At 61.6% G+C, this 56785-nt stretch carries 54 protein-coding genes and 1 pseudogene (2 of these 55 cut by a window edge); 34 read left to right on the top strand and 21 right to left on the bottom strand.

The window, feature by feature from the left end; translation table 11 throughout:
* On the bottom strand, positions 1–82 hold the beginning of the coding sequence (locus tag ACU688_RS02945; RefSeq protein WP_448183585.1) for a LysR family transcriptional regulator. Its footprint begins 812 nt before the window's first position; 82 of the gene's 894 nt are visible here — the first part of the coding sequence; its start codon is at positions 80–82; its stop codon lies beyond the left edge, outside the window.
* A gap of 273 nt (positions 83–355) precedes the next feature.
* On the opposite strand from ACU688_RS02945, the gene speB reads away from it, so the two are divergent.
* Genes speB through ACU688_RS02925 form a run of 4 tightly spaced genes read left to right on the top strand, consistent with a single transcriptional unit; the run spans position 356 to position 4728 of the window.
* On the top strand, positions 356–1306 hold the full coding sequence (gene speB / locus ACU688_RS02940; RefSeq protein ID WP_065940607.1) for an agmatinase: 951 nt from the start codon (positions 356–358) through the stop codon (positions 1304–1306).
* Complete coding sequence (locus ACU688_RS02935; protein ID WP_448183584.1) at positions 1306–1728, top strand: YybH family protein; 423 nt, start codon at positions 1306–1308, stop codon at positions 1726–1728. The genes speB and ACU688_RS02935 overlap by 1 nt, the downstream gene beginning before the upstream one ends.
* Before the next feature lie 21 nt (positions 1729–1749).
* Complete coding sequence (locus ACU688_RS02930; RefSeq protein ID WP_448183583.1) at positions 1750–3321, top strand: purine-cytosine permease family protein; 1572 nt, start codon at positions 1750–1752, stop codon at positions 3319–3321.
* A gap of 24 nt (positions 3322–3345) precedes the next feature.
* The gene (locus ACU688_RS02925) at positions 3346–4728 is read left to right on the top strand and encodes a sodium:solute symporter family protein (protein WP_448183582.1); all 1383 of its coding nucleotides are present in this window, start codon (positions 3346–3348) and stop codon (positions 4726–4728) included.
* 197 nt (positions 4729–4925) lie between these two features.
* On the opposite strand, the gene ACU688_RS02920 is transcribed toward ACU688_RS02925, so the two are convergent.
* Together ACU688_RS02920 and ptrR are read right to left on the bottom strand one after the other, a co-directional pair.
* Positions 4926–5048: a PA1414 family protein gene (locus ACU688_RS02920; protein ID WP_267464003.1), complete on the bottom strand. Its 123-nt coding sequence runs from the start codon at positions 5046–5048 to the stop codon at positions 4926–4928.
* Positions 5049–5190: 142 nt separating this feature from the next.
* Positions 5191–6084 (bottom strand): putrescine utilization regulator PtrR, encoded by an 894-nt coding sequence (gene ptrR, locus ACU688_RS02915; protein WP_448183581.1) that lies wholly within the window; start codon positions 6082–6084, stop codon positions 5191–5193.
* 104 nt (positions 6085–6188) lie between these two features.
* On the opposite strand from ptrR, the gene ACU688_RS02910 reads away from it, so the two are divergent.
* Entirely contained in the window at positions 6189–7385 is a 1197-nt protein-coding gene (locus ACU688_RS02910; RefSeq protein ID WP_448183580.1) for a YbfB/YjiJ family MFS transporter, read from the top strand.
* Here the strand turns inward: ACU688_RS02910 and ACU688_RS02905 are convergent.
* From ACU688_RS02905 to ACU688_RS02895, 3 genes are all read right to left on the bottom strand, one after another.
* A complete protein-coding gene (locus ACU688_RS02905; protein ID WP_448183579.1) occupies positions 7297–8739 on the bottom strand; it encodes an NCS1 family nucleobase:cation symporter-1 in 1443 nt (480 codons plus the stop codon). The genes ACU688_RS02910 and ACU688_RS02905 overlap by 89 nt on opposite strands.
* A 200-nt stretch (positions 8740–8939) precedes the next feature.
* The gene (locus ACU688_RS02900) at positions 8940–9335 is read right to left on the bottom strand and encodes a DUF2177 family protein (protein WP_448183578.1); all 396 of its coding nucleotides are present in this window, start codon (positions 9333–9335) and stop codon (positions 8940–8942) included.
* A gap of 52 nt (positions 9336–9387) precedes the next feature.
* Positions 9388–10224, bottom strand: coding sequence for a CvfB family protein (locus tag ACU688_RS02895; RefSeq protein ID WP_017735376.1), 837 nt, complete (start codon positions 10222–10224; stop codon positions 9388–9390).
* A gap of 323 nt (positions 10225–10547) precedes the next feature.
* On the opposite strand from ACU688_RS02895, the gene ACU688_RS02890 reads away from it, so the two are divergent.
* The 3 genes from ACU688_RS02890 to ACU688_RS02880 all read left to right on the top strand — a co-directional run bounded on the left by ACU688_RS02890 (position 10548) and on the right by ACU688_RS02880 (position 12589).
* Entirely contained in the window at positions 10548–10727 is a 180-nt protein-coding gene (locus ACU688_RS02890; protein WP_003193095.1) for a PFL_1563 family small protein, read from the top strand.
* A gap of 206 nt (positions 10728–10933) precedes the next feature.
* Positions 10934–11656 carry a TorF family putative porin gene (locus ACU688_RS02885; RefSeq protein ID WP_448183577.1) on the top strand — a complete coding sequence of 241 codons (723 nt, stop codon included), beginning with the start codon at positions 10934–10936 and terminating at the stop codon, positions 11654–11656.
* A 66-nt stretch (positions 11657–11722) separates the two neighbouring features.
* Entirely contained in the window at positions 11723–12589 is an 867-nt protein-coding gene (locus ACU688_RS02880) for a DUF6279 family lipoprotein (RefSeq protein ID WP_448183576.1), read from the top strand.
* On the opposite strand, the gene copD is transcribed toward ACU688_RS02880, so the two are convergent.
* From copD to ACU688_RS02860, 4 genes are read right to left on the bottom strand one after another with little or no spacing between them, the layout of a single operon-like run.
* A complete protein-coding gene (gene copD, locus ACU688_RS02875; protein WP_448183575.1) occupies positions 12586–13449 on the bottom strand; it encodes a copper homeostasis membrane protein CopD in 864 nt (287 codons plus the stop codon). The genes ACU688_RS02880 and copD overlap by 4 nt on opposite strands.
* Positions 13446–13820 (bottom strand): copper homeostasis periplasmic binding protein CopC, encoded by a 375-nt coding sequence (gene copC / locus ACU688_RS02870; protein WP_448183574.1) that lies wholly within the window; start codon positions 13818–13820, stop codon positions 13446–13448. Before copC ends, copD begins: the two co-directional genes overlap by 4 nt.
* A gap of 49 nt (positions 13821–13869) precedes the next feature.
* Positions 13870–14685, bottom strand: coding sequence for a copper resistance protein B (locus ACU688_RS02865; RefSeq protein WP_448183573.1), 816 nt, complete (start codon positions 14683–14685; stop codon positions 13870–13872).
* Between the two features lie 10 nt (positions 14686–14695).
* Positions 14696–16393 carry a copper resistance system multicopper oxidase gene (locus tag ACU688_RS02860; RefSeq protein WP_448183572.1) on the bottom strand — a complete coding sequence of 566 codons (1698 nt, stop codon included), beginning with the start codon at positions 16391–16393 and terminating at the stop codon, positions 14696–14698.
* A gap of 184 nt (positions 16394–16577) precedes the next feature.
* Here ACU688_RS02860 and ACU688_RS02855 point away from each other — a divergent pair, with 184 nt between their 5' ends.
* On the top strand, positions 16578–16853 hold the full coding sequence (locus tag ACU688_RS02855; RefSeq protein WP_448183571.1) for a hypothetical protein: 276 nt from the start codon (positions 16578–16580) through the stop codon (positions 16851–16853).
* 115 nt (positions 16854–16968) lie between these two features.
* Here the strand turns inward: ACU688_RS02855 and ACU688_RS02850 are convergent, their stop codons facing one another.
* Positions 16969–18315, bottom strand: a complete 1347-nt coding sequence (locus tag ACU688_RS02850; RefSeq protein ID WP_017735367.1) for a DEAD/DEAH box helicase — start codon at positions 18313–18315, stop codon at positions 16969–16971.
* Positions 18316–18508: 193 nt separating this feature from the next.
* On the opposite strand from ACU688_RS02850, the gene ACU688_RS02845 reads away from it, so the two are divergent.
* On the top strand, positions 18509–19807 hold the full coding sequence (locus tag ACU688_RS02845) for a mechanosensitive ion channel family protein (protein WP_448183570.1): 1299 nt from the start codon (positions 18509–18511) through the stop codon (positions 19805–19807).
* Between the two features lie 33 nt (positions 19808–19840).
* On the opposite strand, the gene ACU688_RS02840 is transcribed toward ACU688_RS02845, so the two are convergent.
* From ACU688_RS02840 to ACU688_RS02830, 3 genes are all read right to left on the bottom strand, one after another.
* Positions 19841–20707, bottom strand: a complete 867-nt coding sequence (locus tag ACU688_RS02840) for a carboxylate/amino acid/amine transporter (RefSeq protein WP_448183569.1) — start codon at positions 20705–20707, stop codon at positions 19841–19843.
* A 203-nt stretch (positions 20708–20910) separates the two neighbouring features.
* Positions 20911–21510, bottom strand: a complete 600-nt coding sequence (locus ACU688_RS02835) for an FMN-dependent NADH-azoreductase (RefSeq protein ID WP_017735364.1) — start codon at positions 21508–21510, stop codon at positions 20911–20913.
* Between the two features lie 151 nt (positions 21511–21661).
* A complete protein-coding gene (locus tag ACU688_RS02830; RefSeq protein WP_448183568.1) occupies positions 21662–21976 on the bottom strand; it encodes a 3-phosphoglycerate kinase in 315 nt (104 codons plus the stop codon).
* 49 nt (positions 21977–22025) lie between these two features.
* On the opposite strand from ACU688_RS02830, the gene ACU688_RS02825 reads away from it, so the two are divergent.
* The 5 genes from ACU688_RS02825 (at position 22026) to aqpZ (ending at position 27217) form a co-directional block, all read left to right on the top strand.
* Positions 22026–22949: a PA3225 family LysR-type transcriptional regulator gene (locus tag ACU688_RS02825; RefSeq protein WP_207041782.1), complete on the top strand. Its 924-nt coding sequence runs from the start codon at positions 22026–22028 to the stop codon at positions 22947–22949.
* 14 nt (positions 22950–22963) lie between these two features.
* Positions 22964–23767 (top strand): alpha/beta fold hydrolase, encoded by an 804-nt coding sequence (locus ACU688_RS02820; RefSeq protein ID WP_448183567.1) that lies wholly within the window; start codon positions 22964–22966, stop codon positions 23765–23767.
* 3 nt (positions 23768–23770) lie between these two features.
* Positions 23771–24334, top strand: a complete 564-nt coding sequence (locus ACU688_RS02815; RefSeq protein WP_448183566.1) for a peptidylprolyl isomerase — start codon at positions 23771–23773, stop codon at positions 24332–24334.
* Positions 24335–24416: 82 nt separating this feature from the next.
* Positions 24417–26249, top strand: a complete 1833-nt coding sequence (locus tag ACU688_RS02810) for an ABC transporter ATP-binding protein (RefSeq protein WP_448183565.1) — start codon at positions 24417–24419, stop codon at positions 26247–26249.
* A 266-nt stretch (positions 26250–26515) separates the two neighbouring features.
* Complete coding sequence (gene aqpZ / locus ACU688_RS02805) at positions 26516–27217, top strand: aquaporin Z (RefSeq protein ID WP_448183564.1); 702 nt, start codon at positions 26516–26518, stop codon at positions 27215–27217.
* Positions 27218–27412: 195 nt separating this feature from the next.
* Here aqpZ and ACU688_RS02800 read toward each other — a convergent pair whose 3' ends face one another.
* Positions 27413–28537 carry a GNAT family N-acetyltransferase gene (locus ACU688_RS02800; RefSeq protein ID WP_448183563.1) on the bottom strand — a complete coding sequence of 375 codons (1125 nt, stop codon included), beginning with the start codon at positions 28535–28537 and terminating at the stop codon, positions 27413–27415.
* Positions 28538–28820: 283 nt separating this feature from the next.
* Here ACU688_RS02800 and ACU688_RS02795 point away from each other — a divergent pair.
* Positions 28821–29696 (top strand): annotated as a pseudogene (locus ACU688_RS02795) (putative porin); the annotation flags it as partial.
* Positions 29697–29750: 54 nt separating this feature from the next.
* The gene (locus ACU688_RS02790) at positions 29751–30167 is read left to right on the top strand and encodes a putative porin (RefSeq protein WP_448184021.1); all 417 of its coding nucleotides are present in this window, start codon (positions 29751–29753) and stop codon (positions 30165–30167) included.
* 148 nt (positions 30168–30315) lie between these two features.
* On the opposite strand, the gene ACU688_RS02785 is transcribed toward ACU688_RS02790, so the two are convergent.
* The 5 genes from ACU688_RS02785 to aceK form a co-directional block, all read right to left on the bottom strand.
* The gene (locus ACU688_RS02785; RefSeq protein WP_017735354.1) at positions 30316–30561 is read right to left on the bottom strand and encodes an anti-sigma factor family protein; all 246 of its coding nucleotides are present in this window, start codon (positions 30559–30561) and stop codon (positions 30316–30318) included.
* On the bottom strand, positions 30555–31169 hold the full coding sequence (locus tag ACU688_RS02780) for an RNA polymerase sigma factor (RefSeq protein WP_257782714.1): 615 nt from the start codon (positions 31167–31169) through the stop codon (positions 30555–30557). The genes ACU688_RS02785 and ACU688_RS02780 overlap by 7 nt, the downstream gene beginning before the upstream one ends.
* A gap of 165 nt (positions 31170–31334) precedes the next feature.
* Positions 31335–32456 (bottom strand): beta-ketoacyl-ACP synthase III, encoded by a 1122-nt coding sequence (locus tag ACU688_RS02775; RefSeq protein WP_448183562.1) that lies wholly within the window; start codon positions 32454–32456, stop codon positions 31335–31337.
* 354 nt (positions 32457–32810) lie between these two features.
* Positions 32811–36722, bottom strand: coding sequence for an ATP-dependent RNA helicase HrpA (hrpA, locus tag ACU688_RS02770; RefSeq protein ID WP_448183561.1), 3912 nt, complete (start codon positions 36720–36722; stop codon positions 32811–32813).
* Positions 36723–36840: 118 nt separating this feature from the next.
* The gene (gene aceK / locus ACU688_RS02765) at positions 36841–38556 is read right to left on the bottom strand and encodes a bifunctional isocitrate dehydrogenase kinase/phosphatase (RefSeq protein WP_448183560.1); all 1716 of its coding nucleotides are present in this window, start codon (positions 38554–38556) and stop codon (positions 36841–36843) included.
* Between the two features lie 389 nt (positions 38557–38945).
* Between aceK and ACU688_RS02760 the strand changes: the two genes are divergently transcribed.
* The 4 genes from ACU688_RS02760 to ACU688_RS02745 all read left to right on the top strand — a co-directional run bounded on the left by ACU688_RS02760 (position 38946) and on the right by ACU688_RS02745 (position 44028).
* Positions 38946–40571, top strand: a complete 1626-nt coding sequence (locus tag ACU688_RS02760; protein ID WP_448183559.1) for a methyl-accepting chemotaxis protein — start codon at positions 38946–38948, stop codon at positions 40569–40571.
* Positions 40572–40623: 52 nt separating this feature from the next.
* On the top strand, positions 40624–41520 hold the full coding sequence (locus ACU688_RS02755) for a DMT family transporter (protein WP_305430867.1): 897 nt from the start codon (positions 40624–40626) through the stop codon (positions 41518–41520).
* A 77-nt stretch (positions 41521–41597) separates the two neighbouring features.
* Positions 41598–42389: a CPBP family intramembrane glutamic endopeptidase gene (locus ACU688_RS02750; protein ID WP_124526602.1), complete on the top strand. Its 792-nt coding sequence runs from the start codon at positions 41598–41600 to the stop codon at positions 42387–42389.
* Positions 42390–42462: 73 nt separating this feature from the next.
* Complete coding sequence (locus tag ACU688_RS02745; protein ID WP_124526603.1) at positions 42463–44028, top strand: methyl-accepting chemotaxis protein; 1566 nt, start codon at positions 42463–42465, stop codon at positions 44026–44028.
* Between the two features lie 103 nt (positions 44029–44131).
* Here ACU688_RS02745 and ACU688_RS02740 read toward each other — a convergent pair whose 3' ends face one another.
* The gene (locus tag ACU688_RS02740; RefSeq protein ID WP_448183558.1) at positions 44132–44827 is read right to left on the bottom strand and encodes an alpha/beta family hydrolase; all 696 of its coding nucleotides are present in this window, start codon (positions 44825–44827) and stop codon (positions 44132–44134) included.
* Between the two features lie 79 nt (positions 44828–44906).
* Here ACU688_RS02740 and ccoN (ACU688_RS02735) point away from each other — a divergent pair, with 79 nt between their 5' ends.
* The 13 genes from ccoN (ACU688_RS02735) to ACU688_RS02675 all read left to right on the top strand — a co-directional run.
* Positions 44907–46331 (top strand): cytochrome-c oxidase, cbb3-type subunit I, encoded by a 1425-nt coding sequence (gene ccoN, locus ACU688_RS02735; RefSeq protein WP_017735320.1) that lies wholly within the window; start codon positions 44907–44909, stop codon positions 46329–46331.
* Between the two features lie 10 nt (positions 46332–46341).
* The gene (gene ccoO, locus ACU688_RS02730) at positions 46342–46950 is read left to right on the top strand and encodes a cytochrome-c oxidase, cbb3-type subunit II (protein WP_017735321.1); all 609 of its coding nucleotides are present in this window, start codon (positions 46342–46344) and stop codon (positions 46948–46950) included.
* Positions 46951–46953: 3 nt separating this feature from the next.
* On the top strand, positions 46954–47154 hold the full coding sequence (locus tag ACU688_RS02725; RefSeq protein ID WP_010208563.1) for a cbb3-type cytochrome oxidase subunit 3: 201 nt from the start codon (positions 46954–46956) through the stop codon (positions 47152–47154).
* Entirely contained in the window at positions 47151–48083 is a 933-nt protein-coding gene (gene ccoP / locus ACU688_RS02720; protein ID WP_207041756.1) for a cytochrome-c oxidase, cbb3-type subunit III, read from the top strand. Before ACU688_RS02725 ends, ccoP (ACU688_RS02720) begins: the two co-directional genes overlap by 4 nt.
* 129 nt (positions 48084–48212) lie before the next feature.
* Positions 48213–48467 carry a type II toxin-antitoxin system Phd/YefM family antitoxin gene (locus ACU688_RS02715; RefSeq protein WP_124526607.1) on the top strand — a complete coding sequence of 85 codons (255 nt, stop codon included), beginning with the start codon at positions 48213–48215 and terminating at the stop codon, positions 48465–48467.
* Complete coding sequence (locus ACU688_RS02710; RefSeq protein ID WP_124526608.1) at positions 48467–48877, top strand: type II toxin-antitoxin system VapC family toxin; 411 nt, start codon at positions 48467–48469, stop codon at positions 48875–48877. Before ACU688_RS02715 ends, ACU688_RS02710 begins: the two co-directional genes overlap by 1 nt.
* A 329-nt stretch (positions 48878–49206) precedes the next feature.
* On the top strand, positions 49207–50649 hold the full coding sequence (ccoN, locus tag ACU688_RS02705; protein WP_124526609.1) for a cytochrome-c oxidase, cbb3-type subunit I: 1443 nt from the start codon (positions 49207–49209) through the stop codon (positions 50647–50649).
* Positions 50649–51257, top strand: coding sequence for a cytochrome-c oxidase, cbb3-type subunit II (gene ccoO / locus ACU688_RS02700; protein ID WP_003193167.1), 609 nt, complete (start codon positions 50649–50651; stop codon positions 51255–51257). The genes ccoN (ACU688_RS02705) and ccoO (ACU688_RS02700) overlap by 1 nt, the downstream gene beginning before the upstream one ends.
* Positions 51258–51262: 5 nt before the next feature.
* A complete protein-coding gene (locus ACU688_RS02695; protein WP_005790274.1) occupies positions 51263–51448 on the top strand; it encodes a CcoQ/FixQ family Cbb3-type cytochrome c oxidase assembly chaperone in 186 nt (61 codons plus the stop codon).
* On the top strand, positions 51445–52422 hold the full coding sequence (gene ccoP, locus ACU688_RS02690; protein ID WP_448183557.1) for a cytochrome-c oxidase, cbb3-type subunit III: 978 nt from the start codon (positions 51445–51447) through the stop codon (positions 52420–52422). Before ACU688_RS02695 ends, ccoP (ACU688_RS02690) begins: the two co-directional genes overlap by 4 nt.
* Positions 52423–52720: 298 nt before the next feature.
* Complete coding sequence (gene ccoG, locus ACU688_RS02685; RefSeq protein WP_448183556.1) at positions 52721–54124, top strand: cytochrome c oxidase accessory protein CcoG; 1404 nt, start codon at positions 52721–52723, stop codon at positions 54122–54124.
* Between the two features lie 17 nt (positions 54125–54141).
* On the top strand, positions 54142–54681 hold the full coding sequence (locus ACU688_RS02680) for a FixH family protein (protein ID WP_124526613.1): 540 nt from the start codon (positions 54142–54144) through the stop codon (positions 54679–54681).
* A 131-nt stretch (positions 54682–54812) separates the two neighbouring features.
* On the top strand, positions 54813–56785 hold the 5' portion of the coding sequence (locus tag ACU688_RS02675; RefSeq protein WP_448183555.1) for a heavy metal translocating P-type ATPase. The gene runs 478 nt beyond the window's last position; the window shows 1973 of its 2451 coding nt (coding positions 1–1973); it begins with the start codon at positions 54813–54815; its stop codon lies off the right edge, out of view.

The raw sequence follows: 56785 nt of genomic DNA, 5'->3' as shown, positions 1-56785 counted from the left end.
GCTGGGCATTGGCGAACCCCTGGTGCCGCACGACACTGACGAAGATGCGCAGGAGTTTCAGGTCGGGCAAGGCGTTGGCCATCGGATCTCCAGATTCAGCTGATGCAACACAATCAAAACTGTGGGAGCTGGCTTGTCGGGTCGCCGCATCGCTGCGATGGCGGTGTAGCAGTGACAGAGATGTTGCCTGACCCACCGCAATCGCGGGCAAGCCCGCTCCCACATTTGCACGGAGTTTACCCCAGGGATTAGTTTAGAAAAATCTGAACTAAGTATTTGTCCCTGCCGATTCTTTCGCCACGGGGTATTTCGCAGAATCGGCCTCTAATAAACAAAACAACGATGAGGCACTCCCGTGGACAAGATTTTCCACCAACCACTGGGCGGCAACGAAATGCCGCGCTTTGCCGGCATCGCCACCATGATGCGACTCCCCCACCTTCAATCGGCCAAGGGCCTGGACGCTGCCTTTATCGGCGTGCCCCTGGACATCGGCACCTCGCTGCGCGCCGGCACCCGCTTCGGGCCGCGTGAAATCCGCGCCGAATCGGTGATGATCCGCCCGTACAACATGGCCACCGGCGCCGCACCGTTCGACTCGCTGTCGGTAGCCGATATCGGCGACGTGGCGATCAACACCTTCAACCTGCTCGACGCCGTGCGCATCATCGAAGAAGCCTACGACGAGATCCTCGAACACGATGTGATCCCGATGACCCTGGGCGGCGACCACACTATTACCCTGCCGATCCTGCGGGCGATCCACAAGAAACATGGCAAGGTCGGCCTCGTGCACATCGATGCCCACGCCGATGTAAATGACCATATGTTCGGCGAGAAAATCGCCCACGGCACCACCTTCCGCCGTGCAGTGGAAGAAGGCCTGCTCGATTGCGACCGCGTCGTGCAAATCGGCCTGCGCGCCCAGGGCTATACCGCCGAAGACTTCAACTGGAGCCGCAAACAGGGGTTTCGCGTGGTCCAGGCCGAAGAGTGCTGGCACCACTCCCTCGCGCCGTTGATGGCCGAAGTGCGCGAAAAAGTCGGCGGCGGCCCGGTGTACCTGAGTTTTGACATCGACGGCATCGACCCCGCCTGGGCGCCCGGCACCGGCACCCCGGAAATCGGCGGGCTGACCACCATCCAGGCCATCGAGATCATTCGCGGCTGCCAGGGCCTCGACTTGGTTGGTTGCGATTTGGTAGAAGTTTCGCCGCCTTACGACACCACCGGCAACACCTCGCTGCTCGGCGCCAACCTGCTGTACGAGATGCTCTGCGTACTGCCTGGCGTGGCGCATCGCTGATGAGCGCCCGCGAAGTGCTGCAAGCCGCTGCCGACCTGGTGGCGGCCTTCGCCCGCAATGACCGCGCCGCCTACTTCGGCGCGTTCACGGCCGACGCCAGCTTTGTGTTCTACACCCTGCCCCAGCCACTGCTCAGTCGCGATGCCTACCAGGCAGTGTGGGACAGCTGGCGCCGGGACGAGGGGTTCGAGGTGCTGTCGTGCACGTCGAGCAACGCCTTTGTCAGCCTGCAAGGTGACATGGCGATTTTTATGCATGACGTGGCCACCGAGTTGCGCATGCAAGGGGAGCAATTTTTTAGCCAGGAACGCGAGACCATTGTCTTCAAACGGCAAGGATCTCGCACAGAACAAAAAGAAGGCCTGTGGCTGGCCTGTCACGAACATTTGTCCGCTATGCCGGAAGGGCTGCCGCCCCCTTAGCCAATGTGATCGGAGCTGATCATGAATAATAAAAACAACGATAAAAGTATTCGCAAGATAGAAACCAACGGGGTCGAACAGATCCCGGACCACGAACGTACCGCCGGCCCCAAGGATCTGTTCCGCCTGATCTTCGGCGGTGCCAATACCTTTGCCACCGCCGTGCTGGGTTCCTTTCCCGTGCTGTTCGGCCTGTCGTTCCAGGCCGGGGTCTGGGCGATTGTCCTGGGCGTGCTGGTGGGCGCGCTGATCCTGGCGCCCATGGGCCTGTTCGGGCCGATCAACGGCACCAACAATGCGGTGTCATCCGGTGCGCACTTCGGCGTGCACGGGCGGATTGTCGGCTCGTTTCTGTCGTTGCTGACCGCGATTGCGTTCTTCTCACTGTCGGTGTGGAGTTCAGGCGATGCGCTGGTGGGCGGTGCGAAACGCCTGATCGGCCTGCCGGAAACCGACCTGACCCTGGGCCTGGCCTACGGCGTGTTCGCGATTCTGGTGCTGACCGTTTGCATCTACGGCTTTCGCTTCATGCTGTGGGTCAACCGCATCGCGGTGTGGGCGGCGAGCTTGCTGTTCCTGCTGGGCATCTTTGCTTTCGCACCGGCTTTCGACAGCCACTTCGCCGGCACTGTTGCCCTCGGCCAGACCGGCTTCTGGGCAGCCTTCATCGGCGCGGCACTGGTGGCCATGAGCAACCCGATTTCCTTCGGTGCGTTCCTCGGCGACTGGTCGCGCTACATCCCGCGTGAAACGCCGAAGATGCGCATCATGCTGGCCGTGGTGCTGGCGCAGATCGCCACCTTGATCCCGTTCCTGTTCGGCCTGGCCACCGCGACCATCGTGGCGATCAAGGCACCGGACTACATCGCGGCCAACAACTACGTCGGCGGTTTGCTGGCGGTGGCGCCGAGCTGGTTCTTCCTGCCGGTGTGCCTGATCGCGGTGATTGGCGGCATGTCCACCGGCACCACGTCGCTGTATGGCACGGGGTTGGACATGTCCAGCGTGTTCCCGCGCCTGCTGTCGCGGGTCAAGGCCACGTTGCTGATTGGGGTGATGTCGATTGCCTTCATCTTTATCGGACGTTTCGCCGCCAACCTGGTGCAGAGCGTCTCGACCTTCGCCGTGCTGATCATCACCTGCACCACGCCGTGGATGGTGATGATGATCATCGGCCTGATCGTGCGCCGCGGCTTCTACTGCCCGGATGACTTGCAGGTGTTCACCCGCGGTGAAACCGGCGGCCGCTACTGGTTCAGCCATGGCTGGAACTGGCGCGGGCTGGGCGCGTGGATACCGAGTGCGTTGGTGGGGCTGTGCTTTGTCAACTTGCCGGGACAATTTGTCGGGCCGTTGGGCAATTTGGCCGATGGCATTGATATCAGCTTGCCGGTGACGTTGGGGTTGGCGTCGGTGGTGTACCTGACCTTGCTGCGCGTTTTTCCTGAGCCGGCTGCGGTGTATGGCCCCGCCTTTGTGGCGAGGGAGCTTGCTCCCGTTGGGCTGCGTAGCGGCCCCAAAAAAGCCGGCTCCAGCTTCGCTGTCGAGCGGGAGCAAGCTCCCTCGCCACAACAAGCCTCTTCACCACAATAAAAAGACAATCGGAGAACCGCCGTCATGGCTTTGGATTTATTCGTCGTACTCATCTACGCCGCCGGCATGCTCGTGCTCGGCTATTACGGCATGCGCCGCGCCAAGACCCATGAAGACTACCTGGTGGCCGGCCGCAACCTTGGCCCGACCCTGTACATGGGCACCATGGCCGCCACGGTGCTGGGCGGGGCGTCCACCGTCGGCACCGTGCGCCTGGGGTATGTGCACGGCATCTCGGGCTTCTGGCTGTGCGCCGCGCTGGGCATGGGGATCATTGCGCTGAACCTGTTCCTGGCCAAGCCGCTGTTGAAGCTGAAGATCTTCACCGTCACCCAGGTCCTCGAAAAACGCTACAACCCCATGGCGCGCCAAGCCAGTGCGGTGATCATGCTGGCCTATGCGCTGATGATCGGCGTGACCTCGATCCTCGCCATCGGCACCGTGCTGCAAGTGCTGTTCGGCCTGCCGTTCTGGATCTCGGTGCTGCTCGGCGGCGGCGTGGTGGTGGTGTACTCGACCATCGGCGGCATGTGGTCGCTGACCCTCACCGACATCGTGCAATTCGTGATCAAGACCGTCGGCCTGATGTTTATCCTGCTGCCGATCTGCCTGTACCGCGTCGGCGGCTGGGATGAGCTGGTGGCCAAGCTGCCGGCGTCGAGTTTCAGCTTCACCGCGATTGGCTGGGACACGATCATTACCTACTTCATGATCTACTTCTTCGGCATCCTGATCGGCCAGGACATCTGGCAACGGGTGTTCACCGCCCGTGACGAAAAGGTCGCCAAGTACGCCGGCACGTTCGCCGGGTTCTACTGCATCCTCTACGGCCTGGCCTGTGCGTTGATCGGCATGGCTGCGCATGTGCTGATCCCGGACCTGGACAACGTCAACAACGCGTTTGCCGCGATCGTAAAAGTCTCGCTGCCAGACGGCATCCGTGGCCTGGTGATTGCAGCGGCACTGGCCGCGATGATGTCTACCGCCAGCGCCGGATTGCTCGCGGCCTCCACCGTACTGACCGAAGACCTGCTGCCACGCCTGCGTGGCGGCAAGCAGTCGAGCCTGGCGATCAACCGCCTGTTCACAATGCTGACCGGCATCGCCGTACTGGGCATCGCCCTGGTGGTGAACGACGTCATCAGCGCGCTGACCCTGGCCTACAACCTTCTGGTGGGCGGCATGCTGATCCCACTGATCGGCGCGATCTTCTGGAAGCGCGCGACCACGTCCGGGGCAATCACCTCGATGGCGCTGGGCTTTGTCACAGCGTTGGCATTCATGATCAAGGATGGGTTGGATGCGAACACGCCGATCTACTACAGCCTGGCGGTTGGGTTGGTGAGTTTTGTGCTGGTGAGTGTGTTGTCGCGCAAGCCTGAGGCGGTGGCGGCTAACGCGGTTTGATGCATTACAGGGTTTAGAGCGGTTTCTTCAGCGGGCACGACGTCGGATGTCGTGCCCGTTTTTTTGCCTGGCACAAAAACAACTGTGGGAGCGGGCTTGCCCGCGATTGCGGAGTGTCAGCCGACGAAGATGTCGCTGGTTCACCGCTATCGCGGGCAAGCCCGCTCCCACATGTTTAATCCCGCTTTGACCCAAAATTACCGGCGACGTGGCCGACGCTGCTCGTCATCGGTACGGATCGGCACCGGCTGCATCGGCGGCTCGATCAGGCCCAGTGCAACACCGAGGTCATGGAGCCAGTTTTGAATTTTCTCTTTCATGGTTGCCCCCTTTGAGGGTAATGCTGGCAGGCGCAAATTCTGTCGCCCTTTCCTACAGTGATAGTAGCCCTAAGTCCTACGTATTGCATGGACGAAACCACAACGAACTATTACTGAATTGATCTGAATCCTGACGGATCGCTCAAGCAATCGCCCGTGTGTCTTGCAGGACTTCGGCCTTGCCCGCTTGCTGCAAGTCGATCCATGCGTTGAGGTTAGCGCCGAGCATACCCTTTCGCCACATCAGCCAGGTGGTGGCAGTGGCAAAAGGCCCTGTCAGCGGATGAACGGACACGCTGTCCTTTCCGGGCAGGCTGTCGAGCATGGACTCAGACATCAGCGCCACCCCGGAACCGGCGATCACACACGCGAGCATGCCCTGATAGGACTCAATCTCGATGGCGCGCCCCATCGCCACACGCTCGTGGGAAAACCACGTCTCCAGCCGTGCGCGATAGGCGCAGCTGCGTCGGAACGTGAACACCGAACGCCCCGCAACGTCCTGCGGCCCATGCACCGGTGGGTGATCGGCTTCGCAGATCAGCACCAGTCGCTCTTCACACAACGGCACGCCATCCAGGGTGGCGATGGTGATCGGGCCGTCCACAAAAGCAGCATCCAGGCGACCGGTAATCAACCCTTCGAGCAACTCGCCGCTGGGCGCCGATTGCACCTGAAGGTTCACCATCGGATACGCCTTGTGATAGCGCGCCAGCAGCTTGGGCAAATGAACCGCTCCCGTGCTGTACATACTGCCCAGCACAAAATCGCCCGCCGGTTGCCCGCCCTGCACTGCGCCATGGGCTTCGTCATGCAAAGCCAGCAGCCGCGTGCTGTAGTCCAACAACACTTTGCCCGCCGGAGAAAGCTGCAAGCGCTGGCGTTCGCGTACGAACAACTCAACGCCGAGCTGTTCCTCCATCTGCTTGAGCCGGGTCGACAGGTTCGACGGCACACGATGCAGACGCTCTGCCGCGCGGGTGATGGAGCCCTCTTCCGCCACCGCTTGGAAAATGCGCAATTGACTGAACTCCATACCTTTCTCCAAAACTGAACAAGTTACTCACTATTATTCAATTTTACAGAAAGTCAATCCGCTTTAGCCTGAAAGTCATTCGCTGACCTGCAGGAAAACAGCCCATGTCGCCCCTGATTCGTTTACTCGCCAGCTTTATCGCCCTGATGATGGCCATGGGTATTGGCCGCTTTGCCCTCACCCCGCAAATGCCGCATTTGCTCAGCGAAGGGCAAATCGACCTGACCGGTGCCGGCCTGATCGCTGCGGCCAATTACCTGGGGTATTTGGTCGGGGCGGTGGATTCGATCTTCGCCCGCAGCCATCACCACGCTCGCGGCCGGCTCTATGGTGGGCTGTGGTTGTGTGTGCTGCTGACCTTGGCGTCTTACTGGGCCCATGGATTCTGGGCCCATCTGCTGTTGCGCTTCGGGACCGGCGTCGCGAGTGCCTGGGCGTTGGTGATGATCACCAGCCTGAGCCAACCGCTGGCGCTTGCCGCCGGACGTCCGCGCCTGGGCGCTCTGGTATTTGCCGGACCTGGGCTGGGGATTCTGCTCACGGGGTTGCTGGCACTGGGGTCTAACCTGCTCGGGCAAGACTCGGCCACCTTATGGCTGGTCTATGGGACGGTGGCGCTGGTGATGCTGTTGGTGGTCCTGCCCTTCCTTCCCCAGCCGGCACCGACGACTGCGGCCACCGTCACTGCGGGCAGCAATCAGAGCATTGCGCACCTGGGATGGATCTACTTTTTATTTGGCCTGGGCTACATCATCCCGGCGACCTTTCTGTCGCAGATGGCCAACGCGCAATTCAAAGGCGCCTGGCAGGCCGATCTGTTCTGGCCGTGCTTTGGCTTGGCGGCAGCGCTGGGGGTGGTTATCGCCAGCCTGCGCCGCAAGGACCCAAATACCACGCGTCGCTGGTTGATGGCGACGTTGTGGCTGCAAGCGGCTGGGGTGTTCGCCTGCCTACTGGGCAATGCCTGGGGCCTGGCGCTGGGCGTGCTGCTGTGTGGCGCGCCGTTCCTGGCGTGCATGCAGTTGGTGATGACGCGCCTGCGGGACATTGCCCCCAACGGCTATCAGCGCAGCACCGGGTTGCTCACCGCCAGCTTTGCCATCGGCCAGTTGAGCGGGCCGTTGTTGGCCTCGGTGAGCAGTCATCTAAGCGGCGGCCTGCACCCGGCATTGGTGATCGCCGGGTGCGGCCTGCTGTTGGCGGGTCTGGTACTCAGCCGGCAACCAACGGCACGGGCACGCGCAGCTGTTCCCTTCGTGCCAGCACCAGGAAAAACAGCCCACCCAGGAAGCACCCGGTAAACCAGGCGAAGTTGGCCATGCCCTGCAACGCCGGGGTAAAGGTGATCGCGACGCCCACCAACGTGGCCGGCACCAGCGCCTTGACCGCCGTCCAGTTCACGCCGCCGTCGAAGTAATAGCGCCCGCTGGGGCTGTCGTCGAACAACGCGTCCACGTCGATCTTCTGCTTTTTGATCAGGTAGAAATCCACCAGCAGGATGCCGAACAATGGCCCGATAAACGCAGCGAGGATGTCCAGGGTGTAGTGGATCATCAGCGGGTTGTTGAACAGGTTCCACGGGGTGATGAAGATCGACGCCACGGCGGCGATCATGCCGCCAGCGCGCCAGCTGATCTTGCTGGGGGCGACGTTGGCGAAATCAAACGCCGGGGACACAAAGTTGGCGACAATATTGATGCCAATGGTGGCGGTCACAAAGGCGAAGGCACCGAGCAGCACAGCCATGCTGTTGTCGATGCGCGACACGGTGGCAATCGGGTCGTGGAGCATTTCGCCAAACACCGGCAAGGTGCCCGAAACGATCACCACCGTGACCAGCGAGAACGCCAGGAAATTCACCGGCAGCCCCCAGAAATTGCCGCGCCGCACGTCGTGCATGCTGCGGCAATAGCGGCTGAAATCACCGAAGTTCAGCGTCGGCCCGGAGAAGTAAGACACCACCAGCGCCGTCGCAACAATCACCTGGCCGAACGCCTGCCAGCCAGACAGTGATTTTTCCGACAGGGTAAAGCTGATATTCGCCCAGCCGGCTTTCCACACGATCCAACCGGCCAGGGCAAACATGACCGCATACACCACCGGCCCCGCCCAATCGATAAAACGCCGGATGGAATCCATACCCGCCCAGAACACCGCCGCTTGCAACACCCATAGGCTGAGGAAGCCGAACCAGCCGAGGTAGGACAGGCCCGCGAAATGCGGTTCTGCGTAAACCGCCATCTGTGGGAAAAAGCGCAGCACCACGATGATCAGCGCGCTGGAAGCCAGATAGGTCTGAATCCCATACCAGGCCACGGCGATCAGGCCGCGAATCACTGCGGGAATATTCGCGCCGAACACCCCAAACGCCAGCCGGCAAATCACCGGATACGGCACGGCGGCTTGCTGGCTCGGCTTGGCCACCAGGTTGGCGATCAACTGCACGATGCAGATACCGGCAAGCAAGGCGATCAACACCTGCCAACTGGCCAGCCCCAACGCGAACAGGCTGGCGGCAAACACGTAGCCGCCGACGCTGTGCACATCGCTCATCCAGAAGGCGAAGATGTTGTACCAGGTCCACTTTTGTGGCAGTGGGCCCAGGTCCTGGTTGTACAGGCGTGGGCTGTAGCCTTTGGGCAATTGTTCGGTCATCGCTGGGCTCCTCGTCATACCGGCCTGCGCTGCCGTAGCGGTATGCATACGGTAGGCGGCATGGTTTGTATACGAAGCAGTCAGCAGAATGCGTGCCAATGGCACACAATCCCCTTGGAACGGCGCTCCAAAGGCAAGAGTCAGGGTTTGAGAGCTGGGTGTCGCTCAGCAACGGTGCATGAAAATCCTGTACACAATCATTACCGCACCCGATGTGCACATAAATATCCAACCGTGCAGCAAGCCGCCGTCAGGCAGGTGCCCCAGGCCATATCCATCAAGGCCAACCCGGCAGACCAGCCGTGCAGCGTGGCCCAGTTGCTCAAGTCATAGGTGCCATAGGCCACCAGGCCCAACAAGGCGCCCAGACGCGCCGCGCGCTGCCAACTAAAGCTGGGCAAGACCACGAAGACCAGGCAACCGAGGGCATAGAGCAAGTAAAACAGGATGGCGGGAAGCAGGCGCGGCTGATCAAGCATCAGCGGGCCAAGCAGGTTTTTGTAGGTCGGCCCCATGAGGACGCCGAGCCAGAGGCCGTCGAGGACCAGAAAGGCGAGCAAGGTGCCGAGGTAGGCGAAGATGGGTTTTCTGGACATTGAAACAACCTCTGTAGGCGCCGGCTGGCGCCTACAGAAGAGCAAAGCGCGATCAGCTTAGTTCAATGCGATCCGCATGAATCACGATCTGGCCCTGCTTGTAGAGGGCACCGATGGCCTTCTTGAAGTTGCCCTTGCTCACGCCGAACAAGTTGCTGATCACTGCCGGGTCGCTCTTGTCGCTGACCGGCAGGCTGCCGTTGTTTTCACGCAACTTGGCGAGGATCTTCGAGTTCAGGCTGGAAGCCGCTTCCTGGCCCACTGGCTGCAGGCTCAGGCTGATGTTGCCATCGGCGCGGATCTCTTTGATGAAGCCTTTCTCTTCCTTGCCCGGGCGCAGGAACTTGAACACTTCGTTCTTGTGGATCAAGCCCCAGTGCTTGTTGTTGATGATTGCCTTGAAGCCCATGTCGGTGGCTTCGGCCACCAGCAGATTGACTTCCTGGCCCACCTGGTAATTAGCCGGGGTCTTGTCCAGGTAGCGATCCAGGCGCGCGGTCGCGGTGATGCGCTTGGTGTGCTTGTCGAGGTAGACGTGCACCACGCAATATTCACCAGCGGTCATCTGGCGCTTTTCTTCCGAATACGGCAGCAACAGGTCCTTGGGCAAACCCCAATCGAGGAATACACCGATACTGTTGACTTCCACCACTTTCAAACTGGCAAACTCGCCCACTTGAACTTTCGGCTTTTCAGTCGTGGCGATAAGTTTGTCATCGCTGTCCAGATAAATGAAAACGTTCAGCCAGTCTTCATCTTCACTGGGAATATCTTTGGGGATATACCGGTTGGGCAAGAGGATTTCACCGTCTTGCGCGCCGTCCAGGTACAAACCGAAGTTAGTGTGTTTAACCACTTGCAAGCTGTTGTAGCGACCGACCAAAGCCATTTTTCAATACCCTCATTACGTGGGCGGCATTCTACCCGAGTTGCGCCCGCCACGCGCGCGCCCCTGAAAAATCGCGGGCTGGCGTGGCAAGCTGATGGCCCCGCCCCGCTCGTCTGATCAATCGGCTCGAATTTACTGCTACGCACGCCGCATCCAGGCGCGTGGTTTCGATTTAAAACAGTAAGTTAGAGGCTTATTTCAAAGATAAACTTTGCTTATTTCCAGACGCAGCGCTTATTCCTGGGGGATATTTGCCAAGCAATTGTCAAGTATTTCCTGTACGATGCCTGGCCAAGTTAATTTTCTACAGGTTAGTGGCCGCCATGCGCGTAAAAGCATCCAACAGCAAAGCAAAGCCAGCTCCCGCCGTTGAAACCAGCGAATCGATCAACAGCCAGATTGCTGCTTTCCTCAAGTCCGGCGGCGAAATCCAGCAAATTGCCAAGGGCGTGAGCGGCCAGACTTTCGGCCCGTCCAAGCAGATCAGCCTGGGCAAGAAGTAATATCGCGCAACACACCTGGTCCCTAAGCGCCTTGCCATCAAGGCGCTAGGACTAGAGCTCGCAACAACCTCCCGACATATCCAATCTCGCACCAATCGACGAACGGGGCTCAACCCCAGGCATTCGCCGGTATGCTTGCACACGTCTAGCACGGGCATCTTCCCGACTTTTTCTGTTACTGCTCCTCGCTTTTCATGGAGTGACGCATGTTCAAACCCTGCATTTTCCTGCTCACGGCCCTGGTCGCCAGCCCCCTTGCCGAAGCGCAGATCTTTCAGCGCGAATGGGGCGACTTCGACTTGAAGTTGGGCACCACGCCCAGCCGCAGCATGGCCCAGGGCCTGGTCAAACCCACCTCGCCGGGCAGCGATTCATTCCATGGTGGGCTCGACCTGAGCCACGACAGCGGCCTGTATTTCGGCCAGTTCTCACCCAGCATGGGCCTGTCGCCGGACAGCACCCTCGAAGTCGATTCCTACATGGGTTTTAAACATCCCTTCGACCAGACCCTGGGCTACGAAGTCGGCCTGATCCACTACAGCTACCCCAAGCTCAGCCCACTCGACAGCCAGGAGTTCTACGGCGGCCTGAACCTGCTGGGCAACCGCTTCGGCGCGTCCTTCAGCAATGACCCGGACCGCCAGGACAGCACCCTGTTTGCCGACCTCGGCGGCACGCAACCCTTCGGCATCGGCGTCAGCATGAAGTACACCACTCATCAGTTGGGCAGCCCGGTCGCCGTCGAAGGGGGCTCCATCCGCAGCTTCAGCGATTGGTCGGTGCAATTCTCGCGGGCGTGGATGGGCGTTGACCTGAACCTGATCTACAGCGACTCCAGCCTCAGCGGCGGCGATTGCTCGGCCTACTCTGGACACAACTCGCAATGCGATGGCCTGTTGACGTTGAAGGCCGCGCGGTCGTTTTATTGATGGGCTGAACTGTCGCGCCCCGCGCAGGTTCACATGCACACACCTCCTCTGCGCAAGGACTCGCCCATGCTGCGTCGGCTCAAATTCCTGCTGGTATTGCTGGCCCTCAGCCTGGTGCTCGGTGGCTGCAACCGCGTCGGCCTGGCCTATCGCAACCTGGATGTGATCATCCCCTGGACCCTCGGCGACTACCTGGAAATGAACGCCGGGCAGAAAAGTTGGTTCAACGACAACCTCAAGACGCACCTGGCCTGGCACTGCACCACCCAACTGCCGGGCTACCTCGACTGGCTGGACCGCCTGCAACAGATGGCCGATAACCGCCAGGTCAGCGACGCCGCACTGCAAGCCCGCACCGCCGAAGCCAAGCAGGCGATCGACGAAATCGCCCGGCAAATCACGCCGTCGGCCATCGAACTGCTGCAAGGCCTCGACGATCAGCAGGTACAAGACATGAACAACGCCCTGGCCAAGGACCTGCGCAAGCGCCAGGACGAATACCTCAAGCCGCCATTGGCCAAGCAGATCCAGGAACGCGCCGAACGCATGAGCAAGCGCCTGGACGCCTGGATCGGTCCGCTCAGCACCAGCCAGCAGAGTCGGGTCGACGCCTGGTCCGTCGCGCTGGGCGAACAGAACCAGGCCTGGGTCGGCAACCGCGCCCGTTGGCAGGCGCACTTCATCGCGGCCGTGCAACAACGCCACGACGCCGACTTCCCACAGAAAATCGAGCAACTGCTGGTGGACCGCGAAAGCCTGTGGACCCCGCAATACCGCAGCGCCTACGCACAAACGGAAACCGCCGCGCGCAGCCTGATTGTCGATCTGTTGGCCGAAAGCACCCCGGCGCAACGCCAGAAACTCACCCAGAAAATCGACAAGGTACGCAGCGATTTCCAGGCGCTTAAATGCCTCAAAAGCACGCCGTCCTAAGTGGGCGCCAAGGTGCCCAGCCACGCCACCAGACCCAGGATCACCACCACCGCCACCCACTCCAGGGCAATGCTTCGGCGCAGCGCCTTGAGCGCCGCCCCATATTCGCCCGCCGCCAGGGACCGTTGCAGCGACGGCGCCAAGTGCGAACGATTGAGTACCGCCAACCCCAGCATCAGGCCGAACAATCCCAACTTGAGGCACAGCAGCAGCCCATAGAGCCCACCCGTGAGGCCATCCAGGTTCGGCCCGACGACAAATAGATAATTGGCCACACCGGTGACCATCAACACCCCCACAAACCCGCTGCCAATACGCCCAAATCCTGCCAACGTGCGCGCCAGCGCCTGCACACGCTCGGCCTGGGGCAACGACCGACTCACCAGCAACAGCCCGAACGCCGCCAGTGCGCCGACCCAACCCGCCGCCGCCAGCAGGTGCGCGCTGTCGCTGAGCACATGCCAGAGCCGCAAGGTGCCTTCGTGCATCACGCCATGCCCGGTCCACGCCAGCGTGACCAGCGCGACACCGCCACACAGCGTGGCCAGCCGCGTATCCAGCACTACCAACACCAGCGCCACCACGCGCAACCACCACGTCCAGCCCAGTTCGGTCTGCCCCAGCATCATGTGCAGGTGCGCCCACAACGTCGGCCAATCCTCGGCGCCGCTCATGGCCTGGGTCATGGACAGCATCGACAACACCGAAAACAGCACCCCCAGGCCGGCCAGCACGCGTAGCAAGCGCTGCACACTCAACAGTCGGCGCTCGGCATAGAAGCCAAACAACCCCAGGCCAAACACCAGCATCAAGTCCGAATACAGCGCAAAGCGCAGCAACACCGGGATCAGTTCACTCATGGCTGGACGCTGAACACCACATTGCCGAGGATCGGGTGCGTATCGGACGACACGGCACGCCAGTCCACCTGATAGGTGCCGGCCGTCAGTGCTTGAGCGGGCTTGATCAGCATCACTTTGGGGTCAGTACTGGCAGCGACGCTGGCCTTCACCGGCATCGGCGCGTGGGCCATGCCCTGCATGCCGGTCATGGTCAGCTTGGCGCCGGAAAACTGCGTCAGCAGGTTTTCCGAGAAGTGCAGTTCAATCACTGCGGGCGCAGGGCCCTGGGCACCCGCAGCCGGAACGGATGAGAGCAGTTTGGGATGGGCGGTGACCGAAAGGCTGGTGAGCAACGCAGCGCCCACCAGCGCGGTTTTCAACATCGACATGCAAGGCTCCAAGCCGCTCATAGCGGCGGGTTATAGGAAGAGTGAAACGTCAGAACCACAGGCGCACACCCGCGACCCAGCGCCATTGGCTGGCGTCTTCGCCTTCATCGCGGGCGTATTGCGCGGTCTGGCCATAGCTGCGATGCCAGGTGAAACCCACGTAGGGCGCAAACTCGCGGCGCACCTCGTAGCGCAAGCGCAAACCGACCTCACTGTCGGCCAGGCCGGAACCGATGCCGCGCTGCGGGTCATTGCGCCCGTAGAAGTTGAGTTCGGCGGTCGGTTGCAGGATCAGCCGGTTGGTCAGCAGGATGTCGTAGTCACCCTCCAACCGTGCGGCGGTGCGCCCGGCTTCGCCGACAAACAGCGTCGCTTCGGCCTCGAAGTTATAGAGCGCCATGCCCTGCGCGCCGAAGGCAGCCCAGGTCTGCCCATCACCCGGCTTGAAGTCCTGACGCACGCCGCCGACCAGGTCCCACCACGGGCTGATGGCATGCCCCCACAGGGCCTGGGTCTCAGCGCTTTGTGTGCGGCCGGCGCTGCGCTCGCCCTCAGTGCGCAGCCACAGGCGGTCGATGTCGCCGCCGAGCCAGCCCTTCATATCCCAACTCAGCGCACCGTCACCGCCGCCGCCCTGCCACTCCAACTGGTTGATCAACAGCATCGAATTGACGCCACTGTCATGCACCATGTGCCCGCCGGGCGCGTTGTACACCGCCGCGCGATCGGCATCGGTCAGCACCGGGATCGGCGTACGGCTCTCGGTGGGTGCCGGTGTCGCCGCGCCCATGCTTTGAAATTCATCCGCCAGCGCCAGCGGGCCGCACACCAGCGCGATGACGACAGGCACCACACGATGGCTCATCCTCAGGTCCTTATTCATGCACGCGCACCTCACGGAACATGCCCATTTCCATGTGGTACAGCAGGTGGCAGTGATAGGCCCAGCGACCCAGGGCATCGGCGGTCACGCGGTAGCTGCGCCGAGAGCCGGGCGGCATGTCGATGGTGTGCTTGCGCACCTGGAACTGGCCGTTCTCGTCTTCCAGGTCGCTCCACAGGCCGTGCAGGTGGATCGGGTGGCTCATCATGGTGTCGTTGACCAACACCAACCGCACCCGCTCACCGTAAGTCAGTTGCAACGGCTCGGCAGCGGAGAACTTCACCCCATTGAATGACCAGGCGAACTTCTCCATATGCCCGGTGAGGTGCAGCTCGATGGTGCGACCGGGGTCGCGGCCGTCAGGGTCTTCGAAGGTGCTGCGCAGGTCGGCGTAGGTGAGGACGCGCCGGCCATTGTTGCGCAGGCCGATGCCGGGGTCGTCGAGCTTGGGCACCGGGCTCATGGCTTGCATGTCCACCAGCGGATTGTCCTGCTCGCTGGCCGGATGACTTTGCATCGCCATGGCGCTGTGATCCATGCCTTCCATATCCGCCATGGCACCGTGGTCCATGCCGCCCATGCCCATGTCGTCCATGGTGATCCAGGGGCGCGGATCGACGGCCGGGACTGGCGCAGTCAAGCCGGCCTGCCGGGCCAACGTGCCACGGGCAAAGCCGCTGCGGTCCATCGCCTGGGCAAACAACGTGTAGGCCGGCGCCGTGGGTTCGACCAGCACGTCAAACGTCTCTGCTACGGCAATGCGCAACTCATCGACGCTGACCGGCTTGACCGACTGACCATCGGCGGCCACCACGGTCATTTTCAGCCCGGGGATGCGCACATCGAAATAGCTCATCGCCGAGCCGTTGATAAAACGCAGGCGAATCGTCTCCCCCACCGCGAACAACCCCGTCCAGTTGCGCTCGGGCGGCTGGCCGTTGAGCAGATAGGTGTAGGTCTCGCCGCTGACGTCCGCCAGGTCGGTGGGGTTCATCTTCATCTGCGCCCACATCAGGCGGTCGGCGGCCGTGGCTGACCAGCCCTTCGCCCCCACATCGCGCACAAAGTCGCCCACGGTGGGTTTGTGCAGGTTGTAGTAATCGGACTGTTTTTTCAGGGTCTTCATCAGTGCGACGGGGTCTTCATCCGTCCAATCCGACAACATCACCACGTAGTCACGCTGGTAGCTGAAGGGCTCGGGCTCTTTCGGATCGATCACCAGCGGGCCATATACACCTTGCTGTTCCTGGAACCCGGAATGGCTGTGATACCAGTAGGTGCCGTGCTGCTTGAGGGTGAACTGGTAGACAAACACCTCGCCCGGCTCGATGCCCTTGAAGCTCAGGCCGGGCACGCCGTCCATGGTCGAGGGCAGCAAAATGCCGTGCCAGTGGATCGACGTGGGCTCGGCCAGGCGGTTTTTCACGCGCAGGGTCACGGTGTCGCCTTCGCGCCAGCGCAGCAGCGGGCCGGGCAGGCTGCCGTTGATGGTCAACGCCGTACGGTTGCGGCCGGTGAGGTTGACCGGGGTCTGGTCGATAAACAGGTCAAATTCGCTGCCCGCCAGCACGGTGGGCTGGCCGGGGCTGGTCAAGGCCCAGACCGGGCTGCGCCAAAGCCCGAGCCCGCCCAGCAGGCCGCCGGCGGCGAGGCCTTTGACAAAGGTGCGTCTGGAGGGTGTGGAATGCATGCCGATTCACGTCCGTCAGGGGAATGGCAGCAGATTAGGGGTGGCCGGCTGTCAGCCACCTTAGCGCCAGATTACCGATCTGACAGGTTCGCCTGGCACCGTAGCGGGTGCCGGGCGTCACTTTTATGAACTTTCCAGGCGGCGGCGACCTCCACTGGGATATCCCTGCCAAGGAGGTCCACCCATGAAAACCCTGATGAACCTGGCCATCGCGGCCACCTTGCTGACCGCCCTGCCCGCCTGGGCCTGTACGCCGGAAGAGGCCACGGCGAAGCGCGAGCAACTGGGACAGGAAGTGGCCAAGCTGACCGAACAGAACGCGACCAAGGCCAAGGAAATGAACGACGAGTTGCAGAAGATGGACTTGGATACGGAAAGTGCAGAGTTTCCTGACAAGTGCCAACTGATCGACGCCCGGCTCAAGGAACTCAAGGAAGCGGCGGCCAAAGCCAAGAATTGAAGCCAGAGGCTGGACACGGAGCGTCCTTGGAGGCATTCCCACGCGGAGCGTGGGAACGATCAGCGCGCATAAAAAAACCGGACAATTGTCCGGTTTTTTTCACATCAGCCCAACCTTACTCGGCGGCTGGTGCTTCTGGCTTGCGGCGCTTGAGCGGGGCCATGCCGTCCTTGCTGACGAGCGACAGGTTGTCGGTCTTCGGCCGGTTGGCGATCTTGCGCTTGGTCGGCGACTTGGCGCCGGTTTTCTTCTTGTCGCCCTTGGCGTCGGTCTTTTTCTTCTTCACGCCAACAGCCTTGCCCGACGCCTTGACCTTCTTCGGCCCGGTGTAGGTGCCTTTGACTTCCTTGATGGTGCGGCGCTCGAACGACTGCTTGAGGTAGCGCTCGATGCTCGACATCAGGTTCCAGTCGCCGTGGCAGATCAGCGAGATGGCCAGGCCATCGTTGCCGGCACGCCCGGTACGGCCGATACGGTGTACGTATTCGTCGCCGCTGCGGGGCATGTCGAAGTTGATCACCAGGTCCAGGCCATCCACGTCGAGGCCACGGGCGGCAACGTCGGTAGCCACGAGGATTTTCACGCCGCCGGCCTTGAGGCGGTCGATGGCCAGCTTGCGGTCCTTCTGGTCTTTCTCGCCGTGCAGCACGAACGCCTTGTATTCCTGGGCAACCAGGCGGCCGTAGATACGGTCGGCGGCGGCACGGGTGTTGGTGAACACGATGGCCTTCTGATAGGTCTCGTTGGCCAACAGCCAGTTGAGGATCTGCTCTTTGTGCACGTTGTGGTCGGCGGTGACGATCTGCTGACGCGTGGTGGCGTTCAGGTCGCTGACGTTGTTGACCTGCAAGTGCTCAGGGTTGTTCAGGACCTTGGCGACCATCTCGCGCAGGGTCGAACCGCCGGTGGTGGCGGAGAACAGCATGGTCTGCTGGCGATTGACGCACTCGGCCACCAGGCGCTGCACGTCGTCGGCAAAGCCCATGTCGAGCATGCGGTCGGCTTCGTCCAGCACCAGCACTTCGACTTCCTTGAGGTCAAGGTTGCCGGCGTTGAGTTGCTCGATCATGCGGCCCGGAGTACCGATCAGGATATCCGGCACCTTGCGCAGCATGGCGGCCTGGACCTTGAAGTCTTCACCGCCGGTGATGATGCCGGACTTGATGAAAGTGAACTGGGAGAAACGCTCCACTTCCTTCAGGGTCTGCTGCGCCAGCTCGCGGGTTGGCAGCAGGATCAGGGTCTTGATGCTGACGCGAACCTTGGCCGGGCCGATCAGGCGGTTCAGCACCGGCAGGACAAAAGCGGCGGTCTTGCCGCTACCGGTTTGAGCTGTCACCCGCAGGTCACGCCCTTCGAGCGCGAGCGGGATGGCCGCTGCTTGCACAGGCGTTGGCTCGACAAATTTAAGCTCGGCCACGGCTTTGAGCAGGCGTTCGTGCAGGGCGAATTGGGAAAACACGGGTGCTACCTCGAAGAAATACAAAATATCAGCGGCATAGGGTACCGGTTTCGGGCGTCCAAACCGAGTTTCTTTACGCGAACGGTGCTAATCAGCTGCTTTTTTGTGAGCACTTTTGTCTGTGAGGCCAACTTTGTAGCACTTCAATGCTCTAATCGCCCCGTCTTGTCCTACAGAAGAATCGGTTTCACCCATGGATATCAAACAGCTCTGGCTCAACGTCCAAGACCTTTGGGGCGCCCTCGATGAACACCCGCTGCTGCACGCCAGCCTCGGCTTTGTGGTGCTGCTGCTGGTGGCGCTGTTGCTCGGACGGGTGGCGCGCTACCTGATCCTGCACACGATCAAATTGCTCGGCCGCCAGCCGGCGCTGCACTGGCTCAATGACCTGCGGCACAACAAAGTCTTCCACCGCCTGGCGCAAATGACGCCATCGCTGGTGATCCAGTTCGGCCTGTACCTGGTGCCGGACCTGAGCAAGACCGCAATCCTGTTCATCGGCAACGTGGCCCTGGCGATCAGCATCCTGTTCCTGATGCTGGCCATGAGTGCCCTGCTCAACGCCCTGCTGGACATCTACGCCCGCACCGAACACGCCCGCACCCGCTCGATCAAGGGCTATGTGCAGTTGGCGAAGATGGTCTTGTACGTGTTTGGCGCAATCATCATCGTCGCCACCCTGATCGACCGTTCGCCACTGTTGCTGCTGTCGGGTCTGGGTGCGATGTCGGCGGTGATCCTGTTGGTGTACAAGGACACCCTGCTGTCGTTCGTCGCCAGTGTGCAGCTGACCAGCAACGACATGCTGCGGGTCGGCGACTGGATCGAAATGCCCCAGGTCGGCGCCGATGGCGACGTGGTGGACATCACCTTGCACACGGTCAAGGTGCAGAACTTCGACAAGACCATCGTCTCCATTCCTACCTGGCGCCTGATGTCCGAGTCGTTCAAGAACTGGCGCGGCATGCAGGCATCAGGCGGGCGACGGATCAAGCGCAGCCTGTTTATCGACGCCAGCGGCGTGCGCTTCCTGCGTGACGATGAAGAAGTGCGCATGACCCAGGTGCACCTGCTCACCGACTACATCGGGCGCAAGCAGGCCGAGCTCAAGGCCTGGAACGAAGCCCAAGGCCACAGCGCACAACTGTCGGCCAACCGTCGGCGCATGACCAACCTCGGCACCTTTCGCGCCTACGCCCTGGCCTACCTGAAAAGCCACCCGGATATCCAGCCGAACATGACCTGCATGGTGCGCCAGATGCAAACCACCGCCCAGGGCGTGCCGCTGGAGATCTACTGCTTTACCCGCACCACGGCGTGGGCGGATTACGAGCGGATCCAAGGGGATATTTTTGACTATCTGCTGGCGGTGTTGCCGGAGTTTGGCCTGAGCCTGTATCAGCAGCCGAGTGGCAATGATTTGCGCGCAGGGATGTTGCCGGCCTTACTAGGCGCCAGTCATTTGCCGACGCTGGAAAACAAATCGGCCTGACACCACCCACACAAGCCCTCTCCAACAGGGGGCTCAGTGGTGGACGGGCTGCTTGCGCACACCCAACCGACTGATCCACACCGCCGCCAAAATCACCAACCCGCCCAACGCCAACCGCCCCAGCGGCTCATGCTGGTTCCAGATCAGCAGGTTCAGCAGCAACCCCACCGGCACATGCAGGTTGTTCATCACCGCCAACGTGCCGCCCTGCACCAGGCAGGCGCCCTTGTTCCACCAGTACATGCCCAGCGCCGTGCTGACCAATCCAAGGAACACCAGCACGCCCCATTGCAACGGCGCTTCAGGCAAAAAGTTGGCCTTGCCGAACAGCAGGAACGCCGGCAGCACCACCAGCACTGCGCCCACATAGAAGAAGCCAAAGCGCCGGTAATGCGGCAGGTCACTCGGGTAGCGCTTCACCAAATGCTTGTACATCACCTGCCCGGCGGCGTAGGTGAAGTTGGCCAGTTGCAGCAGCAGGAAGCCACCGAGGAAGTGCGGGGTGATCTGGTCGAAGCGAATCACCGCCGCGCCCGCCACCGCCACCAGTGCGGCGACCAGCGCCCACGGGTTGAAGCGCCGATTGAGGGCGTCTTCGATCAGGGTCACATGCAGCGGCGTGAGGATGGTGAACAGCAGCACCTCCGGCACCGTGAGCACGCGAAAGCTCAGGTACAGGCATACGTAGGTCACGCCAAATTGCAGCGCGCCGATCACCAGCATGCCGCGCATGAACCCCGGTTCCACCGAGCGCCAGCGGGTCAGCGGGATAAACACCAGCCCGGCCAGCAGCACACGCACCAACACGGCGAAGTAGCTGTCGACGTGGCCGGCGAGGTATTCGCCGATCAAGCTGAAGGAAAATGCCTGAATCAGGGTGACAACCAGTAGATAGCCCATGCGCGCCTCGTTTCGAATGGGCGGGACATTAAAGGTTTTCGGCGGTTGAAGAAACTCAAGGCAAAAAAAACCCGACCTCGCTAAAGCGGCAGTCGGGCAGGAGCACTCAGGAGCAAAAAGTGCAAAGGGAGGTTCGATACGCGTACTTGAAGGGTTTGCGTGGGGCTAGATAAACATTGCGCGATTATCTGGCGATTAACGGATCACGCCACCTGTGCCAGCAAGGCCTTGGCGTGGTTAATGCCTTTTTCCTGGAAGTCGCCGCTCAGGTTCACACCTTCGGCATGAATGAAGGTGACGTCGTGGATGCCAATAAAGGCCATGACCTGACGCAGGTACGGTTCCTGGTGATCCGACGTGGCGCCGGTATGAATACCGCCGCGAGCGGTCAGCACAATGGCACGCTTGCCGGTGAGTAAGCCCTGCGGGCCGGTGGCTGTGTACTTGAAGGTCACACCGGCGCGCAGCACGTGGTCCAGCCAGGCTTTCAGGGTGCTGGGGATGGCGAAGTTGTACATCGGCGCCGCCATGACCAGCACGTCGGCGGCCAGCAATTCGTCGGTCAGTTCGTTGGAGCGGTCGAGGGAGGCCTGTTCGTTGCCATTGCGCTGGTCCGCAGGTTTCATCCAGCCGCCGAGCAGGTTGGCGTCCAGGTGGGGAACCGGGTTGAGCGCCACATCGCGCACGGTAATCGTGTCCGCTGGATGGGCAGCCTGCCATTGGCTGATGAACTGCTGAGTCAGTTGGCGGGAGATCGAATCCTGCTGACGGGCGCTGCTTTCGATGATCAGAACGTTAGACATGGCTGGGTAGGCTCCATCGGAAAATGCTGTAAGGCGATGGAGTGGAGATTAAACAGAGCCAATTCGATTAAAAAGCGCAAAAAACTGCTATAACCAATCTATAAATTTGTTTATAAGCGGAGTATTCCTATGGACATGCTCCGCTGCCGGGTCACTTCGGGCTGCACGCCAGGGCGATGCGCATCTTGAGAATGGCGCGGTTGAACTTGACCGTGGTGTTGGTGCTTTTACCCGCCGGCACCGTGACCTTGCGATTGCGCGGCGCTTCCGGGCCGTTGGTGAAGGTTACCGAGCACACGGCATCGTTGGTGCCGTAGTTATTCAGGCGGATAGAGCTGATGTCGCCGTCCACGTCGGAGGCGGTGTAGTCGATGCTCACGCCGTCGATCTTTTTTGTCACGTCGATGGGGTAGGCAAACGCGCTCATCGGCAGCAGCGCCAGCAGCACACAACAGAATTTTCTCATTCGGCAGTCTCCAATAAGGACCGCCAGCTTAGGACAAGAGGAACCCATCTTGAAAGCGCCCCGCGTTACCCTCGATCAATGGCGCACGCTGCAAGCCGTGGTCGACCATGGCGGCTTCGCCCAGGCGGCTGAAGCGTTGCACCGTTCACAGTCCTCGGTGAGCTACACCGTGGCCCGCATGCAAGACCAGCTTGGCGTGCCGCTGTTGCGCATCGACGGGCGCAAGGCCGTGCTCACCGATGCCGGTGAAGTGCTGCTGCGCCGCTCGCGACAGCTGGTGAAAAACGCCAGCCAACTGGAAGACCTCGCCCACCATATGGAACAAGGCTGGGAAGCCGAAGTGCGCCTGGTGGTGGACGCCGCCTACCCGAATGCGCGCCTCGTCCGCGCCCTCTCCGCCTTTATGCCGCAAAGCCGTGGTTGCCGTGTGCGCCTGCGCGAGGAGGTGCTGTCCGGCGTTGAGGAGTTGCTGATCGAAGGCGTGGCCGACCTGGCGATCTGCGGCTTCAGCATTCCCGGCTACCTGGGCACGGAAATGAGCGACGTCGAGTTTGTCGCCGTGGCCCACCCCGAACATGCCTTGCACCGCATGCATCGCGAATTGAGCTTCCAGGATCTGGAAAGCCAGATGCAGGTGGTGATCCGCGACTCCGGCCGCCAGCAACCGCGCGATGTGGGTTGGCTGGGCGCCGAACAGCGCTGGACCGTCGGCAGCCTGGCCACCGCCGCCGCCTTTGTCGGCAGCGGCCTGGGCTTTGCCTGGTTGCCCCGGCACATGATCGAACGCGAACTCGCCGAAGGCGTGCTCAAGCAGCTACCCTTGGAACAGGGCGGCAGCCGCCACCCAACGTTCTTCCTGTACTCAAACAAGGACAAACCCTTGGGGCCGGCGACGCAGATCCTCGTGGAACTGCTGCGCACCTTTGACACGGCCCCCTTGGACGCGCCTTTCGCCGCCCCCCAGCAAGCCTGAAACGGAGTTCACGCATGGCCTGGTTCGACCACGAAGGATGCAGCCTGCACTACGAGGAATACGGCCACGGCACGCCGCTGATCCTGATCCACGGCCTGGGCTCCAGCAGCCAGGATTGGGAGTTGCAGATCCCCGTGCTGGCCAGGCATTACCGCCTGATCGTGGTCGATGTGCGCGGTCACGGCCGCTCGGACAAACCCCGTGAGCGCTACAGCATCCAGGGTTTTACCTTTGACCTGCTGGCCCTGATCGAACACCTGAACCTACCGCCCGCCCACGTGGTGGGCTTGTCCATGGGTGGCATGATCGCCTTCCAATTGGCGGTGGACGAACCGAACCGGGTCAAGAGCCTGTGCATCGTCAACAGCGCGCCCGAGGTCAAGGTGCGCAGTGCCAACGACTATTGGCAGTGGACCAAGCGCTGGAGCCTGGCGCGCGTGCTCAGCCTGGCCACGATCGGCAAGGCCTTGGGCGACCGGTTATTCCCCAAGCCGGACCAGGCCGACCTGCGCCGCAAGATGGCCGAGCGCTGGGCAAAAAACGACAAACGTGCTTATCTCGCCAGCTTCGATGCGATTGTCGGTTGGGGCGTACAGGAACGACTTTCGCGGATCACCTGTCCAACTCTGGTCATCAGCGCCGACCACGACTACACCCCCGTGGCGCAAAAACAAAACTATGTAAAACTGCTGCCCAATGCGCGACTGGTGGTGATCGCAGATTCCCGCCATGCCACGCCCTTGGACCAACCCGAAGTCTTTAACGCAACCTTGCTCGATTTTCTAAAGACAGTCGAAACCACTACCCAGGATCACTGACCCATGCTGAAAAAAATCGCCTTCTTTGCCGGTTCTGTTCTGTTCGCTGCCAACCTGATGGCGGCCGAGCCTGCCAAGGCGCCCCACGTGCTGATCTCCACCACCAACGGCGACATTGAAATCGAACTGGACCCGGTCAAGGCGCCGATCAGTACCAAGAACTTCCTGGCCTACGTGGACAAGGGCTTCTACAGCAACACGATCTTCCACCGCGTGATCCCGGGCTTCATGGTCCAGGGCGGCGGGTTCACCGCGCAAATGTCGCAAAAACCGACCGAAGCGCCGATCCGCAACGAAGCCAGCAATGGCCTGCATAACGTACGCGGCACCTTGTCCATGGCCCGCACCAACGACCCGAACTCGGCCACCAGCCAGTTCTTCATCAACGTCGCCGACAATGCGTTCCTCGACCCAGGCCGCGATGCCGGTTATGCCGTGTTCGCCAAAGTGGTCAAGGGCATGGACGTCGTCGACATCATCGTCAACTCCCAGACCACCACCAAACAGGGCATGCAGAACGTGCCAATCGATCCTGTCCTGATCAAGTCGGCCAAGCGCATCGACTGAGGTCTGCAGGGAGTTTCGTGCGCGGCCCACAAGGCCGCGCGCGCATTTGAAAGGAGAGCCCGCCAGGCGGGCGTCAACCCTAATGCTCTATCGTCGTTTTGAACAACTGATCGATATTTTCCGCGACGCCCCCAGCGACGCCCCGCCCGATAAAGTCCTGCCCTTCTACCTCTATTACCTGCGTCAGGTGTGGCCGCATTTTGCCGCCTTGCTCGTCGTCGGCCTGATCGGCGCATTGATCGAGGTCGCACTGTTCAGCTACCTCAGCCGCATCATCGACCTGGCCCAGGGCACGCCGCCCGCGAATTTCTTCCAGGTGCACAGCACCGAGCTGATCTGGATGGCCGTGGTCGCCCTGCTGCTGCGTCCGATCTTCGGCGCCTTGCACGACCTGCTGGTGCACCAGACCATCAGCCCCGGCATGACCAGCCTGATCCGCTGGCAGAACCACAGCTACGTGCTCAAGCAGAGCCTGAATTTCTTCCAGAACGACTTCGCCGGGCGCATCGCCCAGCGCATCATGCAAACCGGCAACTCCCTGCGCGACTCCGCCGTCGCGGCGGTGGACGCGATCTGGCACGTGGCGATCTACGCCATCAGCTCCCTGGTGCTGTTTGCCGAGGCCGACTGGCGCCTGATGATCCCGCTGGTGACGTGGATCATCTGCTACAGCCTGGCCCTGCGCTACTTCGTGCCACGGGTGAAGGAGCGCTCGGTGATTTCCTCCGAGGCGCGCTCCAAGCTGATGGGGCGCATCGTCGATGGCTACACCAACATCACCACCTTGAAGCTGTTCGCCCATACCCAATACGAGCAGCAATACGCCAAGGAAGCGATCATCGAGCAGACCGAAAAAACCCAGCTGGCCAGCCGCGTGGTCACCAGCATGGACATCGTGATCACCAGCATGAACGGCCTGCTGATCGTCACCACCACCGGCCTGGCCCTGTGGTTGTGGACCCAGTCGCTGATTTCCGTCGGCGCAATTGCCCTGGCGACCGGCCTGGTGATCCGCATCGTCAACATGTCCGGCTGGATCATGTGGGTGGTCAACGGCATCTTCGAAAACATCGGCATGGTGCAGGACGGCTTGAAAACCATCGCCCAGCCCCTGGCCGTGGTCGACCGCGAAAACGCCCCGCGCCTGACGGTGCCCCGGGGCGAAGTGCGCTTTGAACAAGTGGATTTCCACTATGGCAAGAAGAGCGGGATCATTGGCGGGCTGAACCTGAAGATCCAGGCCGGGGAAAAGATCGGCTTAATCGGCCCGTCCGGCGCCGGTAAGTCCACCCTGGTCAACCTGCTGCTGCGCCTGTACGACCTGCAAGGCGGGCGCATCCTGATCGACGGGCAAAACATCGCCGAGGTTGCGCAGGAGTCCTTGCGCGAACAGATCGGCATGATCACCCAGGACACTTCCCTGCTGCACCGCTCGATCCGCGACAACCTGCTGTATGGCAAGCCAGACGCCACCGACGAAGAACTCTGGGCCGCGATCCACAAGGCCCGCGCCGACGAATTCATCCCGTTGCTGTCGGATTCCGAAGGCCGCACCGGGCTCGACGCCCACGTGGGCGAGCGCGGGGTGAAACTCTCCGGTGGGCAACGCCAGCGCATCGCCATTGCCCGCGTGCTGCTCAAGGACGCGCCGATCCTGATCATGGACGAAGCCACCTCGGCCTTGGACTCGGAAGTGGAAGCGGCAATCCAGGAGAGCCTGGAAACCCTGATGCAAGGCAAGACCGTGATTGCGATTGCGCACCGCTTGTCGACCATTGCGCGCATGGACCGCCTGGTGGTGCTGGAGAAAGGCCAGATTGCCGAGACGGGCAGCCATGCCGAGTTGCTGGCCCATGGTGGGTTGTACGCGCGGTTGTGGCAGCACCAGACTGGGGGGTTCGTCGGCATCGACTAATCATCTACAGCTCAAACACAGTCCAAAATGTGGGAGCGGGCTTGCCCGCGATAGCGGTGTATCAGTCGTCAGATTCATTGACTGACACTCCGCTATCGCGGGCAAGCCCCCTCCCACATTTGATTGAGCCTCTCCCAGATTCGGACACTGGATTTGTGCCACAACCCTGCTGTACTCAACGCAGTGCCCAGATAGGCGCTGTAGTAAGTGCAGGGAGCATCACAGTTTTACTGATTCGGTAGAGCGATCTATCAAGGACGTGTTCCATGTCTTTGTTCAAGCGTTCAGTCACGGAGAGTCTAGGTACGTTTTGGCTGGTGTTGGGCGGTTGCGGGAGTGCGGTGTTGGCCGCAGCGTTTCCGGCAGTCGGGATCGGTTTGCTGGGGGTATCCCTGGCGTTTGGGCTCACGGTGCTGACCATGGCGTTTGCCATCGGCCATATCAGCGGTTGTCACCTCAACCCGGCGGTGTCGGTGGGGCTGGTGGTGGGCGGGAGGTTCCCGGCCAAGGAGTTACCGGCGTACATCATCGCCCAGGTCATCGGCGGCACGGTTGCCGCAGCCTTGTTGTACTTCATTGCCAGCGGCAAGCCCGGCTTTGAACTGGCGTCGGGCCTGGCATCCAACGGCTATGGCGAGCACTCGCCCGGCGGTTACTCGATGGCGGCAGGGTTTGTCTGTGAGCTGGTGATGACGGCGATGTTCGTGCTGATCATCCTCGGCGCCACCGACCACCGCGCCCCGAAGGGCCTTGCGCCCATCGCCATCGGCCTGGCCTTGACGCTGATCCACCTGATCTCCATTCCCGTCACCAACACCTCGGTCAACCCCGCGCGCAGTACGGGGCCCGCCTTGATCGTTGGCGGGTGGGCGATCCAGCAATTGTGGATGTTCTGGCTCGCGCCGATCCTGGGTGCGGTGATCGGTGGTTTTACTTATCGATGGCTGGGCAAGGAGGAGCCGGCCTGAGGCACCGCGGGCTCAGCCCTGCCGATAAGGCAGGGCTTTTTTTCAGAATTGTCACACCCCCAAACAAACCACAAATCAAATGTGGGAGCTGGCTTGCCTGCGATGGCATCACCTAGGTATCACTGAAACACCGAGGTGCCTGCATCGCAGGCAAGCCAGCTCCCACATCGGCCTGCTGTGCCTGCATCTTCCGCGCTACACCTGCCGATAAGGCAACGCACCCCGCGCCTCTTCGGCATACGCCACAATCCCCACCCGCTCACGGTCCAGGAAATCCTCCACGGCGTTCTTCAACCCCGCATGCCGCAAGTAGTGCCACGACCGCGTAATCACCGGTTCAAACCCGCGAATCAACTTGTGCTCACCCTGTGCGCCAGCATCAAAGCGTTGCACGCCATGGGCGATGGCGTAGTCCATGCCCTGGTAGAAACAGGTTTCGAAATGCAGGCGGTCGAACTCCGCCAGGCAACCCCAATAGCGGCCGTAGAAGCTGTCGCCACCGATCAGGCTGAACGCCATGGCCACCGGCCGCGTACCTTGCTTGGCCAGCACTACGCGGATCGCTTCGGGCATGCGCTCAGCGAGCAAGCTGAAAAACTCGCGGGTCAGGTACGGCGATTGGCGGCGCACTGCGTAGGTGTTGGCGTAGCAGGCGTAGACAAAATCCCACTGCGCTTCGCTCAGCTCATGGCCGTGCAACCACTCGAAGTCGATGCCCTGCCCGGTCACTTGTTCGCGCTCTTTGCGCATCTGTTTGCGCTTGCGTGAGCTGAGGGCGTCGAGGAAGTCCTGGAAGTCGCGGTAGCCACGGTTCTGCCAGTGAAACTGACAGCCAAGACGCTGCAACCAGCCCGGTTGCTGGGCCAACGCGTCATCGGCCAAACCGTCGGTGAAGTTGATATGGGCGCTGGAGAGCCCTTCGATTTCCAGGTAACCCGGCAGGCTTTTGAGCAGTTCAAAACCGTCCTTGGCACTCGCCGCCAACAGGCGTGGCCCGCTGACCGGGCTGAACGGCACGGCGGTGAGCAGCTTGGGATAGTAATCGATGCCGGCCCGCTCGCAGGCGTCGGCCCAACCATGATCGAACACGTACTCGCCATAGGAGTGCCACTTGCGATAACTGGGCAGTGCCGCCACCAGCTGCTCGCCTTCCCAATGCAGCAAATGTTCCGGTTGCCAGCCGGAGTGCGGGCCAACGCTGCCGCTGTCTTCCAACGCACTCAGGAACGCGTGCCGCACAAACGGCTGGGCGTCTGGCACCAGCGCATCCCAGGTCTGCGGGGCGATTTCGGACAGGTTGGTCAGACGTTGCAGCGGCATCGGCATTCTCGTTTCTGAAGGGCATGAAAGCCTCGCGAGTATCGCTTATCGCCGACCTTCGCACACGCTCGAATCGCCGGACAAGGCTCTAAAGCAATAGTTCCCATCATGAATAATTTGTCATGTAGATGACATCACTTCGCCACTGCTCCGTCATAAACGATCGCGATACTGACGCCTGTTTTTAGAGCGCCTGGTGCTACCGGGCGGCTATTTTTCCGTCCGTCATCGGTCGGTTGTGTCCTGGATGGTTTGCCATCCCTCCTCACTTTCGGAGATTGATATGCGTCTTGCTTCCACTAAAACTGCGGCGATCCTGTGCGGCGGCCTGTTGCTGGCCCTGAGCGTACCGGCCAACGCTGCAGTCGACGCTAAATTGCTCGACATGCTCAAGGCCAACGGCCAGATCACCAATGCCCAGTACAGCGAATTGCAAGCTGAGCTGGCACGGGATCAGAAAGAACAGCAGATCGCACGGCAAGCTCAACAAGAGACCAACGAACAGATCGCGGCCACCGCGAAGAAAACCAACGAACTGAGCAGCTTCGACCAGAAGCTGGCCTGGGCGGCCAAGACTCAATTCAAAGGCGACGTGCGCGTGCGTCAAGAGACCGTCAAGGTCGAAGGCTCGCCAAACAACGGCGGCAAGGACAAGGATCGCCAGCGCCTGCGTGCCCGTCTGGGTGCCTACACCGAGATCAACTCGCAAGTCGACACCGGTATCCGTATCGCCACCGGCAGCAGCGACGACGCCCGTTCCACCAACGTGGACCTGGACGGCTACTTCAACAAGAAAGCGCTGTGGCTGGACCTCGGCTACATCGACTACCACCCTGACCAGGTCAAGAACCTGCACGTGATCGGCGGCAAGATGCTGCAACCGTGGGTCAGCATGGGCGACGTGATCTGGGACACCGACGTGAACCCGGAAGGTCTGGCACTGACCTACAAATACCCACTGGGTGGCAGCGCCGAGCTGTTCGGTAGCGCCGGTAACTACAGCCTCAAAGACAACGTCAACGGCGAAGGCGTGCAATTTCGCAACGACATGCGCATGACATCCGGCCAGTTGGGCGCGCGTTTCGCCGTGACCGACAACCTGAAAGTGACCTTGGGCGGCAGCGTCTACGCGTTCCAGAACGACGAAGACAGCCGTTGCCCGACTGCCGGCTCCACCGCCTGCCTGACCCCACAGGAAACCATCCTGAACACCGTGGCCGGCAATGCCAGCGAATACCGCTTGTATGAAGGCTTCAGCCAGATCGACGTCGGCGGCCTGGCCGTACCGTTGTCGTTCTACGGTCAGTACGTACAAAACACCAAAGCCACTGAAAGCGACAAGGACACTGCCTGGTTGGTGGGTGCCAAGTCCAAAGTGTTTGGCTTGAACCTGGACTACAACTACCGCGACATCCAGCGTTACGCCGTGGTCGGTGGCTTCACCGACTCGGACTTCGCCGGCGGTGTTACCGGTTCGCGCGGTCACAAGTTCAAGGTCGGTTACGACATCGACAAGAACTTCGCCATCGGCGCCACTTACTTCCTGACCAAGGCCGATTACTCCAGCGCGCCAAACTACCGCGATGCCAAGGTCAACACCTTGCAGCTGGACGCAGAAGCGAAGTTTTAAGAGGGGCAGCGTAAGTTTCAAGCTGCAAGCTTCAAGGAAGAGCACGTCACTTGCAGCTTCAAGCTAACCGCTTGAAGCTGCTTTTCTACCAGTCTTGCGTGGTTGGATCGGTCCCCATCATCCGTTCGATCCCGCCACGCGAGCCTGCTTATTCCCCGCCTTTCTGATCCTTGAGCCGCTCGGCAGCCAGCTGCTGCGCCAAGGCATCCACATCCCCCACCGGCTCGTCCGGCAGTATCTTCAGCGTGGCCTGCATCAAGCGCATCTGGCGGATAAACCGTCGGCAGTTGGGGCAAAACATCAGGTGATGACGCACCAGCAAGCGCTCGCGAAAGGTCAATTGCCCATCGAGATAGTCACTGGAACGCGCCACTTGTTCTTTACAGGTCAGCATTCGCCCGTTTCCTCAAAATGCTCCACCGTGGCGAAGACTTTAAGCCGTGCTCGATGCAACAGCACACGGACATTGGAGAGAGAGAGCGTCAGAAGATTACAGATCTCTTCCAACTCCAGGCCTTGGCGTTCACGCAACACCAGCACGCTGCTTTGCAATTCCGACAGGCTCAGCAAGGTGTGTTCAAGGCAGTTGCGCAGTTCATCCTCGGTGAGCAGGGCTTCCGGGGTGTCCTGGTGCCAGGCATACGGGGCGACGGCCCAGTGGCCATCGTCGGGGGTAAAACGATCGTCACCAATCGTGCCGTGGGGTGATGGCAGATCATCCAGCAGCACTTCGCGGCGGTTCTGCTTGTAACGGCCCTTGGCGGCGTTGGCGGTGATGGTCAGCAGCCAGGTCTTGAGGCTGGAACGCCCTTCGAACTTGGAAAGGTTGCGGACCACCGACAGCCAGGCATCCTGGACGATTTCGTCGGCATGGCGCTGTCCGACGATGGCATAGGCCACCGCGCGCATGGCGCTCTGGTAAGTGGTGACCAATTCCTTGTAGGCCCGCTGCTCACCCTTGAGCAGGCGTTCAAGCAGGTGCGCGTCGTCGGCTGCTGCCATGGGCTACCTCAATGCGATAGGTATGAGATCTGGCTGTTGTGGGTGCTGGCTTTTTTGTGGGAGCTGGCTTGCCTGCGATGCAGACACCTCGGTCTGTCAGTCAGACTGCAGTGATGCCATCGCAGGCAAGCCAGCTCCCACATTTTACCGCGCCCGACAGACCAATCAGCGTTTGCGCAGGATTACGCTGCCAATTGAGTACCCAGCACCAAACGAGCTGAGCACGGCAACGGAACCCTTCGCCAGATCGTCCTGGTAAGTATGAAACGCAATCACCGACCCCGCCGAACTGGTGTTGGCATAGGTATCAAGGATCACCGGCGCTTCTTCCACCGTGGCCTCGCGGCCCAGCAGTTTTTTCACGATCAGGTGGTTCATGCTCAGGTTGGCCTGGTGCAGCCAGAAACGCTTCACGTCCGCCACGTCCAACTGGTTTTCCGCCAGGTGCACGCCGATCAGCTCGGCGACCATCGGGCACACGTCGCGGAAGACTTTGCGGCCTTCCTGCACGAACAGCTTGTCGGGTGCACCGATGCCCTCTTCCGCCGCGCGGTTGAGGAAGCCGAAGTTGTTGCGGATGTTATTGGAGAACTTGGTCAGCAGCTTGGTGCTGACCACGTCGAACTGGTGCTCGGACGTCGCCAGGTCGGCACGCTCCAGAATCACGGCGGTGGCCGCATCGCCAAAGATGAAGTGGCTGTCACGGTCACGGAAATTCAGGTGGCCGGTGCAGACTTCCGGGTTGACCATCAGGATCGCCCGGGCCTGGCCCAGCGCGATGCTGTTGGCGGCGTTCTGGATGCCGAAGGTGGCCGAGGAACACGCGACGTTCATGTCAAAACCGAAACCTTCGATGCCCAGGGCTTCCTGGACTTCGATGGCGATGGCTGGGTAAGCGCGCTGCAAGTTGGAACAGGCGACGATCACACCGTCGATATCGGCAGCGGTCTTGCCGGCGCGTTGCAGGGCCTGTTCGGCCGCGCCGACGGCCATCTGGCAGAGCACCGACCATTCGTCGTTGCTGCGCTCAGGCAGGCGCGGGGCCATGCGCTTGGGGTCGAGGATGCCGTCCTTGTCCATCACGAAGCGGCTCTTGATGCCCGAGGCTTTCTCGATAAACGCGGCGCTGGATTCGGTCAGCGCCTGCACTTCACCGCGCTCGATGGCGGCAGCGTTGTCGCTGTTGAACTGTTGCACGTAGGTATTGAAAGACTGCACCAGCTCTTCGTTGGAGATGCTGTTGGCAGGGGTGTACAGGCCGGTGCCGCTGATCACGACGTTATGCACGGTCGTTCCTCTAAATCTGTCAGGCAGGGAATGTTGGTACCTTCGTACCAAACTGTAAGTAGTCCGAATCCGCCCGGCGGACATCAAACTGGCATCGCTTTATTCCATCGCGCCGTGGCTGCACCAGCCAGCCCAAACCGACGATCCCGGCATTTATAGGCGCGAAGTTTGCCACAACCCTCGGAATTTGGCGCTATCTGCGGACAAACCGCCATTTTCCTGGATGTACCTGAACTGTGGGAGCTGGCTTGCCTGCGATGGCGGCGGGTCAGTTTGCACATCAGCAACTGATAGACCGCTATCGCGGGCAAGCCCGCTCCCACAGGGGATTGGGGTTTGGATTTGGGTCGGGCCTCAGGCCTCGACCAGGCTCCATTGCTTGCTCAGGCGTTTGTCGGAAATCGGCACCTTGGTGCCCAACTGTTGGCCAAACAACGACACCCGATATTCCTCCAACCACCAGCGGTACAACTCCAGCTGGGGATCGCGCTTGCCTTCCTGGGCGTGCTTTTTCAGGCGGTTCTCATACTGCGCCCACAAACCGGCCAACTCGCCGCTCCACACCCGGTCCTTTTGCACCTGGCTCGGCAATTTCTCCAGGCGCAGTTCGATGGCCTTGAGGTAACGCGGCAGTTCCTTGAACCACTGCGCCGGGGTTTCGCGGACAAAACCGGGGTACACCAGGTTACTCAGTTGCAGCTTGATATCGTTCAAGGCCACGGCCTGGGCCAGGTCGATCTTGCCTTTGAAACGCTTTTGCAGCGCGTGCCAGAGTTTCAATACTTCCAGGGTCAAGCGTGCCAGGCGCTCGGCGTGTTCGGTCCAGCTGCCACGCTTACGCTCGGCCAAGGCGGCCAAACCGGCACCATCGCGCGGCAGGCTGGCTTCGCCTTCCAGTACGCAGGTGTCGAGGCTGGCCAGCAGGATATCTTCCACCAGGGCGTCGATGCGCCCCAGTTCGCGGTACATCAGCCCCAACTCGGTAAGACCGGGCAATTTGCCGCGCAGGAACTTGGCCGGTTCCGCCAGTTGCTGCATCAGCAAGCGTTGCAAGGCGCGGCGATGCTGGAACTCAGCTTCGGCCGCCGTGGAGAAACGCCCTTCCTTGACCGTGCCGTTTTCTTCCACCAGTGCCGGATAGACCGTCATCGACAGGCCAGCAATCTTTTGCTGAGTCTTCTCGGCGACCGCCGCAAACACCTTGGCTTCCACCGGTTGCTGGCTTTTCGCGGTTTGCGGCACGGCCAGCGCGGCCTGGCTGGCTTCGGCGAAGCGCGCCGTCAGCTCGGCCAGGTCGCGGCCTTCGCCGAGGAACTTGCCTTGGCCATCGACCACTTCCAGGTTCATCTTCAGGTGGCTGTCCACCTGCTGCGCCGCCTCGGCCCAGGCTTCATCGCTGACCCGCGCGCCGGTCATGCGCAGCAGTTCACGTCCCAGCGCCTGAGGCAGCGAGCCCTGGCCGAATTCGATGCGTTGCAGGGCGGCCTTGACGAAATCCGGCACCGGCACGAAGTTCTTGCGCAGCGCTTTCGGCAAGTTGCGCACCAGGGCGATGCACTTGGCCTCGATCAGCCCCGGCACCAGCCACTCCAGGCGCTCGGGCGGCAACGCCGGCAACAGCGGCGCGGGCACGCGCAGGGTCACGCCGTCGCGCGGGTGGTTGGGTTCGAAGTGGTAACTCAAGGCCAGTTCCAGATCGCCCAGGTGCAGCGTGTCCGGGTAATGCGCGGCGGTGACTTCACTGGCCTCGCGGGCCAGCACGTCTTCTTCGCGCATGATCAGCAACTGCGGGTCTTTCTGGCTGTGGACCTTGTACCAGCTGTCAAAGGTCGCGGTCTGGTGGATCTCCGCCGGCAGGCGCGCATCGTAGAAGGCGTACAGGGTTTCTTCATCCGCGAGAATGTCGCGCCGGCGCGCCTTGGCTTCCAGCTCGTCGAGCTGTTCCAGCAGTTGCTGGTTGGCGGTCAGGCACTTGGCCCGCGACTGAATCTCGCCGCGCACCAGGCCTTCGCGGATAAACAACTCGCGCGACACCACCGGATCAATCGGCCCGTAATGCACCGGCCGACGCCCGACCACGATCAACCCGAACAAAGTGATCTGCTCAAACGCCACCACTTGGCCGCGCTTCTTCTCCCAATGCGGTTCGAAGTGGTTCTTCTTGATCAGATGCCCAGCCAGCGGCTCGATCCAGTCGGCGTCGATCTTGGCGACCATGCGCGCATACAGCTTGGTGGTTTCCACCAGTTCGGCGGTCATCAGCCATTGCGGGCGTTTTTTGCCGATGCCCGACGACGGATGAATCCAGAAGCGCCGCTGGCGCGCCCCCAGGTAATCGCCGTCTTCGGTCTTCTGGCCGATCTGGCTGAGCAGGCCGGACAGCACCGCCTTGTGCAGTTTCGGAAAATCCGCCGGTTCTTTGTTGATCGTCAGTTGCATGTCGCGGCAAATCAGGCTGAGCTGGCGATGGGAGTCGCGCCATTCGCGCAGGCGCAAATAGTTGAGGAAGTTCTTGCGGCACCAGTTGCGCAGTGGGCTGGCGGTCAGCTCCTGGCGCTGCTCTTCAAAGCCGCGCCACAGATTGACCAGGCCGGCGAAGTCCGAATCCGCGTCTTTCCATTGTGCGTGGGCCTGGTCGGCGGCTTGCTGACGCTCCGGCGGACGCTCGCGCGGGTCCTGGATCGACATGGCGCTGGCGACGATCAGCACTTCCTGCAAACTGCCGAGCTTGGCCGCTTCCAGCAGCATGCGGCCCATGCGCGGGTCCACCGGCAGGCGCGCCAACTGGCGGCCCAACGGCGTGAGCTGGCTGTTGCGGTCCACGGCCGAGAGTTCTTGCAGCAGGTTGAAACCGTCGCTGATGGCCTTGCCGTCGGGCGGTTCGATAAACGGGAAGTCGGTGATTTCGCCCAGGCGCAGGTGCAGCATCTGCAGGATCACGGCGGCGAGGTTGGTGCGCAGGATTTCCGGGTCGGTAAACTCCGGGCGGCCAATAAAGTCTTCTTCGCTGTACAAGCGGATGCAGATGCCCGGCTCGACCCGGCCGCACCGGCCTTTACGCTGGTTGGCACTGGCCTGGGAAATCGCCTCGATGGGCAGGCGCTGCACCTTGGCGCGGTAGCTGTAGCGGCTGATGCGCGCGGTGCCGCTGTCGATGACATAACGGATGCCCGGCACGGTCAGCGAGGTTTCCGCTACGTTGGTCGCCAGCACCACGCGCCGGCCCGGATGGGACTGGAAAATCCGCTGCTGCTCGGCCGGTGACAGGCGCGCGTACAGCGGCAGGATTTCGGTGTGCTTGAGCTGGGCCTTGCGCAGCATGTCGGCGGCGTCGCGAATCTCGCGCTCACCGGGCAAGAACACCAGCACGTCGCCAGGGCTGCGGCGCTCACTGCGCTCGTAGGCGGCGATTTCATCGAGGGTGGCGAGGATCGCCTGGTCGACAGTCAGGTCGTCCTCGACGCGGTTGCCCTCCTCGTCCTGCTCCAGGGTCAGCGGGCGGTACCAGGTGTCCACCGGGAAGGTGCGGCCCGACACTTCGACAATCGGCGCATCGTCGAAGTGCTTGGAGAAGCGCTCGAGGTCGATGGTCGCCGAGGTGATGATGACCTTCAGGTCCGGGCGACGGGGCAGCAGGGTCTTCAGGTAACCCAGCAGGAAGTCGATGTTCAGGCTGCGCTCGTGGGCTTCGTCGACGATGATCGTGTCGTAGCGTTCCAGGTAGCGGTCGTTCTGGGTTTCCGCCAGGAGGATGCCGTCGGTCATCAACTTGATCAGGGTGTTGGAGTCGCTCTGGTCTTCAAAGCGCACCTGATAGCCGACCAGCGCGCCGAGCGGCGTGGCCAATTCTTCGGCAACCCGGCTGGCGACGCTGCGCGCAGCGATCCGGCGCGGCTGTGTGTGGCCGATCAGGCCGAATTGGCCGCGACCGATTTCCAGGCAGATCTTCGGCAACTGCGTGGTTTTACCCGAGCCGGTCTCGCCGGCAATGATCAGCACCTGATGCTTGTTCAGCGCTTCTTTGATCTCATCGCGCTTGGCGGCAATCGGCAGGCTGTCGTCGTAACGAATCACCGGCAGGCTGGCACGCCGCGCCGTGACCTGGGCACAGGACGCCTGCATGCGCGCCACCCACTGCGCCAACTTGTCCTCGTCGGGTTTCTTGCGCAGCTCCAGCAACTGCCGACGCAAGCGGTGGCGGTCGGCGAGCATGGCGTGATCGAGGGTTTTGAGCAGTTGGTCGATAGTGGGCGCTTGGTCAGTCATCAGGTAGGCAAGGGTCGTCTATTTATGCAGGGGGCGGATTGTGGCAGAAAAGCGGTGGTGAGCGGCAAGCTTCAAGCGGCAAGTAAAAGCAGAGCGGCTCTTACTTGCCGCTTGCAGCTTATGGCTGCTCTTTCCTCTTATACGGAAACACATCAATGACCTTGCCCGCACGAATCGCCTCTTGCAGACCTTTCCAGTAATCAGCGTTGTACAGCTCGCCGTGCAGTTCATCGAACAGCTTGCGCTGGCCGGCATCGGCGAACAGGAACGGCGGGAACTCTTCGGGGAACACATCCAGCGGGCCGATGGAGTACCAGGGCTCGGAGGCCATTTCGTCCTCGGGGGTGCGCGGTGCGGGGATATGGCGGAAGTTGGCTTCGGTGAGAAAGCAGATTTCGTCGTAGTCATAGAACACCACGCGGCCGTGGCGGGTGACGCCGAAGTTTTTCAGCAGCATGTCGCCGGGGAAGATATTCGCCGCCGCCAGTTGCTTGATGGCCAGGCCGTAGTCTTCGAGGGCTTCGCGCACCTGGGCGGGGTTGGCGTTTTCCAGGTAGAGGTTGAGCGGGGTCATGCGCCGCTCGGTCCAGCAGTGGCGGATAAGCACCGTGTCGCCTTCGACTTCGACGGTGCCGGCGGCGACTTCCAGCAGTTCGGCCAGGCACTCGGGTTCGAATTTGCTGAGGGGGAAACGGAAGTCGGCGAATTCCTGGGTGTCGGCCATGCGTCCTACGCGGTCGACGCTTTTGACCAAGCGATATTTCTCGATCACGGTGGCGCGGTTGACGTTTTTCGACGGTGAAAAGCGGTCCTTGATGATCTTGAACACGGTGTTGAAGCCCGGCAGCGTGAACACGCTCATGACCATGCCACGCACGCCGGGGGCCATGATGAATTGATCGTCGGTGGTCGCCAGGTGGTTGATCAGCGCGCGGTAGAACTCCGACTTGCCGTGCTTGTAGAAGCCGATGGAGGTGTACAGCTCAGCAATGTGCTTGCCCGGCAGGATGCGCCGCAGAAAGCCGATGAACTCAGCCGGCACCGGCACATCGACCATGAAGTAGGAACGGGTAAACGAAAAGATGATCGACACATCGGCTTCGTCGGTGATCAACGCGTCGATCTGGATGCCCTGCCCTTCGCGGTGCAGCAACGGGATCACCAGGGGCCATTGTTCGTCGCGGGTGTAGATGCGTCCTACGAGGTAGGCGCCTTTATTGCGGTAGAGCACCGAGGAAAACAGCTCGACCTTGAGGTCGGGGTCTTTGCATACCCAGTCCGGCAGGTTCTCGCGCAGTTGCGCTTCCAGGCGGCGCAGGTCGGCGGGCAGGTCGGCGTAGGGCTCGCTGAAGCGATAGTCGGCGAAGACCTGCGCCAGCATCGCGGCGATGTTGCCCGCCGGTGCATAGGTGCGCGTTTGCGCCGCGCGCGCCCGGCGCAGGCTGGGCCGGGTGGTGTGGATGAACATGCAGCCGTCGCTGATCAGGTCATGGCTGAACAGGCCGCAGAAGATCGAGTTGTACCAGGTCTCGGACAGCTCATCGTCAAAGCGCAGGTCGATCAGGCCGATGTAGGCGCTTTTCACCAGGGGCCACAGGTCGATGTCCAGCAATTCGCCCTCGGCGAAGCTCGCGTGCAGGCGCGTGGTCACTTCGCCGACCTTCTCTTCATACAGGTTGATCCGCGCCGCAGACGCCGCCTGGCCCTGCTGCCACTGGGCCTTTTCGAAACGCTCGCGGGCGCCGTCGGTGATCTGGCGGAAGTGCTCGCGGTAATCGTCGAAGCCATCAAGGATCATCCGGGCGATGGCGAGGGCGGGCGTGGATGGCGACATGCGGGAAACCTCTACGGGTATCTGGAAGCACTGAGCTTAGCCAGTGTAGGAAGGCAGGAGAAGGACGATTTTTCCCAGCGCCTTGTACAACTTCGTTCACCTCGTACATTTATTTTCAATTTTTTTAATTCGACCAACCGGTCAATAAACGCACCAAAAAGTCGCAGGGTCTTTTCTCCACACGCCTGCAACGGCGCAGCCTGGCGCTGTGCGGGCGAAAAACCCGGCACCGCAATGGCCGGCACGGCTATGTAACCGTCTTGATACAACGTAAGGGAAACCCTGATTACCTCATTAGTGGCACTTTGCTATACAGCGCGCCCTTTCCCCCCTAACAAGGCTAAAAGGCCGGCCCGGGAACAGGTTCTAATCGCCCAAGGAGCATTGAGATGTCATTGAGGAATATGAGGATCGGCTTGCGTGCTGGTCTGAGTTTTGGGGTTTTGGCCAGTTTGCTGGTGATCGTTGGCCTGTTTGGCCTGGGCCAGATGGCCAAGCTGCGCGAAAGTGCGCTGGTCATTGAGCAATCGTGGATGCCGAGCATCGAGAATATCCACGACAGCGCCGCCTACGTGGCCAGCATCCGCCTGGAGGCTTTGCGCCTGGCGACCACCGACGAATCGCGGATTCGTGACACCAGCAAAAGCCTGCTCGGCCGCCATCGCAGCGAACTGCAAACCCTGCTGCAGCATCACGAAAGCCTGCTCAGCGACGCCGAAGAAGGCGAGAAACTCAAGCAGCTCAAGGTCAACGTGGACGGTTACCTCAGCCTGGTCGGGCAGATCGTCGCGCTGGTGGACAAGGATCAGCAACAAGACGCCATCGACCTGCTCAACACTCGCCTGGCGCCCCAGGGTGTGATCCTCAGCAAAAGCCTGGAAGAGCTGATCGTGTTCAACCAGAACGGCGTTGAAGCGGCAGTGGCGTCGGCGGCGCAGATGTACACGAACGCACAATGGGTGGTCGGCTCGATCATCGTGTTCGCGCTGCTGGCCACCCTGGTCCTGGCGTGGCTGCTGACCCGCAGCATCACTGCGCCCCTCGGCCAGGCGCTGAGCGTGGCGCGCACCATCGCCGCTGGCGACTTGAGCCAACCCATCGTGGTGCGCGGCAAGGATGAGCCGGCGCAATTGTTGACGGCCCTGGCCACCATGCAGGCGCAGCTGCAAACCACCATTCGTGGCATCAGCGAATCGGCGCAACAACTGGCCTCCGCCGCCGAAGAAATGAGTTCGGTGATGGAACAAAGCACCCGTGGCCTGCAAGCGCAGAACGATGAAATAGAACAGGCCGCAACCGCCGTGACCCAGATGAGCGCGGCGGTGGACGAGGTGGCGGGCAATGCGGTGTCCAGCGCCGAGGCGTCCAAGGCGTCCGACGAAGACAGCAAGCACGGCCACTACCAGATCAGCGAAACCATCAGCTCGATCCAGAACCTGGTGGACGAAGTGCTCGGTGCCTCCAATAAAGCCGAAGGCCTGGCGGTGCAGGCCCAGGACATCAGCAAGGTGCTGGAAGTGATCCGTGGCATTGCCGGGCAAACCAACCTGCTGGCGCTCAACGCCGCCATCGAAGCCGCCCGCGCGGGCGAGGCTGGCCGTGGTTTTGCGGTGGTTGCCGACGAGGTGCGCTCGCTGGCCCAACGCACCCAGGACTCCACCGAAGAAATCGAGCAGATGATCACCGGCATCCAGCAAGGCACCCAGGACACCGTCGGCGCACTGAACAGCAGCGCCGAACACGCCGGCCAAACCTTGCAACGGGCCAACAGCGCCGGCAGCGCCCTGGAGAAAATCACCGCCGCCATCTCGCAGATCAGCCAACGCAACCTGGTGATCGCCAGCGCCGCCGAGCAACAGGCCCTGGTGGCACGCGAGGTGGACCGCAGTTTGGTGAACATTCGCGACCTGTCCACCCAGACCGCCGCCGGTGCCACCCAGACCTCGGCCGCCAGCCAGGAACTGTCGCGTCTGGCGGTGGACCTCAATGGGCTGGTGACGCGGTTTGTCCTGTAAACAGTCGAGGGGGCGTGCAACACTCGCCGCCTGATTGATGTAGGAGAGTTCCGTGAGACCTGTCGACACCTTGTACCTGCTGGGGCTCGCCGCTATTTGGGGCGCCAGTTTCCTGTTCATGCGCATTATCGCGCCGGAGCTGGGGGCGGTGCCGACCGCGTTTTTCCGTGTGTCGATTGCGGCTGCCGGGTTGTTGGTGATCCTGGCAGTGATGCGGGTGAAGTGGGATTTCCAGGGCAAGTTCAAGACCGTCCTGCTGCTGGGGGTGATCAACTCAGGCATCCCGGCAACGATGTATTCAGTCGCCGCTCAGGTGTTGCCAGCGGGTTACTCGGCGATCTTCAACGCCACCACGCCGTTGATGGGCGTGTTGATTGGCGGGCTGTTTTTCAGTGAACGCCTCACCCCGTCAAAACTCGCCGGCGTCAGCCTGGGCTTGCTCGGCGTCGGCGTGCTGACCCGTGCGGGGCCGGTGGCGTTTGACCTGGAGCTGTTGATGGGCGCGCTGGCCTGCCTGGTCGCCACCACCTGTTACGGCTTTGCCGGGTTCCTGGCGCGACGCTGGCTGGATCAGCGCGGTGGCTTGGACAGTCGTCTGTCGGCCCTGGGCAGCATGCTCGGTGCGACATTGTTTCTGTTGCCGCTGTTTGCCTACAGCGCCATCAGCCATCCGCCCGCGAGTTGGGGCGGCTGGCCGGTGTGGGGTTCGTTGCTGGGGTTGGGCCTGGTGTGTACGGCGCTGGCCTACGTGCTGTACTTCCGCTTGCTCACCGCCATCGGGCCGGTGCGGTCGATGACCACTACGTTTCTGATCCCGCCGTTCGGGGTGTTGTGGGGGGCGTTGTTGCTGGGCGAGCCGTTATCGATGGCGCACGTGTACGGCGGGTTATTGATTGCCGGCGCGTTGTGGATGGTGTTGCGGCCAGGACGGCTGGCTAAAACCTTGTAGGACGATTACCGGAGTTTTCATGTGTCGCCTGTAGGACGGCCGCTATAATGCCGCCCAGATTTTTCCAAGGATTTCCCATGCTCGCACTGCCCTGGCTGTACCTGGCGCTTCTTTCCATTGGCTACGTACTGGCCCTGATCTATGGGCAACTGGGCCTGCTCGCCGGCATCTCGGTGGCCCTGTTGTTGCTGGCCGGGTATGCCGTGCGCCAGCAGCGCACCCCTTGGGCGCGCTACCTGGGCCACGGTTTGTTTATCGTGCTGGCCCTGGGCCTGGCGATGCACTGGCTACCGGGTTTCTACAATGGGCGCGGGATTGCCCCGCAGCGGTTTACCGCCGACGCGGTGCCCTTCTCCATGTACCTGAACCAGGACAAGCCGCTGATCGGCTTCTGGCTGCTGCTGGCCTGCCCGTGGATCGTGGCGCGCCGTTCGTTGCGCCTGTCGATCTGCGTCACCGCGCTGGCGTTGACCTTGACCGCCGTGGCCGCGCTGGGTGGCGCCGCGTTGCTGGGCATGATCAGTTGGGCGCCGAAATGGCCCGAGCAGGCGTGGCTGTGGGTGTTGAACAATCTGCTGTTGGTCACCCTGGTGGAAGAAGCGCTGTTCCGTGGCTACGTCCAGGGTGGGCTGAGCCAGCGTTTCAAACAGCTGCCCTACGGTGACAATCTCGCGCTGCTGCTGGCCTCGCTGCTCTTCGGCCTGGTGCACCTGGGCGCGGGTTGGCAGTGGGTACTGCTGGCGAGCATTGCCGGGGTCGGTTATGGCCTGGCGTATCGCTTCGGCGGCTTGGGCGCGGCGGTTGCCACGCACTTCGGCTTGAATCTGCTTCACTTCGGCTTGTTTACGTACCCGATGCTGGCCGGTTGATTGTTGCAAAAATAAGTTAAATAAACCCCTGCCCGTGCCGATAACCCCTGAAAGCCTTGCGGATTGAACAATCATGCGTAATAACCAACCCGTTACCCAGCGCGAACGTACCTTCCCCGCTCAGCAACGGTTGATCTCCACCACAGATGCCAAGGGTGTGATCACTTACTGTAACGACGCGTTTGTCGAGATCAGTGGGTTCACCCGCGAAGAACTGCTGCGCGCGCCCCATAACCTGGTGCGTCACCCGGATGTTCCGGGAGCGGTGTTTGCGCATATGTGGACCACGCTCAAACAAGGCTTGCCATGGATGGGCATTGTCAAGAATCGCTGCAAGACCGGTGACCACTACTGGGTTAACGCCTATGTGACGCCGGTTTTCGAAGGCAACCAGGTGGTCGGCTACGAATCGGTGCGCATCAAGCCCACCGCCGAGCAGATCCGCCGCGCCGAAGCGCTCTACCAACGCATCAACCAGGGCAAGTCGGCGATCCCCCAGAAAGACAAATGGCTGCCGGTGTTGCAAGACTGGCTGCCGTTTATCCTGGTCAGCCAGTTGAGCTTCATGATCGGCGCGTCGCTCAACTCCCACTGGGGCTTTGCCCTGGCGGCGGGGTTGTCGGTGCCACTGGGCCTGCTGGGCCTGAGCTGGCAACAGCGCGGCCTCAAGCGTTTGCTGCGCTTGGCCGAGCAGACCACCTCCGACCCGTTGATCGCGCAGATGTACACCGACAGCCGTGGCGCCCAGGCGCGCCTGGAGATGTCGATCCTCAGCCAGGAAGCGCGTCTGAAGACGTGCCTGACACGCTTGCAAGACACCGCCGAACACCTCAACGACCAAGCGGCGCAGTCCAACACCCTGGCGCACAACAGCTCCAGCGGCCTGGAACGCCAGCGCGTCGAGACCGAGCAGGTGGCCACCGCCGTCAACCAGATGGCCGCGACGACCCAAGAAGTCGCCAGCCATGTACAGCGCACAGCCGATGCGACCCAGGAAGCCAACCGCCTGACCGGCCGCGGTCGCGATATCGCCGGGGAAACCCGTGAGGCGATTCAGCGTCTGTCGGTGGCTGTTGGCGAGACGGGCGTGACCGTCACCCAATTGGCCAAAGACAGCGATGAAATCGGCGGCGTGGTCGATGTGATCAAAGGCATCGCCGACCAGACCAACCTGCTGGCACTCAACGCCGCCATCGAAGCGGCGCGTGCCGGTGAGATGGGCCGTGGTTTTGCCGTGGTGGCCGACGAAGTGCGCCAACTGGCCCAGCGGACTGCTGAGTCCACCGGGCAGATCCACGCCCTGATCGCCAAGCTGCAACAGACTGCCGCCGCCGCCGTGCAAACCATGGACGCCGGGCATCGCCAGGCCGAAGAAGGTGTGGCACGGGTGATGGAAGCGGATCAGGCGTTGGTGGGGATCAGTGAAGCGGTAGCGCATATCACCGATATGACCACGCAGATTGCGGCGGCGACTGAAGAGCAAAGCTCGGTGGCCGAAGAGATCAGCCGCAATATCAGCACCATTGCGCTGTTGGCGGACCAGACGTCGGAGCAGGCGTTGAATTCAGCGCAGTTGAGTGAAGAGCTGACGCATACGGCGAATACCCAGTATTCGCTGGTAGAACGGTTTAACCGGTAAACCACTGTGGCGAGGGAGCTTGCTCCCGCTGGGCTGCGCAGCGGCCCCAAAAGTTTGGGAGCGCTTCGCACTCCAGCGGGAGCAAGCTCCCTCGCCACAGATTTTACTCAGTGCTCATAAGAAAGCTGGAAACCTTCAACGCCGCAGCCGCCAAATGCTGCTCATGACTAAACCCCGAAACCTTCAACGGTTTCAAATCATGATCCCCCGCCACCAGCCACATCACCTCGATGCCCGGCGCTAACACATAACCCTCCACCGCCGCCCGATTGCCCAAGGCATCGCGCTCGCCCTGCACGATCAAGGTGCGCGTCTGCAACCCGGCCAGATGCTCCACCCGGGGTTTTTCCGGCTTGCCCACCGCATAGAACGGATAACCCAGGCACACCAGCCCATCAGCGCCCAACTCATCGGCCAACAGACTGGCCATGCGCCCGCCCATGGACTTGCCGCCCACCGCCAGTTTCCCAGCGACATGACGTCGCACTTGCGCATACACCTCGCGCCATGCTTCCAGCAGTTTCGGCGCCGGGTTGGGTGGACGTTTGCCGCCGTCCACACGGCGTTGGGCCATGTAGGGAAACTCAAAGCGCAACACGTTGACGCCGTGCGCGGCAAGGCGTGCAGCCATGTCGTTCATGAAGGCTGAGTCCATCGGTGCACCGGCGCCGTGGGCCAGGATCAGCGTCACAGGTTCATGCCCTGCAACGTTCGCTGCGACATCCCACAACCAGCCGTGTTCCCGCACACACTGCGCCCATTGATCCCCGTCAATACTGGCCTTGTGCTCTTTGCCCATGCTTGCCTCGCTATTTAGTCTGCCTATAACTCCAGCCCAAGTGCCGCATTTGCTTGGGTTGAACCGTGGATGGGGAACCATGAACACTACTTTAAGTACCGCCTATAACTACAAGGTGGTCCGCCAATTCGCCATTATGACGGTGGTGTGGGGCATCGTCGGCATGGGGCTCGGGGTTTTTCTCGCCGCCCAATTGGTCTGGCCTGCTCTGAATTTCGATTTACCCTGGACCAGCTTCGGCCGCCTGCGCCCGTTGCACACCAACGCGGTGATCTTCGCGTTCGGTGGCTGCGCGCTGTTCGCCAGCTCCTTCTACTCGGTGCAACGCACCTGCCAAACCCAGCTGTTTGCGCCGAAAATCGCCGCGTTCTGCTTCTGGGGCTGGCAGTTGGTCATCCTGTTGGCTGCGATCACCTTGCCGCTGGGCTACACCAGCTCCAAGGAATACGCCGAGCTGGAATGGCCGATCGACATCCTCATCACCATTGTCTGGGTGGCCTACGCCATCGTGTTCTTCGGCACAGTGATGAAGCGCAACACCAAGCACATTTACGTCGGTAACTGGTTTTTCGGTGCGTTCATCATCACCGTGGCCATTTTGCATATCGTCAACAACCTGGAAATCCCGGTCAGCCTGACCAAGTCCTACTCCCTCTACGGCGGTGCGACGGATGCCATGGTGCAGTGGTGGTATGGGCATAACGCGGTAGGCTTTTTCCTCACCGCCGGCTTCCTCGGGATGATGTACTACTTCGTGCCGAAACAGGCCGAGCGTCCGGTGTATTCCTATCGCTTGTCCATCGTGCACTTCTGGGCACTGATCACCCTGTACATCTGGGCAGGTCCGCACCACTTGCACTACACCGCGCTGCCGGACTGGGCACAGTCCCTGGGCATGGTGATGTCGCTGGTACTGCTGGCACCGAGCTGGGGCGGGATGATCAACGGCATGATGACCCTGTCGGGCGCCTGGCATAAGTTGCGCAGCGACCCGATCCTGCGCTTCCTCGTGGTCTCCCTGGCGTTCTACGGCATGTCGACGTTCGAAGGCCCGATGATGGCGATCAAGACCGTCAACGCCCTCTCCCACTACACCGACTGGACCATCGGCCACGTACACGCCGGCGCCCTCGGCTGGGTAGCGATGATCTCCATCGGCGCGCTGTACCACATGATCCCGAAAATCTTCGGTCGCGAGCAGATGTACAGCCTCGGCCTGATCAACGCGCATTTCTGGCTGGCCACCATCGGCACCGTGCTCTACATCGCCTCGATGTGGGTCAACGGCATCGCCCAGGGCCTGATGTGGCGTGCGGTCAACGAAGACGGCACCTTGACCTACTCCTTCGTCGAAACCCTGGTGGCCAGCCACCCTGGCTTCATCGTGCGGTTGGTGGGCGGTGCAGTGTTCCTCAGCGGCATGTTCCTGATGGCTTACAACACTTGGCGCACCGTGCGCTCGGCACAACCTGTCGAAGCCGCCACCGCCACGCAGATGGCCTGAGGAGTCAGTGATGAAACACGAAACGATTGAAAAGAACGTCGGCCTGCTGATGCTGCTGATGGTGCTGGCCGTGAGTATCGGCGGCCTGACCCAGATCGTCCCGCTGTTCTTCCAGGACGTCACCAATAAGCCGGTGGAAGGCATGAAGCCCTACACCGCGCTGCAACTGGAAGGCCGTGACATCTACATCCGCGAAGGCTGTGTGCAGTGCCACTCGCAGATGATTCGCCCATTCCGCGCAGAGACCGAACGCTACGGCCACTACTCGGTGGCGGGCGAAAGCGTCTGGGACCACCCGTTCCTGTGGGGCTCCAAGCGCACCGGGCCGGACCTGGCGCGCGTCGGCGCACGCTACTCGGACGACTGGCACCGCGCGCACTTGTACAACCCGCGCAACGTGGTGCCCGAGTCGAAAATGCCGGCCTACCCGTGGCTGGTCACCGCCGCGGTCGACAGCAGCCACACCGAGACCAAGTTGAAAGTGATGCGCACCCTCGGCGTGCCGTACACCGACGACGACATCAGTGGCGCCGTCGCCAGCCTCAAGGGCAAGACCGAGATGGACGCGCTGGTTTCGTACCTGCAAGTGCTCGGCACTGCCATCAAGAGCAAGAGGTGAGCCATGGGATTTGAATTCGATGCGGGCACCATCCGCGGCCTTGGCACGCTGGTCGTCGCCATCGCCTTTATCGGCCTGTCGCTGTGGGTGTTCAACAACCGGCGCAATGCGGAATTCGAGCAGGCGCGCCTGCTGCCGTTCGCCGATGAACCCTCTCCATCCGACGCTCAAGAAGAGCCTGCAATAAGGAGCACTCGGCCATGACCCTATTTTGGAGTACATGGATCTGCGTACTGACCCTGGGCAGCCTGATCGGCCTGACCTGGCTGTTGATCGGCACCCGCAAGGGCGAGACCAAGGGCAGCGTGGACCAGACCATGGGCCACGCCTTCGACGGGATCGAGGAGTACGACAACCCCCTGCCCCAGTGGTGGTTCATGCTCTTCGCCGGCACCCTGGTGTTTGCGGTTGGCTACCTGATCCTCTACCCGGGCCTGGGCAACTGGAAAGGCGTGTTGCCAGGCTACGAGGACGGCTGGACGCAGAACAAGGAGTGGGACAAGGAGATGGCCAAGGCCGACGCCAAGTTCGGGCCGATCTTCGCCAAATTCGCAGCCATGCCCGTGGAAGAAGTAGCGAAAGACCCGCAAGCGTTGAAAATGGGCGGTCGCCTGTTTGCCTCCAACTGCGCGGTGTGCCACGGTTCGGACGCCAAGGGCGCGTACGGCTTCCCGAACCTGGCGGACAACATCTGGCGCTGGGGCGGTTCGGCCGAGGCGATCAAGACCACTATCCTCAACGGTCGCCACGCGGCGATGCCGGCCTGGGGTGAAATCCTCGGTGAAGACGGCGTGAAAAACGTTGCCGCCTATGTGCGTCACGACCTGGCCAAGCTGCCATTGCCGGCAGACAACAGCGCCGACCTGGCCGCTGGCCAAGCCGCGTTCAACACCACCTGCGTCGCCTGCCACGGCCCGCAAGGCACTGGCATGGAAGCCATGGGTGCGCCCGATCTGACCAAACCGGCTGGCTACATCTACGGCACCAGTCTGGCGCAGTTGCAGCAGACGATCCGTCACGGCCGCCAAGGCCAGATGCCGGCGCAGGATGTGCTGCAAGGGAATGACAAGGTGCACTTGTTGGCGGCGTATGTTTACAGCTTGTCCCATGGGGAGCAAAAGACCGAGCAATAGTCAGTCCTTGTAAACCCGCGAGCCCCGCTCAGTGAAAACTGGCGGGGCTTTTTTGTGGGGACAATATTGCCACCCGCGCCGCCAAGGTAGTAACGTGCCTACATTCACCCTGACTCGGGGAGCTATCCCATGACTATCACCACTATTTCCAGCCGCGAATTCAACCAAGACACAAGCGGTGCCAAAAAAGCCACGCGACAAGGCCCGGTTTTCATCACCGACCGCGGCAAACCCGCCCATGTACTGCTAAGCATTGAGGACTACCAGAAATTGACCGGACTGAACGCCGACATCGTTGACTTGCTAGTCATGCCGGACGCCGCCGATATCGACTTCGAGACCGAACGCGCCGTGATCACTCATCGCCCTGTGGACCTTTCTTGATGTATCTACTCGACACCAACGTTATTTCCGAACTACGTAAACCCCAGGCAGACGCGAACGTCGTCGCCTGGGCCAAGAGCGTCATCGCACCGCGCATGTTTATCTCAGTGATTACGTTGAAGGAGTTGGAAACGGGAGTGCTACGTATGGAACGGCGCGACCCGGCCCAAGGCAAAGTCTTGCGCACCTGGCTCAAGCGCCATGTGATGCCGGCGTTCGATGCTCGAATCCTGCCGGTGGATGCGGCCGTTGCACTGCGTTGTGCCCACCTGCATGTTCCCGACCAGGCGAACGAGAGCGATGCCCTGATCGCGGCGACTGCTCTGGTGCACGGACTCACCGTTGTCACACGCAATGTCAGTGACTTCAAATCCAGTGGCGTGACGGTGATCAATCCCTGGGACGAATAACCGGGCTTTCACCCGCCGAGACTTCGCGACCTTTTGTCACACCCCCTCCAAAGCACAACTTTCCCCTCCCGCCATTCGGGTCTACGCTTCCCCCACAGCGGGCCGGTTCTGGTGTACGCGACGACTGCCGTTGCGACCCGAAAAAATTCCTGTCCACTTGATCAGCTTTCGAACTCCGACTTTATCCTTACGTAAAACAGGGAAAGGGCGCAGAATCTGGCGTGGAACGCCTTGACACAGGTCAGCGTTGCGTTGCATTGGCCTCTCGCTTTCTACATACTTGCGGCCGATTTTTACCTATAAAAAAACCTAAACCGTGGAACCTTAGAATGAGCACAGCAATCAGTCCGACTGCTTATAACTATAAGGTAGTCCGCCAGTTCGCCATCATGACGGTGGTCTGGGGGATCCTTGGCATGGGGCTCGGGGTGTTCATCGCCTCGCAACTGGTCTGGCCGGAATTGAATTTCGGCTTGCCCTGGACGACCTTCGGTCGCCTGCGCCCGCTGCACACCAACCTGGTGATTTTCGCCTTCGGTGGATGTGCATTGTTTGCCACCTCCTACTATGTCGTGCAGCGAACCTGCCAGACGCGACTGATCTCCGATGGCCTCGCCGCCTTCACCTTCTGGGGCTGGCAAGCCGTGATCCTCGGCGCCATCGTCACCCTGCCCCTGGGCTACACCACCACCAAGGAATACGCCGAGCTGGAATGGCCCATCGCCATTTTGCTTGCCATTGTGTGGGTGACCTATGCCGTGGTGTTCTTCGGCACCATCGTCAAGCGCAAGACCAAGCACATCTACGTGGGCAACTGGTTCTACGGCGCCTTCATCTTGGTCACGGCGATGCTGCACATCGTCAACCACGCCTCGCTGCCGGTCAGCCTGTTCAAGTCCTATTCGGCCTACGCCGGGGCGACGGACGCGATGATCCAGTGGTGGTACGGGCATAACGCGGTAGGGTTTTTCCTGACCACGGGTTTCCTGGGGATGATGTACTACTTCGTGCCGAAACAGGCCGAACGTCCTATTTACTCGTATCGCTTGTCCATCGTGCACTTCTGGGCGCTGATCACCCTGTACATCTGGGCCGGCCCTCACCACCTGCACTACACCGCGCTGCCGGATTGGGCGCAGTCGTTGGGCATGGCGATGTCGATCATTCTGCTGGCCCCGAGCTGGGGCGGCATGATCAACGGCATGATGACCCTGTCGGGCGCCTGGCATAAGTTGCGCACCGACCCGATCCTGCGCTTCCTGGTGGTATCGCTGGCGTTCTACGGCATGTCGACCTTCGAAGGGCCGATGATGGCGATCAAGACCGTCAACTCGCTGTCCCACTACACCGACTGGACCATCGGCCACGTACACGCCGGCGCCCTCGGTTGGGTGGCGATGATCTCCATCGGCGCGCTGTACCACATGATCCCGAAACTGTTCGGTCGCCCGCAGATGCACAGCGTCGCGCTGATCAATGCGCACTTCTGGCTGGCCACCATCGGCACCGTGCTCTACATCGCCTCGATGTGGGTCAACGGCATCACCCAGGGCCTGATGTGGCGTGCAATCAACGATGACGGCACCCTCACCTACTCCTTCGTCGAAGCGCTGCAAGCCAGCCATCCGGGTTTCATCGTGCGCGCCCTGGGCGGTGCATTCTTTGCCTCCGGCATGTTCCTGATGGCCTACAACGTGTGGCGCACCGTGCGTGCCGCCGACCCGGTAGAAGCTGAAGCCGCCGCCAAGATCGCCGTAGTGGGAGCGCACTGATGAAGCATGAAGTAGTCGAGAAGAATATCGGCCTGCTGGCCTTCTTCATGGTCATCGCCGTGAGTATCGGCGGCCTGACCCAGATCGTTCCGCTGTTCTTCCAGGACGTGACCAACAAGCCGGTCGAAGGCATGAAGCCGCGCACCGCCCTTGAACTGGAAGGCCGCGACGTCTACATCGCCAACGGTTGTGTCGGCTGCCACTCGCAGATGATCCGCCCGTTCCGCGCCGAAACCGAACGCTACGGCCACTACTCGGTCGCCGGCGAAAGCGTGTGGGACCACCCGTTCCTGTGGGGTTCCAAGCGCACCGGCCCGGACCTGGCCCGTGTCGGCGGACGTTACTCCGATGACTGGCAGCGCGCGCACTTGTACAACCCGCGCAACGTGGTGCCTGAGTCGAAAATGCCGGCGTACCCGTTCCTCGTGGAAAACAAGCTCGACGGCAAGGACACCGCGAAGAAGATGGAAGTCTTGCGCACCCTGGGCGTGCCCTACACCGATGAAGACATCGCCGGTGCAGCCGCAGCCGTGAAGGGCAAGACCGAAATGGACGCATTGGTGGCCTACCTGCAAGGCCTTGGCACCATCATCAAAAGCAAACGGTGACCTACATGGATATCGGGATGATTCGAGGCCTGGGCACCGTTGTGGTGATGGTGGCCTTTGTCGGCCTGGCGCTGTGGGTGTTCAGCCCCCGCCGCAAGTCGGAGTTTGACGACGCAACCATGCTGCCCTTTGCGGATGATCCCGAAGCCATCAAGCACGTCGAGCAAGCTTCTAGGAGTAACAAAGAATGACTACGTTCTGGAGTCTGTACGTCACAGTCCTCAGTCTGGGAACCATCTTCGCCCTGACCTGGCTGTTGCTGTCGACCCGCAGGGGGCAGCGCAGCGAACAAACCGACGAAACCGTCGGCCACTCGTTCGACGGCATCGAGGAGTACGACAACCCGCTGCCTAAGTGGTGGTTCATGCTGTTCGTCGGCACCATCATCTTCGCCCTCGGTTACCTGGTGCTGTACCCGGGCCTGGGCAACTGGAAAGGTGTGCTGCCGGGCTACAACTACCTCGACAACGACAAGCAAACCCCTTTCGCCAACGGCCAGACCGGCTGGACCGGCGTGCACGAATGGGAAAAGGAAATGGCCAAGTCGGAAGCCAAGTTCGGGCCGATCTTCGCCAAATTCGCGTCGATGCCCATTGAAGAAGTGGCCAAGGACCCGCAAGCCTTGAAGATGGGTGGCCGTTTGTTCGCCTCCAACTGCTCGGTGTGCCACGGTTCCGACGCCAAGGGCGCCTACGGTTTCCCCAACCTGACCGACGCCGATTGGCGCTGGGGCGGCGAGCCGGCAACCATCAAGGAAACCATCCTCAAAGGCCGCCACGCAGTCATGCCAGCCTGGGCTGAAGTGATTGGCGAACAAGGCGTGGCCGATGTGGCCGGCTTCGTGCTGACCAACCTCGATGGCCGCAAGCTGCCGGAAGGCGCCAAGGCTGACGTAGCCAACGGCGAAAAACTTTTCGCCACCAACTGCGTGGCCTGCCACGGCCCGGCCGGCAAAGGCACCCCAGCGATGGGCGCGCCCGACCTGACCCACCCGGGTGCGTTCATCTACGGTTCGAGCTTCGCGCAATTGCAGCAGACCATCCGCTATGGCCGTCAGGGCCAGATGCCTGCGCAGGAGCAAATGCAAGGCAACGACAAGGTGCATCTGTTGGCCGCGTATGTTTACAGCCTGTCCCATGGGGACAAAAAGGCTGAGGAACAGTAAACACACCGCAAAACAATGTGGGAGCGGGCTTGCTCGCGAAAGCGGTCTGTCAGTAACGGATAAGCCGACTGACACAGCGCTTTCGCGAGCAAGCCCGCTGCCACATTGGTTCTCCAGTGTTTTGGGGACCGTGCCGGAAAAACCGACCATACTTGCCCATTCAATTGATCCAGATCATGTAGGTCGCCCCCGTTCAACATCATCAGGGGCGTATCATTAGGCCACTGCAACACCCCCAATTTGACCCCGACCGGCACGTACTGGCCGAGGCAAATCTCCACCGCCGTGGGATGCAATGATGAGCGACCAAATACCGGTACATGACGTTACCCCCCCAGCCAAGACCATCGATCTCTACGCCTCGCGCGAGAAAATCTACACCCGCGCCTTCACCGGCCTGTTCCGCAACCTGCGCATGCTCGGCGGCGCCGGGCTGTTCCTGCTCTACTTCGGCACGGTGTGGCTGAACTGGGGCGGTCACCAGGCGGTGTGGTGGAACCTGCCAGAGCGTAAATTCTTTATTTTTGGCGCCACTTTCTGGCCCCAGGACTTCATCCTGCTCTCGGGCATCCTGATCGTTGCGGCGTTTGGCCTGTTCTTTATCACGGTGTACGCCGGCCGCGTGTGGTGCGGCTATACCTGCCCGCAAAGCGTGTGGACGTGGATCTTCATGTGGTGCGAAAAGGTCACCGAAGGCGACCGCAACCAGCGCATCAAGCTCGACAAGGCGCCGATGGGCGCCAACAAGTTCCTGCGTAAATTCAGCAAGCACACCCTGTGGCTGCTGATCGGTTTTGTCACCGGCATGACCTTTGTCGGCTACTTCTCGCCGATCCGCGAACTGGTGTTCGATTTCTTCACTGGCCAAGCCGATGGCTGGTCGTATTTCTGGGTGGGTTTTTTCACCCTCGCCACCTACGGCAACGCCGGCTGGCTGCGCGAACAGGTGTGCATCTACATGTGCCCGTATGCGCGCTTCCAGAGCGTGATGTTCGACAAGGACACCCTGATCGTGTCCTACGACCCACGCCGAGGCGAACTGCGTGGCCCGCGCAAAAAAGGCAGCGACTACAAGGCCGAGGGCCTGGGGGATTGCATCGACTGCACGATGTGCGTGCAGGTATGCCCGACCGGGATCGACATCCGCGACGGCCTGCAAATCGAGTGCATCGGCTGCGCGGCGTGTATCGACGCCTGCGACAACATCATGGACAAGATGGACTACCCGCGCGGCCTGATCAGCTACACCACCGAACACAACCTCTCCGGGCAAAAAACCCACAAGCTGCGCCCGCGCCTGATCGGCTACGCGCTGGTGTTGCTGGCGATGATCAGCCTGCTGGTGGCGGCGTTCTTCATGCGTTCGCTGGTGGGCTTCGACGTGAGCAAGGACCGCGTGCTCTACCGCGAAAACGCCGAAGGCCGCATCGAAAACGTCTACAGCCTGAAGATCATGAACAAGGACCAGCGCGACCACACCTACGTGCTCGACGCCGCAGGCCTGCCCGATCTCAAGCTGCAAGGCCGCCGCGAAATCAAGGTGGCCGCCGGTGATATCGTCAGCATGCCGGTGGAACTGTCCAGCGCGCCGGAGCAATTGCCGTCAAGCACCAACGAGGTCAAATTCATCCTCACCGATGCCGACGACCCCGACGTGCGTATCGAAGCCAAGAGCCGATTCATCGGCCCTCAAGTCCGTTAAACATAGAGAGCAGAACAATGCCCGTAGCGACTGCCGCAAGCCCCTGGTACAAGCACCTCTGGCCCTGGATCATCATTGCGATCCTGGCCTGCTCGGTAACCTTGACCTTGTCCATGGTGACCATCGCGGTGAACAACCCGGACAACCTGGTCAACGACAACTACTACGAGGCCGGCAAAGGCATCAACCGCTCGCTGGACCGCGAACTGCTGGCCCAAACCCTGCAACTGCGCGCCAAGGTGCACCTGGACGAGTTGACCGGTGAAGTCGAGCTGCACCTGACCGGCAACAGCAACCCGACCACCCTGGAGCTCAACCTGATTTCCCCGACGCAGCCCGAGAAGGATCGCAAGATCAACCTGGCCCGCAGCGACAGCGAACCCGGCCGCTACATCGGCCAGGTCACCGACAAGGTCGAAGGCCGCCGTTTCGTCGAACTGCTCGGCGTGGAAGGCGACCGCACCTGGCGCATGTTCGAAGAGGAACAGGTCAGCCACGACAAGGACTTGCTGTTGGGGGATGAGCCGCTGCAAGGTGCCGAAGACCTGAAGAAGTAACAGCACCCATGATCGTTCCCACGCTCCGCGTGGGAATGCAGCCCGTGACGCTCTGCGTCACAAAAGCGGACGCAGAGCGTCCAGCGAGGCGTTCCCACGCAGAGCGTGGGAACGATCAGCGGAACCGAACCATGACCAGCCCCACCCCCTGCTACCACTGCGCCCTACCCGTCCCCGCCGGCAGCCGGTTCACCGCCCAGATCCTCGGCGAACGCCGCGAGCTCTGCTGCCCCGGTTGCCAGGCCGTGGCCGAAGCCATCGTCGCCGGTGGCCTGGAAAGCTATTACCAGCACCGCAGCGAAGCCTCCGCCAACCCCGACGCGCTGCCGGTGCAACTGCTTGACGAACTGGCGCTGTACGACCGCGCCGACGTGCAAAAACCCTTCGTGCGCCACGAAGGCGAACTGGCCGAAACCACCCTATTGATGGAAGGCATCAGCTGCGCCGCCTGCGGCTGGTTGATCGAAAAACACTTGCGCCGCCTGCCCGCCGTGGCCGAGGCGCGGCTGAACCTGTCCAACCATCGCCTGCAAGTGCGCTGGGCCGACGGGCAGTTGCCGCTGAGCCAACTGCTCGGCGAGCTGCGCCATATCGGCTATGCCGCCCACCCTTATCAAGCGGACCGCGCGGCCGAACAACTGGCCAGCGAAAACCGCCTGGCCTTGCGCCAGCTGGGCGTGGCCGGGCTGCTGTGGTTCCAGGCGATGATGGCGACCATGGCCACCTGGCCGGAATTCAACATCGACCTGAGCCCCGAGTTGCACGTGATCCTGCGCTGGGTGGCGATGTTCCTGACCACGCCCATCGTGTTCTACAGCTGCGCGCCGTTTTTCAAAGGTGCGATGCGCGACTTGCGCACACGCCACCTGACCATGGATGTGTCAGTGTCCCTGGCCATCGGCGGGGCGTATCTGGCGGGGATCTGGACCGCCATCACCGGCGTCGGCGAGTTGTATTTCGATGCGGTGGGCATGTTTGCCCTGTTCCTGCTCGCCGGCCGCTACCTGGAGCGCCGTGCCCGGGAACGGACGGCCGCCGCCACCGCGCAATTGGTCAACCTCTTGCCCGCGTCGTGCCTGCGCTTGAAGAGTGACGGCCAGAGCGAACGCATCCTGCTCAGCGAACTGGCCTTGGGGGATCGCGTGCTGGTGCATCCCGGCGCAGTGTTGCCGGCAGACGGCGTGATCCTCGACGGCCAATCCAGCATCGATGAATCCCTGCTCACCGGCGAGTACCTGCCACAACCGCGCCAGGTTGGCGATAGCGTCACCGCCGGCACCCTCAATGTCGAAGGGGCGCTGACCGTCGAAGTACGCGCCCTCGGCCACGACACGCGCCTGTCCGCCATCGTGCGCCTGCTGGAACGGGCCCAGGCGGAAAAACCGCGCCTGGCGCAAATCGCCGACCGCGCCGCGCAGTGGTTCCTGTTGTGCTCGCTGATTGCCGCCGCCGTGATCGGCCTGGTGTGGTGGGAGCTGGACGCCTCCCGCGCGTTCTGGATCGTCCTGGCGATGCTCGTCGCGACCTGCCCCTGCGCGCTGTCGCTGGCCACGCCCACCGCCCTCACCGCCGCCACCGGCACCCTGCACAAACTCGGGCTGTTGCTGACCCGCGGCCATGTGCTGGAAGGCCTGAACCAGATCGACACGGTGATTTTCGACAAGACCGGCACCCTCACCGAAGGCCGCTTGGCCCTGCGCGCGATCCGCCCCCTGGGTACGCTGGACAGCGATGCCTGCCTGGGCCTCGCCGCCGCCCTCGAAAACCGCTCCGAACACCCGATAGCCCGTGCCTTTGGCCGCGCCCCGCTGGCCGCCGACGAAGTGCTCAGCACCCCCGGCCTGGGCCTGGAGGGCCGTGTCGGCGAGCGCCGGCTGCGTATCGGCCAGCCCGGTTTTGTCTGCGCCCTCAGCGGTTGCCCGATCCCCGCCTCACCGGACGAAGCCGGGCAATGGCTGCTGCTGGGCGACACCCACGGCGCCCTCGCCTGGTTTGTCCTCGATGACCGTTTGCGCAGCGACGCCCCGGCCCTGCTGGCGGCGTGCAAGGCGCGCGGTTGGCGCACCTTGTTGCTGTCCGGGGACAGCTCGCCGATGGTGGCCAG

The organism is Pseudomonas acericola (SeqCode), from assembly GCF_053456465.1.
Note: the sequence above shows the minus strand (reverse complement) of the source record. Positions and strands in the feature narration are given on the sequence as shown.

Excerpts from the sequence above, each read along its gene's own strand:
- ccoP (WP_207041756.1), top strand. The coding sequence starts at position 47,151 with ATGACCCTATTTTGGAGTACATGGATCTGCGTACTGACCCTGGGCAGC.
- ACU688_RS02830 (WP_448183568.1), bottom strand. The coding sequence starts at position 21,976 with ATGAGAAAATTCTGTTGTGTGCTGCTGGCGCTGCTGCCGATGAGCGCG.
- aqpZ (WP_448183564.1), top strand. The coding sequence starts at position 26,516 with ATGTCTTTGTTCAAGCGTTCAGTCACGGAGAGTCTAGGTACGTTTTGG.
- ACU688_RS02835 (WP_017735364.1), bottom strand. The coding sequence starts at position 21,510 with ATGTCTAACGTTCTGATCATCGAAAGCAGCGCCCGTCAGCAGGATTCG.
- ACU688_RS02695 (WP_005790274.1), top strand. The coding sequence starts at position 51,263 with ATGGATATCGGGATGATTCGAGGCCTGGGCACCGTTGTGGTGATGGTG.
- ACU688_RS02890 (WP_003193095.1), top strand. The coding sequence starts at position 10,548 with ATGCGCGTAAAAGCATCCAACAGCAAAGCAAAGCCAGCTCCCGCCGTT.
- ACU688_RS02740 (WP_448183558.1), bottom strand. The coding sequence starts at position 44,827 with ATGGGCAAAGAGCACAAGGCCAGTATTGACGGGGATCAATGGGCGCAG.
- ACU688_RS02925 (WP_448183582.1), top strand. The coding sequence starts at position 3,346 with ATGGCTTTGGATTTATTCGTCGTACTCATCTACGCCGCCGGCATGCTC.
- ccoO (WP_017735321.1), top strand. The coding sequence starts at position 46,342 with ATGAAACACGAAACGATTGAAAAGAACGTCGGCCTGCTGATGCTGCTG.
- ccoN (WP_124526609.1), top strand. The coding sequence starts at position 49,207 with ATGAGCACAGCAATCAGTCCGACTGCTTATAACTATAAGGTAGTCCGC.
- copD (WP_448183575.1), bottom strand. The coding sequence starts at position 13,449 with ATGAGTGAACTGATCCCGGTGTTGCTGCGCTTTGCGCTGTATTCGGAC.
- ACU688_RS02820 (WP_448183567.1), top strand. The coding sequence starts at position 22,964 with ATGGCCTGGTTCGACCACGAAGGATGCAGCCTGCACTACGAGGAATAC.
- ACU688_RS02905 (WP_448183579.1), bottom strand. The coding sequence starts at position 8,739 with ATGACCGAACAATTGCCCAAAGGCTACAGCCCACGCCTGTACAACCAG.
- ACU688_RS02810 (WP_448183565.1), top strand. The coding sequence starts at position 24,417 with ATGCTCTATCGTCGTTTTGAACAACTGATCGATATTTTCCGCGACGCC.
- aceK (WP_448183560.1), bottom strand. The coding sequence starts at position 38,556 with ATGTCGCCATCCACGCCCGCCCTCGCCATCGCCCGGATGATCCTTGAT.
- ACU688_RS02910 (WP_448183580.1), top strand. The coding sequence starts at position 6,189 with ATGTCGCCCCTGATTCGTTTACTCGCCAGCTTTATCGCCCTGATGATG.
- ACU688_RS02895 (WP_017735376.1), bottom strand. The coding sequence starts at position 10,224 with ATGGCTTTGGTCGGTCGCTACAACAGCTTGCAAGTGGTTAAACACACT.
- ccoP (WP_448183557.1), top strand. The coding sequence starts at position 51,445 with ATGACTACGTTCTGGAGTCTGTACGTCACAGTCCTCAGTCTGGGAACC.
- ACU688_RS02715 (WP_124526607.1), top strand. The coding sequence starts at position 48,213 with ATGACTATCACCACTATTTCCAGCCGCGAATTCAACCAAGACACAAGC.
- hrpA (WP_448183561.1), bottom strand. The coding sequence starts at position 36,722 with ATGACTGACCAAGCGCCCACTATCGACCAACTGCTCAAAACCCTCGAT.
- ACU688_RS02930 (WP_448183583.1), top strand. The coding sequence starts at position 1,750 with ATGAATAATAAAAACAACGATAAAAGTATTCGCAAGATAGAAACCAAC.
- ACU688_RS02760 (WP_448183559.1), top strand. The coding sequence starts at position 38,946 with ATGTCATTGAGGAATATGAGGATCGGCTTGCGTGCTGGTCTGAGTTTT.
- ACU688_RS02680 (WP_124526613.1), top strand. The coding sequence starts at position 54,142 with ATGCCCGTAGCGACTGCCGCAAGCCCCTGGTACAAGCACCTCTGGCCC.
- ACU688_RS02900 (WP_448183578.1), bottom strand. The coding sequence starts at position 9,335 with ATGTCCAGAAAACCCATCTTCGCCTACCTCGGCACCTTGCTCGCCTTT.
- ACU688_RS02785 (WP_017735354.1), bottom strand. The coding sequence starts at position 30,561 with ATGCTGACCTGTAAAGAACAAGTGGCGCGTTCCAGTGACTATCTCGAT.
- ACU688_RS02935 (WP_448183584.1), top strand. The coding sequence starts at position 1,306 with ATGAGCGCCCGCGAAGTGCTGCAAGCCGCTGCCGACCTGGTGGCGGCC.
- ptrR (WP_448183581.1), bottom strand. The coding sequence starts at position 6,084 with ATGGAGTTCAGTCAATTGCGCATTTTCCAAGCGGTGGCGGAAGAGGGC.
- ACU688_RS02845 (WP_448183570.1), top strand. The coding sequence starts at position 18,509 with ATGGATATCAAACAGCTCTGGCTCAACGTCCAAGACCTTTGGGGCGCC.
- ACU688_RS02710 (WP_124526608.1), top strand. The coding sequence starts at position 48,467 with ATGTATCTACTCGACACCAACGTTATTTCCGAACTACGTAAACCCCAG.
- ACU688_RS02725 (WP_010208563.1), top strand. The coding sequence starts at position 46,954 with ATGGGATTTGAATTCGATGCGGGCACCATCCGCGGCCTTGGCACGCTG.
- ACU688_RS02800 (WP_448183563.1), bottom strand. The coding sequence starts at position 28,537 with ATGCCGCTGCAACGTCTGACCAACCTGTCCGAAATCGCCCCGCAGACC.
- ccoG (WP_448183556.1), top strand. The coding sequence starts at position 52,721 with ATGAGCGACCAAATACCGGTACATGACGTTACCCCCCCAGCCAAGACC.
- ACU688_RS02750 (WP_124526602.1), top strand. The coding sequence starts at position 41,598 with ATGCTCGCACTGCCCTGGCTGTACCTGGCGCTTCTTTCCATTGGCTAC.
- ACU688_RS02920 (WP_267464003.1), bottom strand. The coding sequence starts at position 5,048 with ATGAAAGAGAAAATTCAAAACTGGCTCCATGACCTCGGTGTTGCACTG.
- ACU688_RS02865 (WP_448183573.1), bottom strand. The coding sequence starts at position 14,685 with ATGAGCCATCGTGTGGTGCCTGTCGTCATCGCGCTGGTGTGCGGCCCG.
- ACU688_RS02815 (WP_448183566.1), top strand. The coding sequence starts at position 23,771 with ATGCTGAAAAAAATCGCCTTCTTTGCCGGTTCTGTTCTGTTCGCTGCC.
- ACU688_RS02880 (WP_448183576.1), top strand. The coding sequence starts at position 11,723 with ATGCTGCGTCGGCTCAAATTCCTGCTGGTATTGCTGGCCCTCAGCCTG.
- ACU688_RS02885 (WP_448183577.1), top strand. The coding sequence starts at position 10,934 with ATGTTCAAACCCTGCATTTTCCTGCTCACGGCCCTGGTCGCCAGCCCC.
- ccoN (WP_017735320.1), top strand. The coding sequence starts at position 44,907 with ATGAACACTACTTTAAGTACCGCCTATAACTACAAGGTGGTCCGCCAA.
- ACU688_RS02860 (WP_448183572.1), bottom strand. The coding sequence starts at position 16,393 with ATGCATTCCACACCCTCCAGACGCACCTTTGTCAAAGGCCTCGCCGCC.
- copC (WP_448183574.1), bottom strand. The coding sequence starts at position 13,820 with ATGTCGATGTTGAAAACCGCGCTGGTGGGCGCTGCGTTGCTCACCAGC.
- ACU688_RS02780 (WP_257782714.1), bottom strand. The coding sequence starts at position 31,169 with ATGGCAGCAGCCGACGACGCGCACCTGCTTGAACGCCTGCTCAAGGGT.
- ccoO (WP_003193167.1), top strand. The coding sequence starts at position 50,649 with ATGAAGCATGAAGTAGTCGAGAAGAATATCGGCCTGCTGGCCTTCTTC.
- ACU688_RS02840 (WP_448183569.1), bottom strand. The coding sequence starts at position 20,707 with ATGGGCTATCTACTGGTTGTCACCCTGATTCAGGCATTTTCCTTCAGC.
- ACU688_RS02855 (WP_448183571.1), top strand. The coding sequence starts at position 16,578 with ATGAAAACCCTGATGAACCTGGCCATCGCGGCCACCTTGCTGACCGCC.
- ACU688_RS02745 (WP_124526603.1), top strand. The coding sequence starts at position 42,463 with ATGCGTAATAACCAACCCGTTACCCAGCGCGAACGTACCTTCCCCGCT.